This window comes from Microbacterium sp. SD291, from assembly GCF_017355365.1.
GTDB lineage: Bacteria > Actinomycetota > Actinomycetes > Actinomycetales > Microbacteriaceae > Microbacterium.
The window spans coordinates 1-56023 of sequence record NZ_JADIJR010000018.1 but is presented as its reverse complement, the minus strand read 5'-3'; the positions used below and the strand labels follow the sequence as shown (position 1 = coordinate 56023).

Genomic DNA, 56023 nt, shown 5'->3' with positions numbered 1-56023 from the left:
ATTCGAATAATGGGCGATCCCGTCCTGCACTCCCCCGCTTCCGCCGTCGATGAGATCACCGACGAGATCCGCGCTCTCGTGGCGGACATGTTCGAGACCATGGACACCGCCCCCGGTGTCGGGCTCGCGGCACCGCAGGTGGGCGTGTCTCTGCGCATCTACACGTATTCCTACGTCGATGATGACGACGAGCCCTGGCGCGGTGTGATCATCAACCCCGAGCTGTGGATGACGCCGCTCGAGCCGGGCGGCCCCGACCCGGACCTCGAATCCGAGGGCTGCCTGTCTTTCCCGGGCGAGCGGTTCCCGCTCCGCCGCTCCGAGCGCGTCCGGGTGACCGGGATCGATCTCGAGGGCCGGCCGGTCTCGATCGCGGTCGACGGCTGGCGTGCGCGGATCATGCAGCACGAGTTCGACCACCTCGACGGCATCCTCTACGTGGACCGCCTGACGGACGGCGACTGGAAGACCGTGCAGAAGATCGCGCGCAAGCGCGGGTGGGGGCGCGGCGGCGCCAGCTGGATGCCGGGAGTCGACGACCTCGAAGGCTGATCGCTCCCAGCGCGGTCACAGCATCCTCGGAGTTGCATCACAGACTCCGCCCCGGATAGCGTGCTCTGGGCGGGCTCTTCCATGCCCGCGCACCAAGAGGCTCTGGAGGGGTAATCATGATGGAACTGCGCACGCGACGCGCTCTGGCGCTCGCCGGCTCAGCACTGGCTCTGTCGGTCGCACTGACCGGCTGCAGCGCACTCAGCGGCATCCTCGGCGGCGGCTCGGGAGACGCCGACCGCGATGAGGAGACCGGGCAGGTCACCGAGAGCTCGAACATCGACATCTTCTCGCTGAAGGTCGGCGACTGCAAGATGGCCAGCGCGACCGGCATGATCGAGGACGCGGATGTCGTTCCCTGCGACCAGCCGCACGATGAAGAGGTCTACTACGAGTTCAAGATGGAGGACGGCGAGTTCTCAGACGAGGCGATCAACACGGCGACCGAGGAGTGCATCGGCGACGCGTTCACCACGTTCGTCGGGCTCGGCTTCAACGAGTCCGTCCTCGAGGTCTACCCGATCACGCCGACCGAGCAGACCTGGAACGAGATGAACGACCGGGTGATCCAGTGCGTGATCTCCGACCCGGCCGGGCAGGTCGAGGTCTCCCTCAAGGGTGCCGCGCGCTGACGATCCTGTCGTGAAGGGGGTCCCGCTTGTCCCGGCGGGGCCCTTTCGCGTTCCTGCGGCGGGTTCCGGGCCCGTTCAGCCCCGGAGCAGCGTGCGGAGGTAGCCGAAGCCGACGATCGGGTGCAGGACGGCTCCGACCCCGCAGATGACCTGCCCGACGGCGCCGACGACGTCGAATCCCGGCAGGATACCCAGGCCGATCAGCACGAGACCGGTCATGAAGACTGCAGTGCGCGCCTTCCCCAGGCCGGTCGCCGCGGGCATCTGCGCAGGTCGCTTCACGACCCACACGATGCCGAGGCAGAGGTCGACGCCGACGACGACGACGGCGACCCACAGCGGCAGGTGACCGGCGATGACGATCCCGGACGCGATGACGGCGACGCCGACGCGATCGGCGAACGGGTCGAGCAGCGCCCCGGTCCTGCTCGTCTGCCCGAGGCGGCGGGCCAGGAAGCCGTCGACCCAGTCGCTCGCCCCGAAGAGCACCAGCAGCACGAGCGTCAGCACGGGAGCGGCATGCTGCACCAGCAGCACCGTGATCGGGACCACCAGGAGCAGGCGCAGCACGGTGATCGCGTTCGGGAGAGTCGCCCAGTCGCGCACGGGCTTCGGCTCGACAGGATCTACAGTCATTCGTCGGCCTCGTTCCCTCCGTCGTCCGCGGCATCGCCAGAGTACCGCCGAGGTGCGGCAGATCTGCGGGAACGTGCCGGGAACGCTGATCCTGGCCGCGCGAGCGCGGGTGAACGGCTGGCGATCGCAGCCGGTCAGGCCTCGTTGCGTCCGAGACGGAGCAGCCGCCACCAGTGCGTGTCGGTGACGATCGATCCGACTTTGGTGCCGATGCAGAGGCTGACGAAGACGGCCGGAGCCGAGGGGACGCTGCCGACGTCGAACGACGCGAGGGCGACCAGGCCGACGGTCCCCGGCACCAGGAGCAGGAACGCCGGCTGGAAGGTGATCGTGGCAGGGATGGCGAGCGTCGACCGCTCGATCAGCCGGGCGAGCGCGAAGAGGACCGCGGCCGTCGCACCGGTCGCGATCACGTTGCCCCAGAACGGCGCGAGTGCGAAGAGCAGCGCGTAGGCGATGCCCATCGCGGCGATGCTGACGGCCGTGAGCCGGTACCCGGCTCCGAACGCCAGACTGATGCCCACGGCGACGGCTGCGACGCCGAACCAGCTGAACGCGGCCGGCGGAAGCGAGGCCCATGCGGGCGCCGTGCTGATCACACCGGTGACGTCGGTGAGCAGGATCGCCGAGTCCTGGTCGATCTCGAGCCCGATCAGGGCGCTGCCCGCTGCGATGCCCGCGGCCATGAAGGCCAGCTGCACGACGCCGTAGACGAGGCGGGAAGCACCCGCGACGACATCGGCCGCAGTGAGCTCCAGCAGCGCATTGGTGATCATGGCCCCTGGCACCAGGATCGCGATCGGCGCGCAGACGGCGAACAGCGGCACGGTCGAATAGCCCAGGACCGCGGCCGATTCACTCACCAGGACGGTCGAGAGCAGCGCGATCAGGAACGGGATGATCGCCGCGGCCGGACGGATCCTGCGAAGGCCCTCTGCCACTCCGCCCACCAGGGCGGCGACGAGGGCCGCCACGAGGATGGACCACCACGGGCAGCGGAACAGGACAGCCAGGCCCCCGGCGAGAAGCGCGTTGCCGACGACCCACCGCAGCATCGGCATCCGCATCACCGCACCGCGGATGCGCTCCTGCTCGGAGCCGAGGGCCGTCTCGAGGGTGATCCGCCCGGCGCGCAGTCGATGCATGAGCCTGCTCACCATGGCCGACTGACGGGTCGACAGCGACGACGCGAGCGTCATCCGCAGGATCGGGGCCTGCGTGCCTCGGATCGGCGAGACGAACACGGCCTCAGGCAGCACGGCGAACGCCATCTCATGCTCCGGTGCGACGCGGTCGCGGACCTCCTCGAGCGCCTCGCGGGTGTCCGTCGCCGAGAATCCGGCCTCGAGCAGGAGCGCCCCGAGTTGCGCGAACTGCGAGGATTGCGTCATCCGCCCAGGCCTTCGTCGACTGTGATGAAAAGGGAGAACCCCCGGCCTTCATGCGAAGGCCGGGGGTATTGGCTCCCCGGCTTGGACTCGAACCAAGAACCTGCCGGTTAACAGCCGGCTGCTCTGCCAATTGAGCTACCGAGGAATGTGCTCCGCTGCGCGGGCAACTCGTCAATCCTAGCAAACTCCGAAGGATGCTCGTGACACGGGGCGCCCGTCGGGCGTGTCGATGCCGACGAGTCTCACGGCTGCGAATCGGCCTCGGCGTTCGGTGCCCACAGCAGGTCCTTGCCGACGCCTCTGGCGACCACATGCCCGCCGCGAAGCATCAGCGTCTCGGCGTTCAGCTCCCGGATGAACGCCGCGTCGTTGGTCACGAGCAGCGCTCCCATCCCCTGCTCGCTGCGGCGGCGGGTGATCGCATCGAACACGACCGGCCGCACCTCGAGGTCGAGGTTCGCGAGGATCTCGTCGGCGATCAGCACGCGCGGCTCCAGGACGAACGCCCGTGCGATCGCGACCCGCTGCCGCATGCCTGCGCTCAGCTCGTAGGGGAACCTCACGGCGGTGCCGAGTGGCAGGTGGAGCTCGTCCAGCAGCGTCGCGACGCGGATCGACAGCGCCTTGGAGTTGACGCGCCTCTCCCTCGTCAGGATCGGCTCCGCGATGATCTCGCTGACGGTGAGGCGAGGCGGCAGGTCAGCGCCGGCGCCCTGGGGGACGAAACCCGTGCGGTAGGTGAGCACGCGCTGCTTGCGGCCGGGACGCCGCACGTCGACGCCGCACACCTGCGCGCTGCCGCCGACGATCTTCACGGACGAGTCGACGGCGCCGGCGAGAGCCGCGACGAGCGTGGACTTCCCCGACCCGGTCGGACCCGCCACGCAGATCAGGTCACCAGGGGCGAGCGAGAACGTCACGCCGTCGACGGCCTTCGTCGGAGCGCCGTGACCGAGGCGGTCGATCACCAGATCTGAGCAGTCGATCACGTTGGTGGATTCGAGCCGGCGGGACATGGTCCCATCCTCCCCCGCAAGCGCCGCTCGCGGTGGTTACGACTCGGCGAACCGCTGCCGCTCGACGCTGATATCCCTCAGGCGGATGCCGAGCGCCCGCCCACCGTCCGAATCGGCCGGCACACGCTGCAGCGCTCCCAGCAGCTCCTGCTTCTCGTCTTCGAGCGCCCGCAGGATCAGACGGCGTGAGAGGCCATTGGCCGAGGCGACTGCACCTTCCTCGTCGCGTGCGGGGAACGGCGTCATCAGCAGCTCGCCCGCGAGCGACCGGTACGGCTCGCGCACCGAGTTCACGGCATCCGTCACCCAGCCGGGTCGCGCGCGGTCGCTGGCCGCGATGATCGCCTGGCGGATCGCCTCCAGGCTGGGCGTGCGGAACGGCGCCTCGAAGGCACGTCCGAGCAGGGCCTGATCCACCTGATGCCCGTACTGCAGCGCACCCATCACGGCATCTCGCTCCAGTGCCACGTCCGCCGTGCGCGGCAGGCTGGCGAGCGTCACCGGCGCGAGGCCGGGAGCACCGCCGTCACTGCCCATCGAGCTCGCGTCCTGTCGCGTGGGCTCCTGCCGGACTGCAGGCTGGCCACCGCCGCGGGCGGCTCGCTCGACTTCGCCGTGCACCTCCATCGGGTCCATCCCGAGGCGGCGAGCCAGCACCCGCTCGTAGCCGGGGCGCAGCAGCCGGTCCCTGATCTCCGCGACGATCGGCGCGGCGGCGCGCAGCGCGCCGACCCGGCCCTCCACTGTGGAGAGGTCGAAACCGCCGAGCTTGCGATCGATCGCGAACTCGAACATCGGCACCTTGGCCTCCATGAGTCCTCGCACCGCCGCGTCGCCGCGCTGGAGGCGGAGGTCACAGGGGTCGAGCCCGTCGGGCGCCACCGCCACGAAGGTCTGCGCGTTGAACCGGTCGTCCTCGGTGAACGCCCGCAGCGCGGCCTTCTGTCCCGCCTCGTCGCCGTCGAAGGTGAACACGACTTCGCCGGAGGCGTTGTCGTCGCCCATCACCCGGCGGAGCACCTTGATGTGGTCGGTGCCGAACGCCGTGCCGCAGGTGGCGATCGCGGTGGTGAGACCGGCGAGGTGACAGGCCATGACGTCGGTGTACCCCTCGACCACGACGACCCGCCGCGGATCGCCGCGCGAGATGTCGCGCTTGGCGAGGTCGAGGCCGTACAGCACCTGCGCCTTCTTGTAGATCGGCGTCTCCGGGGTGTTCAGGTACTTCGGCCCGTTGTCGTCGTCGAAGAGCCTGCGGGCGCCGAATCCGATGGTCTGCCCCGAGACGTCGCGGATCGGCCAGACGAGCCGGCCGCGGAAGCGGTCGTACACACCGCGCTGCCCGGTGGAGACGAGGCCGGCGGTGCTGAGTTCCTCGCGCGTGAAGCCCTGCGCGGTGAGCGCCTTCAGCATCCCGTCCCAGCCCCGAGGGGCGAACCCGACCCCGAAATGCGCTGCCGCCCCCGCGTCGAAGCCCCGTTCGCCGAGGAACCGGCGGCCGGCCTCGGCATCCGGCGAGAGCAGCTGCGCGCGGAAGAACTCGGCTGCCGCGGTGTTGGCGGCGTACAAGCGGCTGCGTCCGCTCGTCTCGGGGGCCGCTCCGCCGTCCTCGTAGTGCAGCGAGTAGCCGATACGGCCGGCGAGGCGTTCGACGGCCTCCGTGAAGCTGACGTGATCCATCTCCCTGAGGAACGAGTACACGTCGCCGGACTCGCCGCAGCCGAAGCAGTGGTAATACCCGACCTGGGGCCGGACGTGGAAGCTCGGGCTCTTCTCGTCGTGGAACGGGCACAGGCCCTTGAGCGACCCGACTCCTGCTGATTTCAGCGCCACCCGCTCCCCGACGATGTCGGCGATGTTCGTGCGCGCCTTGACCTCGTCGACGTCGGCCTGGCGGATGCGCGGCATCAGACGGCCCCGTCGGCTGCCGGACGAGCGCCGGCGTTCACCGGCACCGGCCGCCGCTCGCCACGCGAGCGCGAACCGGGGTGTGCGTGCCGCGGCGTCCAGATCCCGACCTCGGCCGGGTCGATCTCGCCGACCAGGCGGTTGTGCCAGTCGATCGCGCTCTGATCCGTCAGGCTAGCGATCTGATCTACCACGACCCGGGCGCGCTCGGCATCCGTCGTGGAGGCGACGAAGTCGGCCGCGAACGCCGGCTCCAGCACATCCGCTCCGGCCGACCACAGCGCGTCGGTCGACCAGAGGGCATCGGCGAGGCGCGTGAGCACGCGCCGCTGCTCCTTGTAGACGCCCTTGCGCGCATCGATCGTGACGATCGCCTGACCCATGATGCCCTTGAGCACGGCGATCTCGGCCTCGACCACGCGGGGCACGACCACGTGCGCGTTGTACCGGACCAGTGCTGGGCCCGCGTAGGCATCGCGGGTCGCCGCGACGGATGCGCGGGCGAAGCGGCCGATGAAGTCGCTGGTGAGGTTCTTCAGCCTGGCGAGATCCTGGCGGGAACGGTCGAACGAGCGCAGCCACATGGGCAGGCTTGCGAGCCGGTAGAGACCGTCCGCGAGCTCGTCGCGAGTGAAGTCGTAGCCGACCCACTGCTGGATGCGATCGATCAGCGCCTCGTGCTCGAGGGGGTCGGACAGCTGTGCGACGTCGAGGTAGCCATTGACGATCGCATCCTCGAAGTCGTGCACGGAGTACCCGATGTCGTCGGAGAGGTCCATGATCTCCGCCTCGATGCAGCGAAGCCGCCCGGGGGCGCCCTCCCGCATCCAGCGGAACACGGCCTCGTCCTCCGGGTAGACCCCGAACTTCAGGCGCCCGCCCGGGTCGGGTACGGGACTGTCGACCGTCCACGGGTACTTGCAGGTCGCGTCGAGGCTCGCCCTGGTCAGGTTGAGTCCGACCGAGTGGTCGCCGTCATCCAGCACCTTCGCCTCGAGCCGGGTCAGGATGCGCAGCGACTGCGCGTTGCCTTCGAAGCCGCCGATGTGCGCGGCCCACTCGTTCAGCGCCCGCTCGCCGTTGTGCCCGAACGGCGGATGCCCGAGGTCGTGGCTGAGGCACGCCGTGTCGACGACATCGGCCGAGACGCCGAGGGCAGTGGCGAGCTCGCGGCCCACTTGCGCCACCTCGAGCGAATGCGTCAGGCGATTGCGCGCGAAGTCCGCCGTGCTCGCCGGACTCAGCACCTGCGTCTTCGCTGCCAGCCGGCGCAGAGCCGCGGAATGCAGCACGCGCGCCCTGTCTCGCGCGAAATCGTCACGCTCGGAGCGATGGGTCTCGGAGAAGAAGCGCTCGGCGTCGCGCGGGTCGTAGCCGTCCGGTCTGGCCTGCCCTGAGCCGGCCGAAGGGTCAACCGCCACTGTTCTCGATCTCCGCTCCTCGCATCATCTCCGACGCTGATGCCGCGAGCTCCCGCGACTCCAGCCACTTGTCCGGCAGTGCGGGGCGCTTGGGCCGGCCGGCGCGGCCGCGCTGGCCCTCGGCATCCGCACCGGGGTAGGGAGCCGAGTGGTCGAGCTGGCCGAGCAGGTCATCGATCTCGGCCAGGCTGGATGCCGTGGCGAGGCCCGTGCGGATGTCTCCGCCGACCGGGTAGCCCTTGAAGTACCAGGCGACGTGCTTGCGGACGTCGCGGCATCCGCGATCCTCGTCCTCGAAGAACTCCGTCAGCAGCTCGGCGTGCCGGCGGAACGCGTTGGCGACGAAGCCGAGCGTCGCGTCCACCACTCGCTGGGTCCCTGAGCTGGTCGAAGGGTCCGCGCCGAAGGCCGCGGCGAGCTCGCCGAACAGCCACGGCCGGCCGAGGCAGCCCCGGCCGACGACCACGCCGTCGCAGTCCGTCTGCGCCATCATGCGCACCGCGTCATCCGCAGACCAGATGTCGCCGTTGCCCAGGACCGGGATGCTGGTGACCGCCTGCTTGAGCTCGCCGATCGCGTTCCAGTCGGCGTTGCCGGAGTAGAACTCGCTCGCGGTGCGCGCGTGCAGCGCGACGGCGGCGGCGCCGGCGTCCTCCGCGGCGCGCCCGGCGTCGAGGAAGGTGAGGTGATCGGGGTCGATGCCCTTGCGCATCTTCACCGTGAGCGGCACATCTCCGGCGGCCTTCACCGCACGGGTTACGATCTCGGCGAACAGCGAGCTCTTCCAGGGGAGCGCCGCTCCCCCGCCCTTGCGGGTGACCTTGGGCACCGGGCACCCGAAGTTCAGGTCGATGTGGTCGGCGTGGTCCTCGGCGACGATGATGCGCACGGCCTCGGAGATGGTGTGCGGGTCGACGCCGTACAGCTGGATCGAGCGGGGCGTCTCAGACTCGTGATGCCGGATCAGGCGCATCGTGGTCTCGTTGCGCTCGACCAGGGCGCGAGAGGTGATCATCTCGCTGACGTAGAGCCCGGCACCGTACTCGCGGCAGAGCCGGCGGAACGCGGTGTTGGTGATCCCCGCCATGGGTGCGAGGACGACCGGAACGTCGAGGTCGATCGGTCCGATGCTGAGGGTGCGGGCGGAGGTGGTGGCGAGAGTCATGACTCATCCATTCTCCCAGACCCGGGCCCTGCACCGGCCCACCGACCTAGGCTTGTGGATATGACCGATTCCGCAGTCCGTTCCATCCCCTTCACCGACGCCGCAGGCCAGGAGAAGACCCTGGACGATCTCGGGGCCGAAGTCGTGCTCGTCGTGAACGTCGCGTCCAAGTGCGGTCTCACCCCGCAGTACGAGCAGCTCGAGGAGCTGCAGCGTCTGTACGCGGACCGCGGGTTCAGCGTGGTCGGCTTCCCCTGCAACCAGTTCTTCGGCCAGGAGCCGGGCTCGGTGGATCAGATCCTCGAATTCTGCTCGACGACCTACGGCATCAGCTTCCCGATCAGCGACAAGGTGAAGGTGAACGGCAAGAACGCCGCCGACCTCTACAAGGCGCTGAAGGAGGCTCCGGATGCCGACGGCAAGGCCGGCCGCGTGGCATGGAATTTCGAGAAGTTCCTGGTGCTCCCGGACGGCGACGTGCTCCGCTTCCGGCCGAACGTCACGCCCGACAACCCCGCGATCGTCGAGGCCATCGAGGCGGCGCTGCCCCGCTAGACCGCCGCGGCCTCCGGCTCGCTCTCTCCGCGCTTCGCCCAGAGGTCGCGCAGCACGTTCTCGAATGCCGCGGGCGGCTGCGCGCCGCTGATGCCGTACTGGCCGTCGATCACGAAGAAGGGCACGCCCTGGATGCCGTAGGCGCGGGCCTGTGCCTGGTCCTGGCGGACGGCGGGAAGATAGAGCTCGGCCTCGAGGGCCTCGCGCGTCTCGGCGGCGTCCAGTCCCACCTCGACGGCGAGGTCCACGAGATCGTCGACGCGCCCGACGTGCCTGCCCTCGGTGAAGTAGGCGGACATCAGCCGCTCCTCCATCGCGTGCTGCTGACCCTTCGCCTTCGCGAAGTGCAGCAGCTCGTGCGCCTTCACGGTGTTGGTGTGCTGGAGCAGGTCGAAGCGGTACTCGAGTCCGGCATCCGACGCCACTCCGGTGACGTGGGAGAGCATCTGCTCGACCTGAGCACGCGGCATGCCCTTGTGACCGGCGAGGAAGTCGACCTCGTCACCGTCGAAGTCGACAGGGGTGTCGGGTGAGAGCTCGAACGAGTGGAAGGTGATGCTCACCTCAGGGGCGTCGTCGTCCGCCGACACCGCATCGAGCCCCTTCTCGAGGTTGCGCTTGCCGATGTAGCACCACGGGCAGGCGATGTCGGACCAGATGTCGATCGAGATGGGTTCAGTCACACTCTCATCCAACCGCATGCACCTCGGTGCTATTCCGCCTCCCCTCCGCGGGTAGGATTCTCGGATGCTGTCCGCCGACGATCCACTCCCGTTCCGGCCGGAGAGAGTCCTCATCGCCGGGGTGACGGGGTCCGGCAAGACCACGCTGGCGCGGCGTCTCGCGGAGCTCTGGGATATCCGGCACGTCGAGATCGACGGCCTATTCCACGGGCCGGAGTGGACGCCGCGTCCGACCTTCCTCGATGACGTCCGCGCGTTCGCCGCCGAGGAGCGCTGGGTCACGGAGTGGCAGTACACGAGCAAGGGGACGGACGAGATCCTCACCCCTCGTGCGCAGCTGGCGCTCTGGCTCGACTACCCTTGGCCCGTCGTGCGCACGCGACTGGTGCGCCGCACGATCGGCCGCAGCATCCTGCGCACCGAGATGTACAACGGCAACGTCGAGAAGCCGCTCTGGAGACTCCTGGCCACACGGGACCCTGACGAGAACATCCTCGCCTGGCAGTCGAAGACCCGGTCCTTCTGGGCGGAGCGGATGCCGGCGAAGCGTGAGCAGTTCCCGCACCTGATCATCGTGCGCCTGCACCACCCCCGTGAGACCGAGCAGTGGCTCCGAGTTCAGGCTGAGGCGTCCGGTGTGTCCACCGCCCCGCCGAAACGGCGATCCCGCGACAGGTAGATGCCGATCGCCCGCCACAGCTCCTCACGGGAGAAGTCGGGCCAGAGCGTGTCGAGGAAGACCATCTCGGCGTACGCCGCCTGCCAGAGCAGGAAGTTCGAGGTGCGCTGCTCGCCCGAGCTCCGGAGGAAGAGGTCGACGTCGGGCATGTCCGGCACATACAGGTTCCGGCGGATCATCTTCTCGGTGATCGCCTTCGGCTTGACGCGTCCTGCGGCGACGTCCTCGGCGATCGAGCGCATCGCGTCGACGAGCTCGACCCGGCCACCGTAGTTCACGCACATGGTGAGGGTGAGCACGTCGTTGTTCTGCGTCAGCTGCTCGGCGTACTGGAGCTCCTTGATGACGCTCCCCCACAGCCGAGGCCTGCGGCCGGCCCAGCGCACCCGCACGCCCCACTCGTTGAGCTGATCACGCCGTCGATGCAGCACGTCGCGGTTGTAGCCCATCAGGAAGCGCACCTCCTCGGGCGAGCGCGCCCAGTTCTCGGTCGAGAACGCGTACACGGAGAGGTGCTTCACGCCGGCCTGGATGGCGCCGGCAACCACGTCGAGCAGCACCTCCTCCCCCGCCTTGTGACCCTCGATGCGGTTCAGGCCCCGTCTGTTCGCCCAGCGACCGTTGCCGTCCATCACGATCGCGACATGTTCCGGCACCGCGGGGAACGCCGGGGGGTGCACGCCCGTCCAGTCGAGCGGGCGGTACGCGACGGCATCCTTGTGGGTATAGGGCTTGGGGCTCACCGTGCTCCTTCTCGAGGGGTGTCGGCCACGAGATGCGCGAGCGAGCGGATGCCGCGCTCCAGGTGCCACTGGGCGTATGCGGCCACGAGACCGGATGCCGCCGCGTTGTCCGCGTGCGGCGCCGCATCGATCGCGTCCCACTCGCCGGCCATCAGCGATCGCAGCAGCGACAGCGTCTTCTCGGCGACCCGCGGGCTGCCGGCCGGCGCGCAGTTCGTGCACACCGCGCCTCCGAGCTGGCCGACGAAGTGCGCATGCGGACCCGGCGCGGCGCATCGAGCGCAGTCGCCGAGCGACGGGGCCCAGCCGGACAGCGCCATCACCCGCAGGAGATACGAGTCGAGGATGCTGCGCGGGGAATGCTCGCCGCGGGACAGCGCCCTCAGTCCGCCGACGAGCAGCAGGTACTGCTCCGGCGTCGCCTCCGAGTCGCTGAGCCGATCGGCGGTCTCGACCATCGCATTGGCCGACGTGAACCGGTCGTAGTGCGCCGCGATGTCCGAGCCGTAGGACCCGAGCGACTCCGCCTGCTGGACGATGTCGAGCGAGCGCCCCTGATACAGCTGCACGTCGGCCACCATGAACGGCTCGAGCCGCGCCCCGAACTTCGACGAGGTGCGCCGCACGCCCTTGGCGACCGCTCTGACCTTGCCGTGCCTCCGCGAGAGCATCGTGACGATGCGATCCGCCTCACCCAGCTTGTGGGTGCGCAGGATCACCACTTCGTCTCGGTAGGTCGGCATCGTTCGATTATCCTCCGTGCGGGACAATGGACGGGTGACCGAACCGCTCTTCACCATTCCGCTGTGGGCGGACCTTCTCGGCGTCGGGCTCGGCGGAGTGCAGGGTGCGATGTTCGCCTCGGGATTCCAGGGGCAGCGGCGCCTCGACTGGCTGGGCGTCGCCATCATCGGCATCATGATCGGGATGGGCGGCGGCCTCATCCGCGACATCCTGCTCGGCCTTCCGCCCGCGTCGCTGAAGAGCGACTGGTACCTGGTGACGGCTGCGGGTGCGTCGCTGTTCGGGATGCTGCTGGCCGGGCTGTTCAACCGGCTCAACAAGGTCATCGTCGTTCTCGACGCCGTCGTGATCGGCATGTTCGGCGCGTTCGGCACCAGCAAGGCGATCGCGTTCGGCATCCCGCCGGTGCCGGCCGTCTTCATCGGCGCGTGCGCGGCAGTGGGCGGAGGCGTGCTCCGCGACATGCTGATGGGCCTGCCGACGGCCATCATGCACGTCGGCTCCCTCTATGCGGTGGCTGCCGGCGCCGGCTGCGCCTTCATCGTCGTCGCGAACAGCCTCGGCATGCCGATCACGATCGCCGCGGTCATCGGCATCATCCTCACCGCCATCATCCGCGTGCTCGCGGTCAGCTTCGACGTGTCGCTGCCGGAGCAGCGTCGGCTGTACCGGCGGAAGGTCGCCGCCGAGACCTCGGCGATCGACATCATCCGGACCGAACCCGGTCGCTGAGCACGCCGGCTCAGCGACCGGGTCGGGCGTCAGACGGCGGCGAGCTCCTGCTGGCGGGTGCGGATCGAGCGGTTCACACCCGAGACGATGGCCTTCAGCGACGCCGTGGAGATGTCGCCGTCGATGCCGACGCCCCACAGGCGCTGATCGCCGACCTGCAGCTCTACATAGGCGGCCGCCTGGGCGTCGCCGCCGGCGCTGAGAGCGTGCTCGACGTAGTCGTAGACGGTGATGTCGAAGCCCTGCGCGCGCAGCACCTCGACGAACGCCGCGACCGGGCCGTTGCCGGACTCGGCGACCGCGAGCTGCTGCTCGTCGTCGCGGAGCACCACGTCGAGCACGACCTCGCCGGACATGTCGCTGCGGGTCTGCGTGGCGAGCAGCTCGAAGCGGCCCCACTTCGCGGCGGTGTCGTTCGCGGGCAGGTACTCGTCGGAGAAGATCGACCAGATCTGCTCGCTCGTGACCTCGCCGCCGTCGGCATCCGTCTTGGCCTGGACCACCCCGGAGAACTCGATCTGGAGCTTGCGCGGCAGGTCGATCGCGTGGTCGGCCTTCAGCAGGTAGGCGACGCCGCCCTTGCCGGACTGGGAGTTCACGCGGATGACCGCCTCGTACGAGCGACCCAGGTCCTTCGGATCGATGGGCAGGTACGGAACCGCCCACTCGATCTCGTCGACCGTGACGCCCTCCGCGGTCGCGCGGGCCTCCATCGCCTCGAAGCCCTTCTTGATCGCGTCCTGGTGCGATCCGCTGAACGCGGTGAAGACCAGGTCTCCGGCCCACGGGCTGCGCTCGGGGACGGGCAGCTGGTTGCAGTACTCGACCGTCCGCTTGACCTGGTCGATGTCGCTGAAGTCGATCTGCGGGTCGATGCCCTGCGTGAACAGGTTGACGCCGAGGGCGACGATGTCGACGTTGCCGGTGCGCTCGCCGTTGCCGAACAGGCAGCCCTCGATGCGGTCGGCGCCTGCCATGTAGCCGAGCTCGGCGGCGGCGATGGCCGTGCCGCGGTCGTTGTGCGGGTGCAGCGACAGGATGACGTTCTCGCGGTGAGCGAGACGGCGGCTCATCCACTCGATCGAGTCGGCGTACACGTTCGGCGTCGCCATCTCGACGGTGGCCGGCAGGTTGATGATGACCTTGCGATCGGGGGTCGGCTCGAAGATCTCGATGACCTGGTTGCATACGTCGACGGCGAACTCGAGCTCGGTGCCGGTGTAGCTCTCCGGGGAGTACTCGTAGTACACCTGCGTGTCCGGGATGGTCTTCTCGAACCTGCGGCACAGACGCGCGCCCTCGAGCGCGATATCGATGATGCCCTGCTTGTCGGTGCGGAACACGACCTCGCGCTGCAGCACGCTGGTGGAGTTGTAGAGGTGCACGATCGCCTGCTTCGCGCCGGCGATCGACTCGTAGGTCCGCTCGATGAGGTGCTCGCGCGCCTGGGTCAGGACCTGGATCGTGACGTCGTCCGGGATCAGGTTCTCTTCGATGAGCTGGCGCACGAAGTCGAAGTCGGTCTGGCTCGCCGACGGGAACCCGACTTCGATCTCCTTGTAGCCCATGCTCACGAGCAGCTCGAACATGACGCGTTTGCGCTCGGGGGACATCGGGTCGATGAGCGCCTGGTTGCCGTCGCGGAGGTCGACGGCGCACCAGCGGGGCGCCTCGGTGATGCGCTTCGTGGGCCAGGTGCGATCCGGCAGGTCGACGCGGATCTGCTCGTGGAAGGGCCGGTACTTATGGACGGGCATCGCAGACGGACGCTGATTGTTCTTCATGATGGGCTTCTTCTCTTCGTCAGGAGTGTGTACGGGCCAACACAAGCGCCGCGACGAGGAAGGCCCTAGCTATCAGGACTCGTCGCGGCAGCTAAGAAGAAGCAGACCGCCGAAAGGCATGCGGCCATGGTAGCAGGGATGCCGGCGGGTTCCACGCGCGTCGAGACGATCCGCGGATCGCGGACACTGTCAGTCATGAGCACATCGCGCACCCGCCTGCTTCTCGCCGCCGCCTCCGTCCTCGCACTCGCCGCCCTGAGCGGATGCGCGTCGGGCCCCGGCTCCGTCGCCCCGACCAGCACGAGCGTCCCCGCGGACCAGCGGCTGGAATCCGCGCAGCCGGCCCCGCCGGAGGGGCGTCTGATCGGGGTGGGGACCGTGCTCGACGTGGCGGGCGATGCGCAGCTGTGCCTCGGCGCCATCGCCGAGTCCTATCCGCCGCAGTGCTCGGGCATCCCGCTCGACGGCTGGAGCTGGGAGGGGCTGGACGGCAGCGAGACGAGCGGGGAGACCACCTGGGGCTCGTATGCCGTGTACGGCACCTACGACGGCGAGCGGTACACGGTGACCGACCAGCCGGTCATGCTCGCGCTCTACGATCCGATCCGCCCGGAGGACCCGGCCGACGGGGTCGACGGCACCACGCCGGAGGACGAGCTCACCCGCGTGCAGGACGACATCGCTGCGCGGCTGGGACCGGCCGCACTGACGCTGTGGTCCGAGCGCGGGTACGTCTGGCTCCACGTGGTGTGGGACGACGGAACGATCCAGGATGCCGTGGATGCCGAGTACGGCGAGGGCGTGGTCCTCGTCACCTCGGCCCTGCGCGAGGTCGACTGACCGCCGGATCGGCGCGAGCGCCTCAGAAGACGCAGCGGAGGTTGGTCGCGGTTCCGTACACGTTCGTCCAGCCTCCGGCCCATGCCGTGGCGAGGACCGTGGTGCCGTTGCGTGCCTGCGTGTAGCCGGACGAGCGGGCGTTCGCGAGCGACCGCGTCCGGAACGACGAGGGGATCGCGTGGATTCCGCAGGTGCTGAAGGTGAGCACCGAACCAGTGAGCGACTGGCCCGAGTACGCGCAGATCCGTCCCGTTGCGCAGGGACCGACGGCCGCCATGCTCGCGACTCCGATCGAGGACTCCGGCACGATCAGTTCCATGCCCAGTTCCGGCCACACCGCGTGCGTGGCGTCGAGGAGCACCCCGCCGGGCACTTCCGCCATCATCTCGACGATCTGCGGGTCGGCATCCGCCCACCCGCCCGTCTCGGCCGAGGCCGGCGCAGCCGTCGCCCCGGCGAACAGCAGCCCGACGACGACGGAGACCAGCACCCGCATGCGCGTCATTCGACCAGCCCTTCGTCCACGTCCCACATGCGGTACGAGATGATGGAGCCGGCGGAGATGACTCCCTCGTCGACGAGGCTGGTGCGTTCGATGCCGACGATGCGTCCGGTGTCCTCGGAGATGAGCAGCACATCGGCGGCGGCGTCATCAGGGGACAGCACGCGCAGGCCCGAGACCGCGCGGCCCAGACGATCGGTGCCGGCGCCGAGAGGCTGTGCGCCCTTCGCCTCCGACAGGATCGCCAGCAGCTGCTGCTCCTGGGCGTTCGTCAGCGTCCACTGCTCGAGGATCGCCGTCGCACTGGAGACCACGTCGTACGCGGTCGGCTCCTCCGGGAGTCCGAACGCCGTGAGCGCAGCGAGGATCTCGTCCCGAGAGTCACCGGGGAGGTCCACCACGGGGGTGCCGAACTCCCCCGCCTTGATCAGCAGGTCGGTCGTGACGACGCCGGTGCTGGTGACCTCTGCGCCGGCGTTCGCGGCGGCATCCGCCGGGTCGTACGCCTCTCCCGCGACGATGGTCAACCGTCCGGAGAGATCGGGTTCCCAGCTCACGGTCGTGAGCTCGGGCACCACGACGGAGTCCGCGGTGTCTCCGTCGAAGTGGAACGCCCATGTCGCGGAGCGCACCGACCGGATGGGCTCCGCCGGTCCGGCCGCCACGGAGAGGTCCGTATGCGCGGCCTCGAGGATGTCCGCGACGCTGCCGGCGTCCGCGAAGTCCAGCGGACGCGGTGTGCCGGCGACGGCACCGCCGTGCGGCACCAGCACTGCGACGGCCAGGGCGGCCGCCGCGGCGGCTCCTGCAAGACCGGTCGCCCATCGGACGGCGATCGGCGATCGGCGGCGCGGCCCGGATGCCTTCCGGATGATCCGGTCGCGGGTCATCAGCGCGGCGGCATCCGGCTTCGAATCGCGCGGAGTGCGCGCAGGATCCGCCTCTGTGAGCATTCGCTCGAGCACGGCGCTCTCAGCCATCTCCGTCACTCGCCCCCTCCAGGCCCAGCTCCGCACGCAGCCGTCGCTGCGCGCGATGCAGTGTGATTCGCACTCTCGAACGGGACCGGCGAATCAGATCCGCGATCTCCCCCACGGCCAGCCCGTCCCAGTACGTGAGCATGATGATACGCCGCTCGGCCGGTGTGAGGACACCCAAAGCTCTCAGGACTCTCGCCCGCTCCGCCCGGTCGGGCGGCTCCGATTCGCCTGACATCCCCTGGTGCACGGCATCGAGCGCCGTCAGACGGGTGGTCGAGCGGCCGTTGCGCGAATTCAGCGCGCGCTCGGCCACGCGCAGCAGCCAGGTGCGATCCATCGGCTTCTTCGGGTTCAGACGGTGCCAGACGACGAGGAACACCTCCGAGACGAGTTCGGTGACCTCGGCGTCGTCGTCGACGACGCATTCGATGTGACGCCGGACCGATGCCCAGTTCTCATCGAAGACGCGGGAGAAGACCTCGTTGCGCAGCGAGTTCGGGTCTTCGCTGCCGGCGTTCATGCCGCTGCGGTCGGCGGCCTCGCCACCGTCGTCGTGTCGGTCGGCATGTCAGAACCCGAGCCGGCCGAGCTGCTTGGGGTCGCGCTGCCACTCCTTGACCACCTTCACGTGCAGCCCGAGGAACACCCGCGTGCCGAGCAGCTCCTCCACCCCGGCTCGTGCGCGCGCTCCGACGTCGCGCAGGCGCTTTCCCTTGTGGCCGATGATGATCGCCTTCTGGCTGTCCCGCTCGACGACGATGGAGGCGTGCACGTCGGTGAGGTCGCTGTTCTCGCGCGGCGCGATGTCGTCGACGACCACCGCGATCGAGTGCGGCAGCTCGTCCCGCACGCCGTCGAGAGCCGCTTCGCGGATGATCTCCGCGATGCGGTCCTCCTCGGACTCGTCCGTGGTGATGCCCTCCGGATAGAGAGCGGGGCCCTTCGGCATGAGCTGGAGGATCTCGTCCGAGAGGACGTCGAGCTGATCGTTGGTGAGTGCGGAGAGCGGGATCACGGCAGCCCAGTCCTCGCGCAGCGCGTCCACCTCCAGCAGCCGCGCCGTGATGTCGTCGCGGCCGGCCGCATCGGTCTTCGTCACGATCGCGAGCTTCTTCGCCCGCGGATAGCCGTCGAGGGACGCCGCGATCCGGCGATCGCCCGGTCCGACCTTCTCCGTCGCCGGCACGCAGAAGCCGATCACGTCGACGTCGCCGAGGACCTGATCGACCAGATCGTTCAGCCGCTCGCCGAGAAGAGTGCGCGGCTTGTGGATGCCGGGGGTGTCGACGATCACGAGCTGCCCCTCTGGGCGGTTGACGATTCCCCTGATCGCGCGGCGCGTGGTCTGCGGCTTGTCGCTGATGATCGCGATCTTCTCACCGACCAGCGCGTTGGTGAGCGTGGACTTGCCCACGTTCGGCCGACCCACGAAGGTCACGAATCCGCTTCGCGTCTGCTCAGTCATCGTTTCGTTCTCCCTCAGGCTCTGCCGTCTCCGTGTCGTGCGCCGCCCGCTCGACGAACACGGTGGCGATCCCGCGACCTCGGCCACGGGACGCACCGCCGGTGAGCACGAGCCCCTCGACCATGGCCGCAGCACCGGGCTGGGGCACCTGGCCGAGAGCCTTCCCGAGCAGTCCGCCGATGGAGTCGACGTCCTCATCCTCGAGCTCGAGCCCGAACAGATCGCCGACGTCCTCCAGCGAGAGTCGGGAGCTCACGCGGTAACGTCCGTCGCCGAGATCAACGACCTCAGCCGACACCTGATCGTACTCGTCCGCGATCTCCCCGACGAGTTCCTCGATCAGGTCCTCGAGTGTCACGAGGCCGGAGATGCCGCCGTGCTCGTCGATCACGAGGCAGACGTGCACGGCATCGCGCTTCATCTGCTGGAGCAGGGTCTCCGCGCGCATGGATTCAGGGACGAAGGTCGCCGGACGCGAGATCGGGCCGATCGACGCGGTGCGCCAGGCGCTCTCGTCGCGGAACGCGAACTGCACGAGGTCCTTCAGATACAGCACGCCGACGACGTCGTCCGCCTCGTCGTCGACGACCGGCATCCGGGAGACGCCGCGGTTGAGGAAGAGCGCCATGGCCTCGCTCGTGGTGGCGGTGGCGTCGACCGTCACCATCTCGGTCCGCGGCACCATCACCGCGCGGACGAACTGGTCGGTGAAGTCGAAGACGGAGTGGATGAGATCGCGGTCGTCCTCCTCGATGAGATCGTTCGAGGCGGCCTCGTCGACCATGCTGAGCAGCTGCTCCTCTGAGGTGAACGAACTCCGCCCCGCACCGGGGGTGACGCGGTTTCCGAGCAGCACGAGCCCCTGGGCGAGCGGGCCGAGAATGATGCGGACGCTCCGCACCACCGGGGCGTTCGCGCGCAGGATCCCGTCGGCGTGCTGCCTGCCGAACGTCCGCGGGCTCGCGCCGACGAGGACGAAGGTGATGCCGGTCATCAGCACCGCCGCGGCCAGCATCGCCCACCAGATGCTGTCGAACAGGTTGGAGAAAGCGACCGTGACGAGAACCGCCGCCGTCGTCTCCGCGAGCACGCGGATGAAGGCGACGGCGTTGACGTGCGCGTCCGGGTCTGCGGCGATGCGCGCCAGCTGGCGCGCATGGCGCCCCTCGGATCCCATCTCCTCGAGGTCGGAGCGGGAGTTCACCCCGAAAGCGGCGTCGATCGCGGCCATCAGGCCGCCGAACGCGACGAGCAGTACTGCTCCGACGAGGAGGAAGGCCGTCGTCATCGCCGGCGTTCGGAGGCGGCGAAGCCCGCGATGAGCTCCTTCTGCAGCCCGAACATCTCGCGCTCCTCCTCCGGCTCGGCGTGGTCGAAGCCGAGAAGGTGCAGCAGGCCGTGCGTCGTCAGCAGGATGAGCTCGTCCATCAGGCTGTGCCCGGCGGCCTGAGCCTGGGTCTCGGCGACCTGCGGGCACAGCACGATGTCGCCGAGCAGCCCCGGCGCGGTCGGGCGGTCCTCGGTGCCAGGTCGCAGCTCGTCCATCGGGAAGCTCAGCACATCGGTCGGCCCGGGCTCGTCCATCCACTGCACATGCAGCGCCTCCATGGCGCCCTCGTCGACGAGCACGATCGCGACCTCGGCATCAGGGCTGACGTGCAGCTGCGCGAGGTTGAGGTCGGTGAGTCGCTGCAGCACGGTCTCGTCGACATCGATGGCCGACTCGTTGTTGATCTCGATCATGCCAGTGCTCGTTTCATCATGAGAGGCCTCGTTTCGGCATCCGGTCGCGGGGTCCTGGTCGCGCGGCCCCTCGGCGCTCAGCCCGGTTGGCGAACTCAGCCGCCTGCTCGCGCTCGAACCGCTGCGACGTGCGGCGCTCGTCGTACTCGCTGTACGCGTCGACGATCCGGCCGACCAGCGAGTGCCGCACGACGTCGTCGCTGGTCAGACGGGAGAAGTGGATGTCGTCGATGTCGTCGAGCACGCGCGTCACCAGCCGAAGGCCGGATGCGCCCTGCGGCAGGTCGACCTGCGTGATGTCGCCGGTGACGACCATCTTGGTGCCGAAGCCGAGACGCGTGAGGAACATCTTCATCTGCTCAGGCGTCGTGTTCTGCGCCTCGTCGAGGACGACGAAGGAGTCGTTCAGCGTGCGGCCGCGCATGTACGCCAGCGGGGCGACCTCGATGGTCCCCGTCGCCATCAGGCGCGGCACGATCTCGGGGTCCATCATCTCGTTGAGCGCGTCGTACAGCGGGCGCAGGTACGGGTCGATCTTGTCGTTCAGCGTGCCGGGAAGGAACCCCAGCCGCTCGCCCGCCTCGACTGCGGGGCGGGTGAGGATGATCCGGGAGACCTCCTTGCGCTGCAGCGCCTGCACGGCCTTGGCCATGGCGAGGTAGGTCTTGCCGGTGCCGGCGGGGCCGATGCCGAACACGATCGTGTTCTCCTCGATCGCGTCGACGTACTCCTTCTGCCCGAGCGTCTTCGGCCGGATGACCTTGCCGCGGGTGGAGAGGATCGCCTCGCCGAGCACCTCGCTCGGTCGCGGACCGCCCTCCTGGCGGAGGATGCGCGCGGAGCTCGCCACGTCGCTCGGGGCGAGGTCGTAGCCACCCTTGGTCATCGTCAGCAGCTCCTCCACCAGATCCTTCGCCTTCGCCACGGCGCCCTTCGAGCCGCTCAGGGTGATCTCGTTCCCCCGCACGAGCACCTGCACGTCGCGGTGCTCCTTCTCGAGCATCCGCAGCAGGCGGTCCTGCGGGCCGAGCAGCTGCACCATGGCGACGCCGTCCGCATAGATCTTCTCGACGGTCTCCGGCGGCTGCGGCGTGAGGCTGCGCTCTTCGGGGATGCTGTCCTCAGGCACCGAGGCTCTTCTCGCTCAGTCCGCCGCCCAGCACATGCGCGTGGACGTGGAAGACGGTCTGCCCGGCGTTGGCGCCGGTGTTGAAGACGAGACGGAAGTCGCCGTCGTCGGTGTGCTCGGCGGCGAGCCGACCTGCGAAGGCGATGAGCTCCGCGAGCAGACCGGGGTCGCCTGCGGCGAGCTCGGCCACGTCGCGGTACTCCTCGGTCTTCGGGATCACGAGCAGGTGCACCGGCGCCTTCGGCGCGATGTCACGGATCGCGAAGAGGCGCTCGGTCTCGCCGAGGATCTCGCCGGGGATGTCCCCGTTCAGGATGCGCGTGAAGATCGAGGGTTCCGTCATGTCTCCAGCTTAGTTGGGTCGCCCAGCCGCTCGGCGGGCGGTCCGGATCGCAGAGATCACCAGCGTCCGAGCGCGACGTTCAGCACCGCGATCGCCGCAGGCCCTGCCGTGGAGGTCCGCAGCACGGTGTCCCCGAGCAGCACCCGTTCGGCGCCCGCCTTCGACAGCCGCTTCAGCTCGTCGTCGGCGATGCCGCCTTCGGGGCCGACGACCAGGACGATGTCGCGCTCGTCCGGGTTGAGGTCCGACAGTCTGATCGTCGCGGTGGGGTCGAGAAGCAGCAGCCGCTGCGACGCGGCGCGCTCGGCGAGCTGCGCGGTCGACACGGGGGCCGTCACCTCCGGCACCCAGGCACGATGTGCCTGCTTGGCGGCTTCGCGCACGATCGCCGCCCACCGTTCGCGCCCCTTGACCGCCTTCGGTCCCTCCCAGCGCGAGATGCTGCGGCTCGCCTGCCAGGGCACGATCTCGTCGACGCCGAGCTCGCAGGCGGCCTGCACCGCGAGTTCGTCCCTGTCGCCCTTCGCGAGCGCCTGCACCAGCACGAGGCGCGACGGAACCGGGTCGGCGACGCGCCGCTCCGTGATCCGCACGTCGACGCGGACGGCCGAGACGTCCTCGACGAGTCCTGCCAGCCACACGCCGGCGCCGTCGCCGATGGTCACCGCCTCGCCGACGCGCAGACGCCGAACGACCGCGGCGTGCTTCGCCTCGGCGCCGGTCAGCGAGACGACGTCTCCGACGGCGGCCTCGGACGAGGATTCGACCACGAAGTGCAGTGCCATGGGCTCAGTGCGTGCGGAAGCGGTCGCGGAGCTTGGAGAACAGCCCCTGCTGGAACTGCGCGAGCTGGGGCCCAGGCGCCTTGGTCTTCTTCGCGAAGTCCTCGATGAGCTTGCGCTGCGCCGAGTCCAGCTTCGTCGGTGTCAGCACCTGCACGCCGACGCGGAGATCGCCGCGCTGGGTGCCGCGCAGCGGCGTGATGCCGCGGCCCCGGATGGTGAGCACGTCGCCGGACTGCACGCCGGCGCGGATCTCGAGGTCCACCTCGCCGTCGAGTCCGTCGATGGAGGTCTCGGTGCCGAGGATCGCGTCCGTCATCGACACCTCGAGCGTCGCCAGCAGATCGTCGCCGTCACGGCTGAAGGCGGGATGCGGGTTCACCGACACCTCGACGTACAGGTCGCCGTTCGGCCCGCCGGCCTTGCCGACCTCACCGGAGCCGGGCAGCTGCAGGCGCAGCCCCGTCTCCACGCCCGCCGGGATGTCGAGCGAGACGGTGCGGCGCGAGCGCACGCGGCCCTGGCCGGCGCAGGTGCCGCAGGGGTACGGGATCGTGGTGCCGTAGCCCTCGCAGGTGCCGCACGGCTGGGAGGTGATCACGTTGCCGAGGAGGCTGCGCACCTGACGCTGCACGTGCCCGGTGCCGCCGCAGATGTCGCAGGTGACGGGCGAGGTGCCCTCCTGGCAGCACGAGCCCTGGCAGGTCTCGCAGAGCACCGCGGTGTCGACCTCGATGTCGCGGTGGGCGCCGAACACGACGTCGCCGAGCTCGAGCGTCACGCGCACCAGGGCGTCCTGTCCGCGTTCGCGCCGGGAACGAGGGCGTCCGCCGCGCCCGCCGCCCTGCGCCGTCCCGAAGAAGGTCTCGAAGATGTCGCCGAAGCCGCCGAAGCCGCCGAAGTTGCCTGCTGCTCCGTCGCCGCCGCCCATGTCGTAGCGACGGCGGGACTCGTCGTCGCTGAGCACGTCGTAGGCGTGGGTGACCAGCTTGAACCGCTCGGCGGCGTCATCGCCAGGGTTCACGTCCGGGTGCAGCTGGCGCGCCAGACGCCGGTATGCCTTCTTGATCTCGTCGATGGAAGCGTCCCGGGAGACCCCGAGAACCTCATAGTGGTCCGCCACAATGGCCCTTCTGCGTCGTGTTTCCAGGGCGTCCGCGTCAGCGGCTCGCCTCGTCCTCGTCGAGCATCCGCGACAGATAGCGGGCCACGGCCCGCGCCGCCGCGAGATTGCTCGGGTAGTCCATCCGGGTCGGGCCCATCACGCCCACCCGTGCGGTGCCGCTGGGTGCGGCGTAGTTGCTGGCGACGATGGACGCCTCGCCGAGCCCGAAAGGCGCGTTCTCGGTGCCGATGCTGGCGGCGAGGCCATGCGCATCGGTCTCCATCTCGCTCATCAGCCGCAGCAGCGTCACCTGCTCCTCGATGGCCTCGAGGAGCGGATGGATGCTGCCGCGGAAATCCTGCTCGCGGCGCGCGAGGGTCGCGGCTCCCGCCATCACGAGCCGCTCCTGCCTGAACTCGCCGAGCTCGTCGACGATGATCGCGGCGAGAGTCCGCAGAGCCGCATCCCGCGCCTGCTCCTCGGCGGCGAGAAGGCTCTCCAGCCGTTCGGCCGCATCACTCACCGCACGACCCGTGATGAGCGCGGACAGGCGAGCGCGCAGCAGCGCCATGTCGGACTCGTCGACCTCGACCGGCAGCGGCGCCAAGCGCTGGGAGACGCCGCCGGCGTCTGTGACGAGCACGATCAGCAGCCGGTTCGGCGCGAGCGCCACGAGTTCGAGGTGCGTCAGGTGGGCGCGAGCGAACGACGGGTACTGCGCCAGGGCGACCTGACCGGTGAGCCTCGTGAGCACGCGCACCGTCCGCGCCATCAGGTCGTCGAGGTCGGCGGGGTCCGCGAGGAACGACTCGATGGCGGTGCGCTGGGCGGAAGAGAGCGGCCGCAGCTGCGCGAGGTGGTTGACGAAGACCCGATAGCCCTTGTCTGTGGGCACCCGGCCGGAGGAGGTATGCGGCGCGGTGATGAGCTCCTCGTCCTCGAGGAGGGCCATGTCGTTGCGGATCGTCGCCGCCGACACGCCGAACGAGTAGCGGTCGACGATCGAGCGGCTGCCGACGGGCTCGTGGGTCTCGACGTAGTCCTGCACGATCGCGCGGAGCACCTGAAGTCCTCGTTCGCTGACCATCGCAGCTCCTCCCGTCTGGCACTCACTGGTTTCGAGTGCCAATTCTACCCGTCGCCCCGGGCGAGGGCCTGCAGGTCAGTCGGTGAGCTCGCGGACGACGGCATCCGCCAGCAGCCGCCCGCGCAGCGTGAGCCGGACCCGGCCGCGTAGCGCGGCCGCGGCGTCGACGAGTCCGTCCGCGATGAGACCCGCCACGCGACTGCGCTTCGACTGCGGGAGATCGTCGACCGGAATGCCCTCGCTGATGCGGCTGAGCAGCAGGATCCGCTCGAGCATCCGCGACTCGGCGTCGGGGCGCTCCGTGCCCGCGGCGGGCGACTCCGCTGCGGCGAGTCGCTGCGCGTAGGCCGCCGGATGCTTCACATTCCACCAGCGCAGACCCGCGACGTGGCTGTGCGCGCCCGGGCCGAAGCCCCACCAGTCGCTGCCGCGCCAGTAGGCGAGATTGTGCCGGGAGCGATTGTCCCGCTGGGTCCCTGAGCCGGTCGAAGGGCGCGCCCAGTTGCTGACCTCGTACCACTCGAACCCGGCGGCGGCGAGCCGCGCGTCGGCGAGCTCGTACATGTCGGCCTGGACGTCGTCGTCGGGGGTCGGCACCTCACCCCGCCGGATCTGCCTGGCGAGCTTGGTGCCGTCCTCGATGATCAGCGCGTAGGCCGAGATGTGGTCGGAGTCGAGCGCGAGGGCCGCGTCGAGCGAGGCCTCCCAGTCGCCGAGCGTCTCCCCCGGCGCTCCGTAGATCAGGTCGACGCTCACGGCGAGTCCTGCGTCCTTCGCCGCCGCGACCGCCGTCGTCACGTTCTCCGGACGATGGGTGCGATCGAGCGCGGCGAGCACGTGCGGCACGGCGGACTGCATGCCGATCGAGAGCCGATTCACGCCGGCGTCGGCGAGGGTGCGGACGACCTCCGGCGTCACCGTGTCGGGGTTGGCCTCGACAGTGACCTCGGCGCCGTCCGCGAGTCCGAATGCGGATGCCGCGGCGTCCAGCATCCTGGCGAGGTCTCCGGCCGGCAGCAGCGTCGGCGTCCCGCCGCCGAAGAAGACGGTGTCCATGGGGCGGATCGCACCCGCATCGGCGAGCACCCGGCGCGCCATGTCGATCTCGGCGATCAGGGTGGACGCGTAGTCCTCCTGCTTCGCTCCGCGGAGCTCACCGGACGTGTAGGTGTTGAAGTCGCAGTAGCCGCAGCGCACGCGGCAGAACGGCACGTGCAGATAGGCGGAGAACGGCACGGCGACGTCGATCGGGAGATCCGCCGGCAGCCGGCCGTCTGCGGGGGCCGGATCGCCGAGCGGGAGCGGGCCGGCCATCAGAGCGGACCCGCGATCGAAGCACGCGGCATCAGACCGGCGTCGCGTACAGCGGCGAGATCGCTCGCAGGTAGCGGGCGAAGAGCTCGCGGCGACGCCTCTTCACGAGCGCGGGGATCGTCCGGTAGAGCAGCGCGTTCGGGGCGTCGAACGCGCGGACCGTGAACCAGACCTCGTCGTTGTCCTCGCGCCAATCCAGGTCGAACGACTCCTCCCCGCTGACCACGGAGCCGCCGACCGTGCCGAGCACGAAGCCCACGCGGCGCTTGTCCTCGGTGACCGAGATCACGCGCATCTCGGCATCCGCGCGCATGCCGCCGACGCGTCCCTTGAGGTGCAGGGTCATCCCCGGCCCCGCGAACGGGGTGCCTTCCGCGTCGAAGCGCTGCTCGACGTCGCGCCTGCTCGGCGAGACCGCGTTGCCCTCGGCATCGAAGCTCACGCCGGCGTAGGCGGGGCCGGATGCCGGCCGCACATCCTCGACGCTCAGACCGGCGGCGCGCTGCGCCGTCCATGACAGCAGTGCCTCACCGGCGCTCTGGAACCTCTCGGCGCCGCTGCCGATGCGCCAGGATTCCTCCGCCGGGATGCTGCGCTCCGGGGGGTACTGCATCAGATCCGGGGCGTGGGTCGCACCCACGGCCGCATAGTCCACCGTGTCGTCTCGGAAAGTCCCGCGCCGCATGACACCCAGACTACTTGGCGTTCCCTGAGCGAACACTCCCCCGCGCCGTGCGAGGTCACATCACCGCCCTGCGCTACTTCTTGTCCTTGCCGTCGACGTCGCCGGAGAGCGCGGCGATGAACGCCTCCTGGGGCACCTCGACGCGACCGACCATCTTCATGCGCTTCTTGCCCTCCTTCTGCTTCTCGAGGAGCTTGCGCTTGCGGGTGATGTCACCGCCGTAGCATTTCGCGAGCACGTCCTTGCGGATCGCGCGGATGGTCTCACGGGCGATGATTCGCGCACCGATCGCGGCCTGGATCGGCACCTCGAACTGCTGGCGAGGGATGAGCTTGCGCAGCCGCTCCGCCATCATGGTGCCGTAGGCGTACGCCTTCTCGCGGTGCACGATCGAGCTGAACGCGTCGACCTTCTCGCCCTGGAGCAGGATGTCGACCTTCACGAGGTCGGCCTCCTGCTGACCGGACGGCTCGTAGTCGAGCGACGCGTACCCCTGGGTCTTCGACTTCAGCTGGTCGAAGAAGTCGAAGACGATCTCGCCGAGCGGCATGTTGTAGCGCAGCTCGACGCGCTCCTCTGAGAAGTACTCCATGCCCAGCAGCGTGCCGCGGCGGGACTGGCAGAGCTCCATCACTGTGCCGACGTAGTCCTTGGGCAGTAGGATCGCCGTCTTCACCATGGGCTCGGACACCGAGCCGATCCGGCCGTCCGGGTACTCGCTGGGGTTCGTGACCGTCACGGTCTCACCGGTGTCCGAGGTCAGCACCTCGTAGATCACGCTCGGTGCGGTGGTGATGAGGTCGAGGCCGAACTCGCGCTCGAGGCGCTCGGTGATGATCTCGAGGTGCAGGAGTCCGAGGAAGCCGCAGCGGAACCCGAAGCCGAGCGCGACCGACGTCTCCGGCTCGTACTGCAGCGAGGCGTCGGAGAGCTTGAGCTTATCGAGAGCCTCGCGGAGTTCGGCATAGTCGCTGCCGTCGATCGGGTAGATGCCCGAGAAGACCATCGGCTTCGGGTCGGTGTAGCCGGGCAGGGCCTGGGTGGAGGGCTTGCGCGCCGTGGTGATGGTGTCGCCGACCTTCGACAGGCGGACGTCCTTCACACCGGTGATCAGGTAGCCGACCTCGCCGACGCCGAGTCCCTTGGAGGGCACCGGCTCCGGGCTCGAGACTCCGACTTCGAGCGCCTCGTGGGTCGCTCCGGTCGACATCATCTGGATCCGCTCGCGCGGCGAGAGGCTGCCGTCGACCATGCGGACGTAGGTGACCACGCCGCGGTAGGCGTCGTAGACGGAGTCGAAGATCATGGCGCGGGCGGGCGCATCGGCATCCCCGACAGGCGCCGGGATCTCCCTGACCAGGCGGTCGAGCAGCTCCTCGACGCCGACGCCCGTCTTCCCCGAGACGCGCAGCACGTCCTCCGGCCTGCCTCCGATGAGGGACGCCAGCTCCTTGGCGTACTTGTCCGGGTCCGCTGCCGGCAGGTCGATCTTGTTCAGCACCGGGATGATGTGGAGGTCGTTCTCGAGCGCCAGGTAGAGGTTCGCGAGGGTCTGCGCCTCGATGCCCTGCGCGGCGTCGACCAGGAGGATCGCGCCCTCGCAGGCGGCCAGCGACCGGGAGACCTCGTAGGTGAAGTCGACGTGACCGGGAGTGTCGATCATGTTGAGCGCGAAGGTCTCGCCCTCGATCTGCCACGGCATCCGCACCGCCTGGCTCTTGATCGTGATGCCGCGCTCGCGCTCGATGTCCATGCGGTCGAGGTACTGCGCCCGCATGTCGCGGTCGGAGACCACCCCGGTGATCTGGAGCATGCGGTCGGCGAGCGTCGACTTGCCGTGGTCGATGTGGGCGATGATGCAGAAATTGCGGATCTGCGCAGCCGGTGTCGAGGCAGGCTGAAGCGGGGTGAGAGCGCGTGGTGACATGTCCACACGATTCTACGGTCAGGGGGCGCCAATCCTCGATTCCGCGGAACCGGTGATAGTCTCGCGAAGTTGCCCGGGAGCGATCAGTGACACTGAATCCCGAGAGCGATACGACTCAGTCACAGACCAAGTGGGAGCGTCGCGTCGCGCAAGACGGTGGATGGTGATTGAATATCCACCCGACCCAGCGTTGCGTCGGCAGATCCCGCGCGCGTCTGTAGAAGAGAAAGAATCACACCCTTGATCAAGTATCTGTTGCGCCGCCTGCTCGGGTGGTTGCTGATGATCGTCGTGGCGACGAACATCACCTACTTCCTCGCGTGGCTGTATCTCGACCCGGAGAACAACTACGTCGGCCGCCGCCCTCCTCTCTCGCAGGAGCAGATCGACAACCTGCTCCGTCCCCGCAACCTGAGCGAGTCGGTCCCTCTCATCGAACGATGGTGGACCTGGTTCTCCGGCATCCTGTTCCGCTGGGACTGGGGCATGGGTCCGACCGGCGAGTCCGTGAACGAGCAGGTCGCCTACCGGGTCTGGGTCAGCGCTGAGCTGGTCCTGGGTGCGACGATCCTCACGACCGTCCTCGGCATCGGGCTCGGCGTGTACACCGCCTCCCGCCAGTACAAGCTCGCCGACCGGATCGGCCAGGGCACCAGCATCATCACGATGAACATCCCGACCGTCGTCGCCGGATTCGCGCTCGTGCTGCTCGCCATCAACTTCAACAACCTCGTCGGCACGACCGTCTTCTACGTCGTCGGCTCGTCCAGTCAGGGCGTCGAGGGCTTCTTCCCCGTGCTGATAGACGTGCTCCAGCATCTGACGCTGCCGACTCTCGGTCTCGTGCTCACCGGCTACGCGTCGATCCACTTCCTGCAGCGCTCGCTGCTGCTCGACAACATCAAGGCCGACTACGTGCGCACCGCGCGCGCCAAGGGCCTCACCAAGCAGCAGGCGATCCGCAAGCACGCGCTTCGGACGTCGCTCATCCCGGTGACGACGCAGGTCGCCTTCACCATCCCGGCCGTGTTCACCGGCGCCGTGCTCACCGAGTCCATCTTCAACTGGAACGGCATGGGCAGGTACTTCATCCAGACACTGAACAACAACGACATCCACGGCACGGTCGCCGTCGCCGCGTTCGGTGCCCTCATGACGGCGATCGGCGCCATCCTCGCCGACGTGACCGTCGTCGTCCTCGATCCGAGAGTGCGGGTGAGCTGATGTCCCTCGAAACCATCGGGGTGTCCCCCGAGATCGGCCAGAAGCCGAAGAACCGCAAGCGCACGTCGATGCTGACGCTCTACACGCGACGCTTCCTGCGCAACCGCGGTGCGGTGCTCGGCGTCGTCGTGCTGGCGCTGCTCGTGCTCTTCGCGATCGTCGGCCCGCTCATCTCCCCGTACAGCCACACGGATCTCGACTTCCTGTCGCTGCGCAAGGGCCCGTCGGCCGATCACTGGTTCGGCACCAACGGCTCCGGCAACGACAACTTCGCGCAGGTCGCGGTCGGTCTGCAGCGCTCCATGATGATCGCGGTGCTCGTCGCCGTCGGCATCACCGCGCTGTCCGCGATCGTCGGCGCGACCGCCGCGTACTTCGGCGGCGTCTACGAGCGCATCATGGTGACCATCATCCACTTCATGATGGTCATCCCGAACTTCCTGATCCTCGCGATGATCTCGAACGACGCCGGCGGCAACTGGCTCGTGATCTCGCTCGTGATGATCTTCGTCGTGGGATGGTTCTTCCCCGCCCGCATCATCTGGACGCTCTCGCTCTCCCTCCGCGAACGCGAGTACATCCACGCCGCGCGCTACGCCGGACTCTCCGGCATGCGCATCGTGATCAGGCACATGCTCCCGAACATCGGCTCGCTGCTCGTGATCAACTTCACGCTCGGCGTCGTGTCGGCCGTGCTCACCGAGACGGCGCTGTCGTTCCTCGGCTTCGGCGTGAAGCTGCCCGACGTCTCGCTGGGTGCCCTCATCGGCTACGGATCGAGCACTCTCGTCAGTGCCCCGTGGCTGTTCTACTTCCCCGCCGCGGCGCTCACGCTGCTGACCGTGTCGATGGCTCTCATCGCCGACGGCCTGCGCGACGCCCTGGATCCGACCTCGGCGGCTGGAGGTCGCGCATGAGTACTGTTCTCTCCGTCCGCGATCTGAAGGTCAGCTTCCCGTCCGAGGCGGGAAGGGTGGATGCCGTCCGCGGCGTCTCCTTCGACCTGGAGGCCGGGAAGACCCTCGGCATCGTCGGCGAGTCCGGCTCGGGCAAGTCGGTCACGTCGCTCGCGATCATGGGCCTCCTGGACGACAACGCCAAGGTCACCGGATCGATCGTCTTCGACGGCAAGGAGCTGATCGGGCAGACCGACAAGCAGCTCTCCATGATCCGCGGCAACGGCATGGCGATGGTCTTCCAGGACCCGCTGACGTCGCTCACGCCGGTGTTCACGATCGGCGACCAGCTGATCGAGGCGCTCACGGTGCACCGGCGGCTCTCCGCGAAGGAGGCCTGGAGCAGATCGGTCGAGCTGCTCAAGCTCGTCGGCATCCCCGAGGCCGAACGCCGGATGAGGTCGTTCCCGCACGAGTTCTCCGGCGGCATGCGCCAGCGCGTCGTGATCGCGATCGCGATGGCGAACGACCCGAAGCTGATCATCGCCGACGAGCCCACCACGGCTCTCGACGTCACGATCCAGGCGCAGATCCTGGACCTGATGGCCAAAGCGCAGGACGAGACCGGCGCCGCGATGATGATGATCACGCATGACATGGGCGTCGTGGCGAAGACCGCCGACGACGTGCTCGTGATGTACGCGGGCAAGCCCGTGGAGCATGCACCCGTCCGCGAGCTGTTCTACCGGACGCGGATGCCGTACTCGATCGGCCTGCTCGGCGCCATCCCGCGCGTCGACAAGACGGAGAAGGTCCCGCTGATCCCCATCAAGGGGAATCCGCCGCTCCTGATCAACCTGCCGGACGCGTGCCCGTTCGCCTCGCGGTGCCCGATCGTGATGGACGCCTGCCTCCAGCGGGAGCCCGATCTGCTGCCGGTCGCCACCGGCGGGCACTCCGATCACACCGTGGCGTGCATCCGCGCCGACGACATCGACGATGACGGCCGGATCGGCGGACTGCCGGTCTACCCGGTGCCGGAGATCCCCGAGAGCAGACTCAACCAGGTGCCCCGCGAGGAGCGCCCGATCACTCTCGAGGCGGTGAACCTCAGCAAGACCTTCCCGCTCATGAAGGGCGCGCTGTTCAAGCGCAAGGTCGGCGAGGTCCACGCGGTCAAGGGCATCAGCTTCGACATCCGCCAGGGCGAGACGCTCGCCATCGTCGGCGAGTCCGGCAGCGGCAAGACGACGACCCTGCTGCAGATCATGGACCTCGTCAAGCAGCAGGACGGCGACATCCGCATCGCCGGCACCAGCGTCGCGGACATCAGGAACCGCGCGCAGGAGCGCCAGCTCCGCCGGGACCTGCAGATCGTCTTCCAGGACCCGATGGGCGCTCTCGACCCGCGCATGACGGTGTGGGACATCATCGCCGAGCCGATGTTCGCGATCGGCATGAGCAAGGACGACGTGTTCGACCGCGTCGAGGAGCTCATGGGCCTGGTCGGACTCGACCCGGCCCACAGCGATCGATTCCCGACGGCGTTCTCCGGCGGTCAGCGGCAGCGCATCGGCATCGCGCGCGCCCTGTCGACCAACCCGAAGATCGTGGTCCTCGACGAGCCCGTCTCGGCGCTCGACGTGTCGATCCAGGCCGGCGTGATCAACCTTCTCGACGAGCTCAAGGCCAAGCTCGGCCTGTCCTATCTCTTCGTGGCGCACGACCTCGCCGTGATCCGGCACATCGCCGATCGCGTGGCCGTGATGTACAAGGGATCGTTCGTGGAGCACGGCGACGTCGACCAGGTCTTCGACGATCCTCAGCACCCGTACACGAAGGCGCTGCTCTCGGCCATCCCGATCCCGGATCCGGATATCGAGCGGACGCGTGAGCGGATCATCCTCCCCGTGGAGGGCTTCGACGCGGCGGCGGTTCCCGCCAACTGACCCGCGGACAATTGTGCACAGTCCGATAACGGTTCTGTGCGCAATGCGATTCGCGCGCGAGGGGCGGAGATAGTCTGCCCCTATCCCAAGTAAGGCCGACAGGCACTAAGGAGTACCATGAAACGGCATCAGAAGCTGATGGGCATCGTCGCTCTCGGCGGCGCCTTCGCACTCGCCATGAGCGGATGTGCACCAGCAGGCGACGGCGGCAACGGCGGAGCGGGCGAAGGCCCCCAGACAGTCGAAGGAGCTGACTACAACCCCCAGCCCCGCGAGAACCTCGAAGCCGGCGGCGAGCTGCGCATCCCCGTCTCGAACATCGCGGAGCAGCTCAACTACTTCCACGGTGACGGCGACGCGCGTGTCACGCAGATCGGCACCTGGTTCCGGCCGCAGATCCTGCTCATGAAGCCGGACGGCACCGTCTACAAGAACGACGCCTACCTCGACGACTATTCCTTCGGCGTGGAGGACGGCAAGACCGTCCTGCACTTCAAGATCAACGAGAAGGCTGTCTGGAACGACGGCACCCCGATCGATGTCACCGCTTTCGAGGCGACCTGGAAGGCCCAGAACGGCGAGGACGAGGCTTACCAGCCCAACGCGACCGACGGCTGGAAGGAAATCGAGTCCGTCGAGGCCGGCGAGAACGAGCGCGACGTCATCGTCACCTTCAAGGGCGAGTTCGCCTGGCCCGAGATGGTCTACTCGCAGCTGCTGCACCCGGCTGTCAACACGCCTGAGCTGTTCAACACCGCCTTCCTCGGCGACTGGCACCCGGAGTGGGCTGCCGGTCCCTACACGGTCGACAACTTCGACAAGACCGGTGGCGTCGTCACGCTCGTCCCGAACCCGAAGTGGTGGGGCAACGAGCCGCTGCTCGACAAGGTGAGCTTCATCCAGATGGAGCCGACCGCCGCCGTCAACGCGCTGCGCAACGACGAGGTCGACATGGCCGAGACCGGCAGCGCCGAGCTGCTCGCTCAGGTCGAGGACCTCAAGGGCGTCAAGACCTACAAGGGTCAGGCGACTGCGAACGCCATCTTCACGCTGAACGCGGCGAACCCGGCTCTGACCGAGCTCGACGTGCGCAAGGCCATCTTCTCTGCGATCAACATCGAGCAGGTCAAGGAGATCGTCTTCAACGGCCTGAACTACACCGAGGAGCCCGCCGGTTCGCTGACGCTCTTCTCGTTCCAGCCCGACTACGTGAACGCGCTGGAAGAGGCCGGTCGCAAGGACGGCGACGCCGAGGGTGCCAACAAGCTCCTCGACGACGCGGGCTGGGTCGCCGGTGCTGACGGAATCCGCGAGAAGGACGGCAACCGCCTGGAGCTCGTCTTCCCGGTCCACTCCGACACCGAGACCGCGCGCGCGCGTTCGCTCGCGGTGCAGGCGCAGCTGAAGGAGATCGGCGTCGGCGTGACGATCGACACCCGCCCGTCGGCGGACTTCGCTGAGGACTACACCACGCAGAACGGTGACATCTTCTTCCTCAACTTCACGTCGTCCGACCCGTTCGGTGCTGCCTGGTTCTGCCAGCTGTACTGCTCGGACAGCGGCCTGAACCTGTCCGGCACGGGCACCGAGGAGATCGACAAGATGATCCACGACGAGCTCGAGACCATCTCCGACCCGGTCGAGCAGACCAAGAAGGCCATGGAGATGGAGTCCGAGATCTTCGCCAAGACCTGGGGCATCATCCCGGTCCTCAACGGCCCGGAGATCTGGACCGTCAAGGAGGGTCTCGCGAACCTCACGCCCGAGCCCTACGTGGGTCTCGACCTCTTCGGCATCCAGCCGGTGGAGAACGTGGGCTTCGAGAAGTAAGCCTTCTCGCACTCCGGAAGCGGGGTCGGCGGTTCGTCCGCCGGCCCCGCTTTCTGCATGTCCGCTTCTCCTATGCCTGCGTCTCTTGATACTGCTTCTCTTATGCTGAGGGCGTGAGCGTCCAGATCGTCCTCGTCCACGGCATCCGCACGTCCGCCACCATGTGGCGCTCTCAGCTCGCCTGGCTGGATGCCGAGGGCATCGCCTCGACGGCCGTGGATCTGCCGGGGCACGGCTCGCGGATGGACGAGGACTTCACGCTGCACGAAGCACTGCACACGATCGACGCCGCGGTGCGCGCGGCGTCCGAGAAGGGCCCGGTGCTGCTGGTCGGCCACTCCATGGGCGGCCTGCTGTCGCTGGCCTACACAGGCGGGGCCCAGAAGCCCCCGGTCGCAGGTCTCGTCGCCGCGTCCTGCACCGCGCTGCCCAGGGGGGCGAGCCTGGCCACGTACCGGCTGCTCGCCCGCGCCGTCGACTCCCTCCCCGATCGGGGGATGTGGCTGACGAAGAGGATCCTCGACGCGACGATCCCGGTGGAGACCCGCTCCGACTTCGCCGCGGGCGGCTACGCCCTGGACACGCAGGACACGGCGCTCCGGAACCTGGTGGCGCTCGATCTCGCGACCGCGGTGCGGCGGATCCGGATCCCGCTGTGGTTCGTGAACGGCCAGTACGACCAGCTCCGCGTGGGCGAGAAGCTGTTCCGGCGGCTCGCCCCGCACTCCGACCTCATCATCGTGCCGCGCACGACGCACCTGGTCACCGCGATGCGTCCGCAGGTCTTCAATGCGGTGCTGCGGGTCGCGATCGCGACACTCGAGCACGCATCGACCGTCTCCGCCGCGTCCGCAGGCGTCACAGCCGACGGACCGGGTGGCGCGCGAATGCGGTGAGGATGCCGCCGGCCACTGAGAGCACTGCGGCCGCCGCGAACACCAGCCAGAACCCTCCGGTGAGGGCGACGAGCCCTGCGCCGAGCACCGGCCCGACCAGCTGGCCGAGCGCGGCGGTGACGTAGACGACGCCGAGGTCTCGGCCGTGATCCTCCTCGGTCGGCAGGAGGTCCGCGGCGAACGCGAGGCCGACGGTGGAGAAAGCGCCGTAGCCGAGGCCCATCAGTGCTGCGGCGACCAGCGTCGCCTCGAACGTCGGGACCAGCACGATGACCACCCCGGACGCGGCCTGCACGAGGGTGGCGGCGACCGTGAGCCGTCGCCGCTCGCCCGTGCGGTCAGAGCGGATGCCGGTGGCCACCGACGCGATCACGACGAACACCGTGTACACCACGATCAGCAGCAGCAGGTTGTCCTGCGCGGTGGCGCTCGGCTGGTGCAGCCCGTGCAGCAGGAAGAAGAGCAGCAGCGCCGTGCCGAGCGCGTTGCCGATGTTGGTGACGAGCCTGCCGGAGAGCATCCACGCGAAGTCGCGGTCGCGCAGCGACGCGAGCGGCCGTCTGCGTGCTCTCTCCAGGACGGGCATGGCCACGGCGGGGTCAGGGAGCAGCAGCGCAGCCACCGTGCCGGCGACCGCGATGACCACCGCGAGCAGCGTGTAGCCGTCGCGGATGCCGAGGCCGAGCAGCACGACGAGGCCGACGCCGAGCACGATGCCGACGGCCTGGCTGGAGCCGACGGCAGCGGATGCCGCGCCCCGCTGCGAGGCGGGAAGCTGATCGGCGATCAGCGCGGTGAACGCGGCCGAGGCGACAGCCACGCCGATCGAGACGCCGACCCACGCGGCACCGACCGCCCAGGCGCCCTCCGCGCCGCCGCAGGCGAAGAGGCAGATCGCGGTCAGCCACACCCCCGCGAGCGCCCAGGGGCGTCGGCGGTGCCTGCCTGCGGGTGCGCGATCGGACAGCGCTCCCGCGGCCGGACCCGCCACGACGCCCGCGAGGCCGCCGACCCCGAGAACGAGCCCGGAGGAGACGACGCCGGAGATCCAGTCGCCGTCCGAGGTGTCCAGCTGAAGCGGGAGGAGCAGCTGCACCGGCGTCAGCTGCACGGTCCAGATCGCCAGCCAGGCGAGGGTGAACAGCGTCATCCATCCCGCGCGCGCCTTCGAAGCGGGGGTCATCGCGGGTTCGCCGCGGCGGATGGATGCATGTCGCTCCTTGACGTCGATGTCGGGACTTTCCTGATTCTGCACCCTTCAGGCGCCGTTTAGGGTGAACCGCCCGACTGCTGGTAGAGTTGGTTCTTGGCTTGCGTGTGGGTTCTTCCCTCACGACCGCCGTGCAGGAGCCCTCTTCTCCGGCCGGCATTTCCGATATCTCCTGTACAGAAAGCGTCCACACGTGGCAAACATCAAGTCGCAGATCAAGCGCAACAAGACCAACGAGAAGGCTCACGAGCGCAACAAGGCCGTGAAGAGCGAGCTCAAGACGCACGTCCGCGCCGCACGCGCCGCCGTCGCCACCGGTGACAAGGCTGCAGCCGAGGCCGCGCTGAAGACCGCTGCCCGCAAGCTCGACAAGGCCGTCAGCAAGGGTGTCATCCACCAGAACCAGGCTGCGAACCGCAAGTCGGCCATCGCCAAGCAGGTCGCGGCTCTCTGAGTCCCCTCACTGTGACAAAGGCCCGCCTCCTCGGAGGCGGGCCTTTTCGCTATGCCCCGAAGGGCTCGCGGGTGGCGATGACCGTGACCATGCGCTCCAGGGCGAAGATCGGGTCGCGCGCGGCGCCCTTGACCTCGGCGTCAGCCCTCGCCGTCGCCTGGATCGCCATGCCGAGTGAGCGTTCGTTCCAGCCGGCCAGGTCGCGCCGGGCGCGATCGACCTGCCAGTCCTTCATGCCGAGGCGCTGGGCGAGCTGACGGCTGGGCTCCCGATTGCCCGCGACGCGGGCCATGGTGCGCAGCTTCATCGCGAACGCGGCCACCATCGGAACCGGGTCGGCGCCCGATGCGAGGGCGTGGCGCAGCGCGACGAGCGCCTCGCCGTAGCGCCCGGCGATCGCGGTGTCGGCGACCACGAAGGCCGACACCTCCACACGGCCGCCGTAGTACTTGGTGACGACGTCTTCGGCGATGTCGCCCTCCACATCGCCGATCAGCTGCTGACAGGCGGCCGCGAGCTCCGTGAGGTCGTCGGCGAAGGCGGAGACGAGGGCGCGGAGGGCGGCGGGCTGGATGCGCTTCTTCGCGGCGCGGAACTCCCCCGCGGCGAAGTCGACGCGGTCGCTGTCGCGCTTGATCGCGGGGCAGGCGATCTCGACGCCCCCACCCGCGCCGGCGCGAAGCGCATCGAGGAGCTTCTTGCCCCGCACGCTGGCCCCGCTGTGGCGGAGGACGACGGTGGCGCCCTCCTGCGTCTGCTCGAGGTACGAGACGGCCTCCGTGAGGAACGCGTCCGAGCACTTCTCGACGCCGGAGACGCGCACCAGGCGCGGCTCGCCGAACAGCGACGGCGACGTGAGCGAGAGCAGCGTCCCGGGCGCGTAGTCGTCGGCACGGACGTCGCTGATCTCGAGCGCCGGATCCTCCGCACGCAGATAGTCGCGGACGCCGGCGATCGCGCGCTCGGCGCAGACCTCCTCTGGCCCGAAGACGAGCACCACCGGCGCCGGTCGAGGCTCACGCCAGGAGACCTGCGGGATCTTGGTGGGCTTCGCCCCGCCACGGGATGAGGAACGCGGAGCTGCCATGCTCCCAGCCTACCGGCGGCCGCCGACGTCGCCCTCGGCGCACGACAGCCTCGTCAGGGCGGCTCCTCGGTCCACACCTCGAGGACGCCGTCTCGGATGCCGAGGAGGATACGGCCCTGCCGGTCGGTGCGGAGAACCTGCGCCCCGACGCCGGCGAGCAGGTCGATGGTCTCGTCCCGCGGATGCCCGTAGTCGTTGTCCTCGCCGGCGCTGAACAGCGCCGCCGCCGGCCGGAGCGTCTCGTACAGACCCGGGTCCTGGTCGGCGCTGCCGTGATGCGCGACCTTGACCACGGCGTAACCGCCCGTGAGGCGGGCCGTGCGCAGGAGCATCCGCTGCGGCTCGGCGGCGAGATCGCCGAGGTAGAGCGAGCGCGGCACCCCGCCGCCGTCGAACTCGATCACGACGCTCGCGTCGTTCCCCGCGGGGAATACGAGCGAGTCGCGCTGCGGCCACAGCACGCGCCATGAGGCTCCGCCGAGCACGCCGTGCAGTCCGGATGCCGCCGCCGTGAGGTCCGCGCCGCCCTCGACCAGTCTCGCCAGCAGGCGCTCGTCGTCCGCCTCCCCCGCCGGGCCGTGGAGGACGTGCTCCGCTCGTCCGATGACGGCATCCGTGCCGCCCACATGGTCGAGATCGAAGTGCGTGAGGACGAGCAGGTCGATGCGGTCGATGCCGAGCGCACGCAGGCACTCCGCCAGCGGCTCGGGTGCGGGCCCGGTGTCGATCAGCGCGATCATCTCCTCCGAGCGGACGAGCAGGGCGTCGCCCTGCCCGACATCGCATGCGGCGATCGCCCAGCCGTCAGGGCTCGTCGCGGTCGCGAGCGGGCCGGTGAGGATGAGATGCGCGCCGCCGAGGGAGATCACGACGACCAGGACCGCCGCTGCGGCGCCGCGGATCCACTGCATCCAGGCGATGCGCACCCCCACGATCAGGGGCGGCCCTGTCGCCCGCGGCCCGAGCACGACCACCCCGAGGGCGGCACTGACGGCGCCGACGAGCAGGGCGCTGCCGAACCCCGGCACGAGCACGATGTCGGCGACCGGCAGGCCGGCGCTCACGGTCGCGGTGGTCGCGATCCACGCGGCAGGGAGCCAGGCGCATGCGGCGAGCAGATCGGCGATCATCGGCAGCGGCGCAGCGAGGCAGGCGAGCAGCCCGATCACGGTGGCGATCGGCGCCGCAGGAGCCGCGAGCAGGTTCGCCGCGATCCCGATCAGCGACTGCTGCTCGGCGAACAGGGCGATGATCGGGCCGCACGCCAGCTGAGCGGCGAGCGGCACGGCGAGGGCCAGCGCGATCGGCTGCGGCATCCATCGTCCGAGCCCCCTCGACAGCGGCGGCGCGAGCAGGATCAGCGCGCCGGATGCCGCGACCGAGAGCGCGAAACCGGGTGTGGATGCCAGCCACGGGTCGCCGATGAGTATCCCCGCCGCGCACAGCGCCAGCATCCCTGCACCAGCGCTCGGCCGGCCGAGCAGCACGGTCAGCATCGCGACCCCCGCCATGACGCCCGCGCGGATGACGCTCGGCTCCGGAGTCACCAGCACCACGAACCCCGCCAGTGCCGCCGAGGCCGCGAGCACCCGCAGACCGCGCCCTCCTCCGCACAGGGCCGTGAGCCAGAACACCGCGCCGACGACGATCGCGCAGTTCGCCCCGGACACCGCCGTCAGGTGACTCAGCCCGCTCGTGCGCATCTCATCGTTCAGCTCCGGAGTGACGGCCCTGGTGTCGCCGACCGCGAGGCCGGGCAGCAGCCCGGCGCCGGGCTCCGGCAGCCGGATCGACCGTTCCACGAACGCCTCGCGGATGCCCGCGGCGGCGGCGAAGGCGCCCTCCGCCGGCCTTTCGACGACGGCAGTGCTCGCGAACACGACGAGTGCCGAGCGCTCACCTGCGTCCGTCGCGACCGCCTGGCCGACGACGCGGATGGCGGCTCCCATGTCGTAGCCGTCGGCCGGCTCGAGGCCGACCCGGACCGGCGCCGAGAGCGGCCGCACCACTCCGGGAGGGCCGATGCCGGTGAGCTGCACGTCGACCCAGAGCCTTCCGTCCTGCCCGACGGAGGCGGAGGAGTTGATCTCGCCGGTGATCTCGACCGCACGGCCGTCCCATGAAGCCGTGGCCTCCCTGCCGGGAAGAGCGGTCGTGACTGTGAAGGCGACCGCGGCCGACGCCGCGAGCAGCACCACCGCGAGGCCGCCCCGCACGAGCGCTCGCCGATCCCGCTGCCGCCCGGCGAGGACCACGGAGGTCACTGCGAGGCCGCCGGCGCCGACCGGCAGACACCAGCCTGCGGCCGCCGGCTGGAAGACGCACAGGAGCGCGACGCCCCACGCAACTGCAGCCACCGGGATCAGGCGCAGGTCGCGTCTCATACCCGCACCGCATCACGGATGCCGCTCAGGAGCTTCTCGCCGATCCCGGGGACGGCGAGAAGATCGTCGACCGAGCGGAACCTGCCGTTCTCTTCGCGCCAGGCGATGATGCGCTCGGCCAGCGCGGGGCCGATCCGCGGCAGCGTCTCCAGCGCCGCCTGATCCGCAGCGTTCAGGTCGATGAGACCGTCCGACGGTGCGGCGCCCCCGCCGGCATCCGGGGGCGTCGCCCCCACCACCGGGACGATGATCTGCTCGCCGTCCTCGAGCGCTCTGGCCAGATTGATCGCAGCGAGATCCGCGTCATCAGTCGTTCCACCGGCAGCGGCGACGGCATCGACCAGGCGTGCATCCACGCCGAGCACGTACAGCCCCGGGTGCTCCACCGCACCGAGGACGTGCACATACAGCTCGGCCGACGGTACCGGGGTCCCATCCGTACCGACTTCCGCTCCCGCGCCCGGAAGCGGAACCGTCTGGCTGGGCGACGCCTGGCCGCGCATGATCCCGAGTCCCACGGCCGCGGACAGCACCACGAGTGCCAGCACGACCGCTGCGCCGATACTCAGTCGCAGCCGCCGCGGGGGCGTGACCGGCGGCTGCGACTGTGGCATCCCGCCACGCTAAGCCTGTAGGCAGACCCACCTGCCCCCGAATCCCGAGGCCTGTGGAGAGTTGGGGGGTGTCGTTCGAGTGTGCAGTGAGGCCGGCGTGGCCGCCCCACACCGCCGAGCACTCCCCTGGCGCCAGTCGGCGCGGGGTGGCACGCGCGCCGATCGGACATTGGCGTCCGTCGACGCGACGATCCCCCGACGATCTCTCAAGACCCTGCCCGATGAGCGGCTCTCGGAGCTCCGTCCGCGCGCCGGATCGGCCGTAGCCGCACTCATCCCGGCACGATCACCCTGTGATGGCGTCGGCCGAGATCGCGCAGCGTTCGGGGTCGTCCGAGCAGCAGACGTACAAGCCCGACTCAGCCCTTGACGACGATGCTGACGATCTTCGGCGCGCGCACGACGACCTTCACGATCTCCTTGTCGCCGATCGACCGGATCACGCGCTCGTCCGCGCGGGCCAGCGATTCCAGCTCCGCCTCGCCGATGCGCGCCGGCACCTCGAGCTGCGCGCGGACCTTGCCGTTCACCTGCACGACGGCGGTGATCGAGTCCTCCACGAGCAGCGCCGGGTCGGCGGAGCGCCACGTGACGAGGCCGACGGACGGCTCGTGACCGAGGATCTCCCACATCTCCTCCGCAGTGTGCGGGGCGATCAGGTCGAGCATCACGGCGATCGTCTCGGCAGCCTCGCGCACCGCGGGGTTCGCGGCGCCGGCCTGGCCGTCGATCGTCTTGCGGGTGAGGTTCGCGAGCTCCATGAGGCGCGCCACCAGGACGTTGAACTTCGTCTGCTCGACGAGAGCGGGCGCCTCGCCCAGGAGCTTGTGCGTCGCCCGCCGGAGGGCGGCGTCTCCCCCGTCGAACACGACGTCGACGGGGCTCGACACCTCGTTCGCGATGCGCAGCACACGTGCCAGGAACTTCTGGGCGCCTGTCGTGGAGACGTCGGCCCAGTCCTTGTCATCCTCGACCGGGCCCGCGAACGCCAGGCCGACGCGGAGCGCGTCAGCACCGTAGGCGTCGAGCTCCTCCTCGAAGAGCACCAGGTTGCCCTTGCTCTTCGACATCTTCGCGCCGTCCAGCAGCACCATGCCCTGGTTGATCAGGTTCGAGAAGGGCTCCGTGAAGTCGATCAGCCCCATGTCGAACAGCACCTTCGTGATGAAGCGCGCGTACAGCAGGTGCAGGATCGCGTGCTCGACGCCGCCGATGTACGAATCCACCGGCGCCCACCGGTCGGCCTGCGCGGGGTCGAACGCCACGGTGTCACTGTTCGGCGACAGGAAGCGCAGGAAATACCACGAGCTGTCCACGAACGTGTCCATGGTGTCCGGGTCGCGCAGCACCGGATCGCCGGATGCCGGGTCGACGGTCTGCACCCAGCTCTCGGCCGCGCCCAGCGGCGACGCGCCCTTCGGCTTCAGGTCGAGTCCCTCCACGCTCGGCAGCTTCACCGGCAGCTGGTCTTCGGCGACCGGGATGATCCGGCCGTCCTCCGCGTGCAGCATCGGGATCGGCGTGCCCCAGAAGCGCTGCCGGGAGATCAGCCAGTCACGGAGGCGGTAGTTCTTCGCCGCACGGCCGGTGCCGGACCCCTCGAGCTGCTCGATCGCACGGGCGATCGCGTTGCGCTTGGACAGCCCGTTGAGAGCGCCGGAGTTGATCATCCGGCCCTCGCCGGTGAGTGCGACGCCCGTGCTCGACGGGTGCTGCTCCTCGAGCGACGCGAGGCCGGTGTCGATCGGCACGCCCTCATCGTCGACCTCGATGATCGGCATGGCACCGGTGATCGGCGCGGTCGTGTCGACGACGACCTTGACCGGGAGGTCGAACGCGCGGGCGAAGTCGAGGTCGCGCTGGTCATGTGCGGGAACCGCCATCACGGCACCGTGTCCGTAGTCGGCCAGCACGTAGTCGGCCGCCCAGATCGGCAGCTTCTCGCCGTTGACCGGGTTGATCGCGTAGCGCTCCAGGAACACTCCGGTCTTCGGCCGGTCGGTGGCCTGCCTGTCGATGTCGGTCTCCTTCTGCACCTCCGACAGGTAGCTCTGGAAGCGCTCGCGCACCTGAGCGGGTGCTTCGGCAGCCAGCTCGGCCGCCAGGTCGCCGTCGGGGGCGACGACGAAGAAGGTCGCGCCGTGCAGGGTGTCAGGACGGGTCGAGAACACCGTGACCGGCTCCTCGCGTCCCTCGATGCGGAAATCGACATCGGCGCCGACCGAGCGGCCGATCCAGTTGCGCTGCATCTGCAGCACCTTGTGCGGCCAGAACCCCTCGAGCTGGTTCAGGTCGTCCAGCAGACGGTCGGCGTAGTCGGTGATCTTGAAGTACCACTGCGTGAGCTTCTTCTTCACGACCTCGGCGCCGCAGCGGTCGCAGCGCCCGTCGACGACCTGCTCGTTCGCGAGCACCGTCTGGTCGTTCGGGCACCAGTTCACGGCGCTCTTCTTGCGGTACGCGAGACCGCGCTCGTGCAGCTTCAGGAACAGCCACTGGTTCCAGCGGTAGTACTCGGGGTCGGAGGTGTGCAGCACGCGCGACCAGTCGAAGGAGACGCCGTATGACTGGAACGCCTTCTTCTGCTGCGCGATGTTCTGATACGTCCACTCACGCGGGTCGGCACCCTGGCGGATCGCCGCGTTCTCGGCGGGCAGACCGAAGGAGTCCCATCCGATCGGGTTCAGGACGTTGTGCCCGCGGTGCCGCCAGAAGCGCGCCACGATGTCGGAGTACAGGTAGTTCTCGGCGTGCCCCATGTGCAGGTCGCCGGAGGGGTACGGGAACATCGCGAGGACGTAGCGGCGGGGGCGCGTGTCATCGTCGCCGCCCGTGAGGAAGGTCTCGTTCTCTGCCCAGTACTTCTGCCATTTGGCCTGGATGGCGTGCGGCGAGGAGGCCTCCTCGTCGACGGGAGCGGAGGACAGGTTCGAAGCCACGAACGCACAACCAATCTGAAGGGAAAATCGGGATCAGTTCAGGATATCGGAACCCCAGGCCGGGGGCATTTCCGCGCCCAGCGCCGCCAGGGGCGCCCTCGCCTTGGTCGCCACCTCCGCCACCTCGGATGCCGCGACCGATCGCCACGTGATCCCGCCGCCGGCGCCGACCACCGCACCCTCGCCGTCGATCACGATGCTGCGGATGACCATGGCCAGATCCAGCGTGCCGTCGACGCCGACGTGCCCGAAGCAGCCGGCGTACACCCCGCGCGGCCCGCCCTCGAGCTCGCGCAGCCGGGTCATCGCCGAGAGCTTGGGGGCGCCGGTCATGCTGCCGGCGGGGAAGCTCGCGTCCAGCAGCGCTCCGACCGTGGTCCCGGGGGCGGCGGTTCCGCTCACGGTGCTGACCAGCTGATGGACCGCCGGATAGCTCTCGACGACCCAGAGGCCGTCGACGCGGATCGACCCCGGCACGCACACCTGCGACAGGTCGTTGCGCATCAGGTCGACGATCATCACGTTCTCGGCGCGCTCCTTCGCATCGGCCGCGAGCTCTGCGGCGAGTGCGGCATCCGCAGCCGGGTCTGCGCTCCGCGGACGGGTGCCCTTGATCGGCCTGGTGCGGATGACTCCGCCTTCTGCGTGCAGGAACTGCTCCGGGCTCGCGCTCAGCAGCGCACGGTCGCCGATGCGCAGGAAGCCGCCGTGGTGCGCGGGCGTGGCGGAGCGGAGCCGGAGGTATGCGGCGACGGCGTCATGCGCCCCCGGCACGTTGAAGCGGGTGGTGAGGCAGAGCTGGTATGCGATCCCCGCCCTGATCAGCTCGCGGCAGCGTTCGATGAGCGCGGTGTACTCGTCCGGCGTGTGGCGCGCGATCGCCAGGGTCGGGGCCGGTCCGGCCGGCGGAGCGGATGCCGCAGCCCGCCGTTCCCGCACCGACGACTCCCAGTCGTCGAGGTCGTCTGCCTCGGCGAGCACCCATGCGCGACGGGCCCCGTGATCCAGGGCGACGGCCCGGGTCACCCGCAGCCACGCGCCACCCTCGGTGCCCGCGGCATCCGCGACCGGCGCTCCGGCCCGCCGTGCCCCGCTCTCATAGTCGTACCAGCCGACCCAGCCGCCGCGGAACGGCGGCTCGCCGGCAGCGACAGGGCGGGCCTCGTCCAGCCTGACGTCCACCGGGAGCGAGGCCTGCTCCCCCGTGCCGATGAAGCTCCACCCGTCGGCGGCATCCGCCCCGGCATCCAGCCAGAAGACATCCCCGGCGTTCCGCTCGAGCGAGAGGAACAGCGCCGCGGGGTCCACCCACGCCGGGAGGACGCGAGCGGTCAGGGATCGAGGCACCTTTCCAGCCTAGGACCCGGCTTGCTCCCGTATCCTCATGGGGTGGACGACGTTCTGCTGTGGATCCTCGACTACGTGCAGTCGATCGACCCGGTCACCCGCACGCTCGTCGCGGGTCTCGCGGTGCTCCTCGAGACGAGCATCCTGATCGGCCTGATCGTCCCTGGCGACACGGTCGTCATCGTCGCCGCGATCGGAGTCGCGAATCCGGTCGAGGGTATCGCTCTCGGGATCGCGGTCGTGATCGGCGCTCTCATCGGAGAGAGCATCGGCTTCGCGCTCGGCAGGTGGATCGGGCCGCATATCCGGTCGTCGTGGGTCGGCCGGCGCATCGGCGAGCACAACTGGCGGCGCGCGGAGAACTACCTGCAGCGGCGCGGCGGGGTCGCGATCTTCCTGTCCCGATTCCTCCCTGTGCTGCACTCGCTCGTCCCCCTGACTGTCGGGATGAGCGGATTCGGCTACCGCCGCTTCCTCTCCTGGACGGCTCCTGCGTGCGTGCTGTGGGCTGCGGTGTACGTGAGCGTCGCCTCGCTCGCGGCGGGCGGATTCCGCCGGCTGGTCGATCAGGTGCACTTCGCGGGCTACATCTTCGTCGGCGCGATCGTCGTGTTCCTGCTCCTCGTCTTCCTCGGCAAGAAGCTGCTGCATCGTCTGGAGGCACGACACCTCGAGACTCCGGACGCGGCCGCCGACGCCGACGTGAAAGACTGAGGCAATGGCCTCCGCACCCTCGGCGCCCAGAATCCACTGGTTCGCCCGTCTCGAGCACCGCTTCCACGTGTGGCGCGAGGGACGAGCGCGCCGTCGCGGCCGCACCGCGACGATCCTGCCGTTCCCCGGCTACGGCGGACCGGGGTGGGTGCGCGTCGTCGGCAGGGTGCTCATCGTCCCGCCGCAGCGTCGCACCAGAAGCGGGGAGCCCGCCAGCGTGCGGGGCTGGCGCAGCTTCGTCGGCATCCCGGTGAGCTTCGCCACCGCAACCGTGCGCATCGGCGACTCGGTTCACGAGATCGTGGCGGATCGCGGCGGCGTGATCGACGCGGTCGTCGACGCCGAGCTCGCCCCCGGGTGGCAGACCTTCACGATCGAGGTGGAGGGCCAGGATCCCGTCGAGGCCACGGCCTTCGTCGTCGCCGAGTCGACCCGCTTCGGCGTCCTCTCCGACGTCGACGACACCGTCATGGTCACCGCACTCCCCCGCCCGTTCATCGCCGCGTGGAACTCGTTCGTCGTCGACGAGCACGCCCGCCTCCCCGTCCCCGGCATGGCAGTGCTGCTCGACCAGCTGCTGCGCCAGCATCCCGGCGCCCCGATGGTCTACCTGTCGACCGGCGCCTGGAACATCGCACCGACGCTGCGACGCTTCCTCGGCAGGCACCTGTTCCCCGCCGGCTCCATGCTCCTCACCGACTGGGGTCCCACCCACGACCGCTGGTTCCGCAGCGGACGCGAGCACAAGCTCACCAACCTCCGCCGTCTCGCCACCGAGTTCCCGCACGTGAAGTGGCTTCTGATCGGCGACGACGGCCAGCACGACGAGTCGATCTACTCCGAGTTCATGGCAGAGCACCCTGATGCGGTCGCCGGAGTCGCGATCCGCCGGCTGCTCCCCGCCGAGGCCGTGCTCGCCGGAGGGCGTGCCGACAAGGAGCACCTCGCCGAGCACGCCGCCCCGTGGGTGAGCGCCGAGGACGGCGCGGGCCTGCGCGACCTGCTCAGCGAGACCGGCATCCTGCACTGACCCCGCCGGCGGCGTCGATCGCTCAGACGGCGCTCTGCGGGACCTTCAGCGATCCGTAGCGCTGCATGCGGTGCCAGCGCAGGCGGGTGCCCGCGACGGCGGTGAACACGGACTGGATGACCACCAGGTACATCAGCTGGCGGTACACCACCTGCTGCAGCGGGAGGGTCCACAGCGGCCTCAGCCGTTCGCCGTCGATCCGGAACGCGTACACCGCCATCGCGACCTGGATCGCGAGGAAGGCGAGCCACAGCAGGGCGATGCGCAGCGGGTCGAGGAACAGCAGGCCGTAGACGGCGAAGACGTCCACCACGGGAGCGAACAGCGGCAGAAGGACCTGGAGCACGAGCAGGTAGACGAGCCCGCGACGACCCAGCTTCCCTCCGGCGCCGCGCTCGGCGACGGCGCCACGATGCTTCCACATCGCCTGAAGGGTGCCGTAGCACCAGCGGTAGCGCTGCTTCCACAGGGCCCCCAGAGTCGCCGGCGCTTCCGTCCATGCTCGGGCGTCCTCCTGATACACGACCCGCCAGCCGTCGCGGCACAGGGACATCGTCAGGTCGGTGTCCTCCGCGAGCGTGTCCTCGCTGACGCCGCCCACGCGCTCCAGCGCCGTCCGGCGGAAGCCGCCGATCGCCCCGGGGACGGTGGGCATGCACTCGGCGATGTCGAAGAGACGGCGGTCGAGGTTGAATCCCACGACGTACTCGATGTGCTGCCAGGCGCCGAGCACGCCCTCGCGGTTCGCGACCTTCGTGTTGCCGGACACCGCGCCGACGGCCGGATCGGCGAAAGGCTGGATGAGCCGCTCGACGGTCTCCTCTTCGAACACGGTGTCACCGTCGACCATGACGATCAGCTCGCCGGTCGCCGCGGCGATGCCGGCGTTGAGCGCAGACGGCTTGCCACCGTTCGGCTGGGTGATCAGGCGCACGTTCGGCAGATCGAGACCCGCGACGATCTCGGCCGTCGCGTCTGTGGAGCCGTCGTCGACGACGATGATCTCCACGGGACGGCTGGACGCGGCGATCGAGCGCACTGCCGCCTCGATGCCGGCCGCCTCGTTGTGCGCGGGCACGATCACCGAGACGTCTCCGTCGAAGATCCAGCGCCGCCGGCGGGCTGCGGCCTTCGCGGCGCGCCGGTGCCGCATCGCGAGGGCGACGACCAGCACGGCCCTGACCAGCATGACGATGCCGGCGACGACAAGCCCGACCGTGATCAGGGCGACCACTGCGCCGCTCACCCACAGCGCCACGATGAGCGCCGTCCCTCCGGTGCGCTCGAGCGCCGACGCCTCCGAGACCGCTCCGGACAGGCCGGCTGCATCACTCACCGTCGTCGCCTCGATCCCTGCGTCCGCGTACCGCGTCAGAAGCTCGTCGAGTGCGGCGACGGTCTCCGACCGGTCGCCGCCACCGTCGTGCATGAGCAGGATGCTGCCGTCCTGCGGTGACGCCGGCGTGGAGTTCTCGACGATCTGCCCCACGCCGGGGCGCTCCCAGTCCCGGCTGTCCAGCGTCGTCAGCACCGAGATGTATCCGCGGGACGCCGCGTCGCCCACGACCGACCAGGTCGCGTCGGTGAGGGCCGCGGTCGAGGAGCTGTACGGCGGGCGGAACAGCGACGAAGTGATGCCGCCGGCACCGGCGAGAGCGGACTGGGCGGCGCCGAACTCGAGGTTGGACCGCCACTGCGGGGTACCGGCCAGCTCGGCGTGGGTGAACGTGTGCACGCCGACCTCGTGACCTTCGGCGATCATGCGACGGATCAGGTCCGGATGCTGCGCCGCCGCAGTGCCGACCACGAAGAACGTCGCGTGGACGTCATGCGCCGCGAGCACGTCGAGGATCTTCGGCGTCCATCGCGGATCGGGTCCGTCGTCGAAGGTCAGCGCGAGCGTGCCCTCTCGCGGTGCCACGGCCGGGACTGCGGAGCCAGGATCGAGGATCGGCGGCCCCGACGCCGCCTCGACCGGAACGACGCCGTGAGCGGCAGAAGGGGACGGCGCGCGCTCCTGGAGGGACGAGAGATGCTGCGTGTAGCCCTGGATCGCCAGCGCGGCGGCGACGGCCAGCAGCACGGCGACCAGTGACACCCAGTGCGCGCGCACCCGCACGGTTCGCGCGTCGTACCGGGCCGCCTTACGCGTGAGCGGCACCTGGCTCACGGCTGAGGCCGCTCCGGACCGCCGGGCTCCGGCGTCGCCCGGTGCTCCGCGCCGGTGGCTGCGGCGTTCTCGGACTGGCCGGGAGCGACGTCTCCGGTCACGGGAACGACGGGGACCGTCGCCTGCGCGGGGGTGACCGTCTCGACGGCCTCGACGGGGACGTCGTGGCTCGTCTCGGAGACGTCGGCGACCGGTTCCGGATCCTCGTCGGCAGGCTCAGGGGCAGACGGCGTCACGACCAGCGAGGTGGTCTCCTGCGCGGGGCCGACCGCGGTCACCGGGGACGGCAGGAAGGGCGCGTCGATGGTGGGTCCGCCGAGGAGGGCGCTGGCGACGAGCACGAGGTAGGCTCCGGCGAGCGCGGAGCCCGTCCAGGCCGCGAGCACCGCCCAGTGACGACGTCGACCGCGAGGGTCGACGAACACGGGGGTCGGGGTATCGGATGCAGGAGAGGGCATGGCGTATCGCTCCGGTCGGGGGCCGAATGCGCCGATTCTACGCCTGGCGCCCGAGAGGCGACTGGACGTCTATCCTCGAGTGGTGCCTCCCATCCGCTCCCTCCTGCCGCGCGCGCAGTGGAGCGCGCGCGCCGAGGAGCACCGGGAGCGCGCGGAGTCGCTGACCGCGGAGCACCGCGCACGCGCGGCGCGGGGGGAGCGACATCCGGTCTGGGACTTCCTGTTCACGTACTACTCGTACAAGCCGGCGCAGCTCGCCCGCTGGCATCCGGGCGCCGGCGTCGAGCTCGAGGATGCCGCCGAGCGTCGTTCCTGGCGCTGGTACTCCCCCGGCGCGACGGCCGACGGCGCGACGCCGGATGCCGTCGCGTTCGCAAAGGAGAAGCCGGATCTCGCCGGACTCGTCGAGCGGATGCTGCGCCGCACAGCATCGCGCCCCGGTCAGTTCGGCTGCTTCGGGCTGCACGAGTGGGCGATGGTGTACCGGGCGGATGAGCACCGGCATCCGGTGCCGCTGCGACTCGGACAGGCGGGCACCGACGTGGTCGTGGAGAGCAACGACCTGCGCTGCACGCACTTCGACGCGTTCCGCTTCTTCACCCCCGAAGCGGTGCCGCGCAACCGCAGGCCGCTCAGCCGCGACGAGCAGCCCCTGTTCGAGCAGCCTGGCTGCCTGCACGCGGGCATGGATCTGTACAAGTGGGCGATGAAGCTCGGGCCGCTGGTTCCCGGCGAGCTGCTGCTGGACGCATTCGAGCTGGCGCGCGACATCAGGCTGCTCGACATGGAGGCGGCCCCCTACGATCTGGCCGCGTGGGATGTCGTGCCGGTGCCGATCGAGACGGCAGAGGGCAAGGCGGAGTACGTGCGCCGGCAGCGCGCCTTCGCCGAGCGCGGTGCGGTCATCCGGAGCCGCCTGCTCGACGCCTGGCTGGTCAGCTGAGGTCGAGGCGCAGCCGCATCACGCGCAGCGCGGCCTCTTCGAGGCGCTCCTCCGGCAGTGCGCCGGATTCGGCCGCCGCCACGAGGCCGTCCACGATCTGCCCCGCCGTGTCGGATGTGGATCCCGCGATCATCAGGACCAGGTCGCTTCCGGCCGCCACCGCGGCGATCGCCACCGCGACGGGATCGGCGTAGGCGGGATTCCCCGACGACTGCAGCATCCCTAGATCGTCCGTGACGGCCACCCCCTCGAAGCCGAGCTCCTCCCGGGCGATCTCGTACCAGGCGGGCGACAGCGAAGCCGGCGCGGCGTCGATGGCGGGATACGACAGGTGGCCGAACATCAGCAGGCGGGCGCCCGCGTCGATGCCCGCGGCGAAGGGCACGGCATCCGCCCCGCGCCAGTCCTCGAGAGTCAGCTCCGTGCGGGGTATCGCGTGATGGGAATCCCCTGCGGCCGCCCCGTGCCCGGGGAAGTGCTTGAGGGTCGAGGCGACATACGGCTCCTGCGCCGTCGTGGCCGCGGCGACCCGATCCGCGGCGCTCGCCGGATCGACGCCGAGCGCCCGCCCGTGGATGAACGACCCAGGGTCGGCCGTGACGTCGGCGACCGTGCCGAAGTTCACGGTGATGCCGGCGCGCGCGACGAGCTCTGCACGCGCGGAGAAGGCTGTGGTCGTGGCGGCGACCGGAAGAGACTTCAGCGTGTCGGATGCCGCGAACACGTCGTCGTGCAGCCGGGAGACGAGCCCGCCCTCCTGGTCGACGGCGATCAGCGGCGGCAGGGCGGAGTCCACTGCGAGCGCCGTCGTGAGGGCCTGCAGCTCCGGCTCCGTCGCGGGGATGTTCGCACCCATCAGGATGAAGCCGCCGAGCCCTTGCGCCATGTACGCACGCAGCGCGTCCGGATCCGTGCCGGGGATGTGCCCCATCACGATGCTCGCGGCCCGCTCGGCCGTGCTCATCGTGCGGACGAGGTCGGCCGCCGGGTCAGCGGTCGGCCACGGCGAGGGAGCCGGGACCTGCCGCGGTCGCACGGTCGACGAGGCGCCGCCCGGCTCGGGTGCACAGCCGGCGGCGAGTGCGGCGATCACCAGCGCGGCGATGGCGCCGATGACCCGGGTGCCGGTGCTCACGCGAGAGCGGTCTCGATCGGCTCGGCGGTGTGCGAGTCGGCGGTGTTCGACTCGGCGGTGCCTGTCTCCGCTGCGCCTGACGTGCCGTTGCCGAAGCGGATCGTCCGCCCGACGGTGGCCGGCTGCACGAGAGCGGCGGCGATCACGGCCGCGACATCCGCGCGGGAGACGGCGCCGCGACCCGGTGCGTCGAGTTCGATGAGGCCGGTCGGCTCGTCGAAGGTGAGAGTTCCCGGTCCGAGCACGGTGTAGTCGAGGCCGCTCGCCCGCAGGTATTCGTCCGCCGCCCACTTCGCGTCCGCGTACGGGAAGAAGTCGGCATCCGGCTGCACGCCGTGGTCGGCCTTCGACCCGATCCAGGAGACCATCAGATAGCGGCGGACGCCGGCGCTCCCGGCGGCATCCATCGTGCGGATCGCGGCGTCGCGATCGACCGCGTATGTCCGGGAGGCCTCGCCCCCTCCGGCGCCGGCCGACCACACGACCGCATCGTGTCCGCGGATGATCTCGGCGAGGGAATCCGTGTCGAGGCTCTCCACATCGGCGACGAGGGCGTGCGCGCCGCCCTGCTCGACCTCGGCGCCGTGCGCGGGGTTGCGGATCACGGCGGTGACCTCGTCTCCGCGGGCGGTCAGCAGCGGTGCGAGCAGCAGGGCGATGCGGCCATGGCCGCCGAAGACGATGATGCGCGACATGTCTTCACCCTACGCGCCCCTCCGGGCACGCGGCTGGGCGCTCAGCGCGGCGTCTGCGTGCTGTCGATGACGAACGCCTGCGGGTGGCCTGGCAGGTACCGCACGACGACCTGGTCGCCGGAGGAGATGAACGCATCGCGATCCGGGTACACCGCAGGGGTGAAGAAGTCGCTCTCCAGCGTGTACTCGACTCCGGTGCTCGTCGTGAAGGTCACCCAGTCGCCGTCGCGCGTCGCCGTGGTCGGCTGGCCGTGCTCATGGATGTACGCCCGCGTCACCGGGACGCCTGTGAGGCTCAGGATGCCGATCGCGAGGTTCGCCAGCATGAGCACCGCGAGAACGCGGAACACGTATCGCAGGACGCTCCTGCCGATCACGCCGCGCGGCGCGTCCTCCGGACGCAGCAGCCCCTCCCGCTCCCGGATGCGGCGCAGCGCGGCATCCGGTGTCGCACCCGACAGCGACATCGCGAACAGGCCGAGGATCGAGAAGCCGGCGATGAAGACCATCGCGTAGCCACGCGAGGCCGGGAAGTTCACCAGCCAGATCAGGGTGTCGAGAGGATTCATCGGCCCGCCTCCTGCTCGATCGTCACCGCGACGGTGTGCGGATCCTCACGCCGGTAGAAGGCCCAGACGGGAGACCCGACCTGCAGCCGGGAGATCGCCTCCGGGAACACGAACACGGTGGTCTCCGCCTCCCAGGTCGATGCACCGTCCGGCGCCATCAGCACCCTCAGTGCGAGCTCGCTCTGCCCTTCCCTGCGGCGCCCGGTCGGCCTGACGTCCAGCACGGATGCCGGAATCTGCATGCCGGTGGTGCGGGCACGGACCTGCGTCGGATCGATCAGGCCGCGCTCGATGCGCCACTGCAGCATCGCATCGCGCACGACGGGGTCCGTGATATCCGCCAGCTCCACGGTGTCCTGATCCGTGAGGCTGTAGCGCACCGGCACCGGAAGGCCGGGCTGAGGGGCTGCGACCTCCGCTGCATCCACCAGCATCCGCAGCTGGCCGACGAACTCGTCACCGGCACGCGGGGTCACCCGGATGAACAGGTCGTACTGCGGCACGTCGTTCACGGTCAGGCCGGTCCGGGAGACCTCCACGATGCGCCCCACGCCGATCTGCGCATCGCCGCGCACCTTCCGCCGGCGGCCGAGTCCCGACATGGTGCCGCCGAAGGTGAGGATCAGGCCCCAGGCGACGCCGATCATGATCGGCCCGCCGAGCCCGCCGCCGAACGGGAGGATCGAGTCCCGCTGGTTCCTGCCGAACAGTCCCTCGCCGGTCCAGATGACGAGCCACGCCGAGAGGAGCAGCCAGACGACCAGGAGGGCGATGCGGATCATGCTCACAGCGTAGTGACGCGGCTCCCCTACCGAACACGACTTCCGGACGCTCACCCCATGGCGGCGAGTTCGGCGGCCAGCATCCGCTGCACGCCCTTCGCAGCCGACCTGCCCGCCCTGTTGGCCCCGATCGTGCTGGCGGAGGGACCGTAGCCGACGAGCTGGATGCGCGGGTCGGCGACGGAGGTCGTGCCCCGGCCGTGGCGATCGAGCTGGATGCCGCCGGCGGCGCTGCGCAGATGCAACGGTGCGAGATGCCCGATGGCCGGCCGGAAGCCGGTCGCCCACAGGATCACGTCGACGCGCTCGAAGGAGCCGTCGGCCCATCGGACGCCGTCGGGTTCGATGCGGTCGAACATCGGCCGCCTCGCCGCATACACGCCGAGCCTCTCGGCCTCCTGCTCCTGTGGGCGCAGCATGAGGCCGGTGACGCTGACCACGCTCTGCGGCGGGAGCCCTGCGGCGACCCGCTGCTCGACGAGGGCCACCGCCGCGGCGCCGGCCTCCGGCGTGAAGTCGTCATCACGCCAGATCGGCTCCCGCCGAGTCGCCCACAGCGTGTCCGTGAGCGGGGCGAGCGCGCCCAGAAACTGCACCGCGGACGCACCGCCGCCGACCACGAGCACGCGCTTGCCCGCGAAATGCTCCGGCCCCGGATACTCCACCGTGTGCAGCTGCTCGCCGAGGAACGTCTCCATCCCCGGGTAGTGGGGCAGGAACGGCTGGGTCCAGGTGCCGGTCGCGTTCACGAGGGTGCGGGCGCGCCATTCGCGATGCCCTGCGCGCACGACGAGGATGCCGTCCTCATCGTCGACACGGTCGACCCGCACAGGGCGGACGACGGGGAGTCCGTGCGTGCGCTCGTAGGCGGCGAAGTACGCCGGGACGGCGACGTTCGCACGCTGTTCGTCACGGGGCGGTGGAGCCTCACCGGGGAGCTCGGCCACTCCGTGCACGTCCCGCATCGTGAGCGCATCCCAGCGATGCCGCCAGGCGCCGCCCGGTTCGGCATCGGAGTCGAGCACCACGTGGGTGATGCCCAGCCGGGTCAGGTGGTACGAGGCCGACAGGCCCGCCTGCCCTGCGCCGATCACGATGCTGTCGAGGATGCTCACGCTGAAGTGGAACGCGCGAGCCCGCGGCGTTGTTCCGGCTGGGGGGAAGAGCATCCCCGACGCGCCCGGGTCTCGCGGCTCGATTGGTGCTCGTGCAGATTCCTGTAGTACTCTTTTCAAGTTGCCCCGGCCGGTCCGGGGAAGCATCTGGGCCTGTGGCGCAGCTGGTAGCGCACCTGCATGGCATGCAGGGGGTCAGGGGTTCGAATCCCCTCAGGTCCACGTGAAAACCCTTGGGTGACCAGGGGTTTTTCGTGTTTCATGATCCAGTAGACGAGGCCGAAATAGGGGCCAGTACCCTTTTTGCACCCTTTTTCAACACCACTCGATCACCGGAAACGGTCGCCAATCACCAACGACCGAAAACTGGGTATGTGGTGGCCATGACGACGGAAACCACCCCCAGTACGACCCTGACCGACGATCTGGCTGACGGTCGGCACGTAACCGATCTGCCGGACCTGCTTACGATCGACGAGCTGAGCAACTACCTTCAGGTGCCGAAGCAGACGATCTACTACTGGCAGAAGATCGGCTCCGGCCCGAAGCCGTTCAAGCTCGGGAAGCACCTGCGATGGAACAAGCGGGCGGTGCTCGAGTGGCTCCATAAGCTCGAAGCCGCCTGATGCCTCGTGTCTCACTGAGCCCGGGCGAGCGTGGAGACTTCCAAGTCCACGCGCTCGCTGATGGACGTATACGCATCCGGCAGGAGTACTGCCGCTTCGACGGCGTGCGCAAGCGCACTCAAACGCGTGCCGCATCCGAGGCCGCCCGGCAAACGCGAACTCAACGGGCGCTTCCCCAGACTGTTCCAGGAGACCTCGCCCGAGAGCGACACCCACGGCGACACGGACGATGCGGCGTTCTCCTCCGTCGTCGCGAAATGGCTCAAGCACTCAGAGCTGCTCCTCGCGCAGGAAGAGATCTCACGAGGGTGGTTCACCGAAGGGAAGAGGATCGCTCACAGCATCCTGATCCCGAAGTTCGGAATCACCCCCGTCACCGACATCACACCACGTGTCATCGCAGAGGCGTACAC

General features: G+C 69.5%; 54 protein-coding genes and 2 tRNA genes (1 of these 56 cut by a window edge). 18 read left to right on the top strand and 38 right to left on the bottom strand.

All coding sequences use genetic code 11. The features are described from left to right. Together def and IPV10_RS11310 are read left to right on the top strand one after the other, a co-directional pair. Positions 1-552 carry the 3' portion of a peptide deformylase gene (def, locus tag IPV10_RS11315; RefSeq protein WP_207483882.1) on the top strand. Its footprint begins 15 nt before the window's first position, so 552 of the gene's 567 nt are visible here — the last part of the coding sequence; the start codon falls outside the window, past its left edge; its stop codon occupies positions 550-552. Between the two features lie 116 nt (positions 553-668). Beyond that, the gene (locus IPV10_RS11310) at positions 669-1184 is read left to right on the top strand and encodes a septum formation family protein (RefSeq protein WP_207483880.1); all 516 of its coding nucleotides are present in this window, start codon (positions 669-671) and stop codon (positions 1182-1184) included. A 75-nt stretch (positions 1185-1259) separates the two neighbouring features. Here the strand turns inward: IPV10_RS11310 and IPV10_RS11305 are convergent, their stop codons facing one another. The 7 genes from IPV10_RS11305 to dusB form a co-directional block, all read right to left on the bottom strand. After that, entirely contained in the window at positions 1260-1820 is a 561-nt protein-coding gene (locus IPV10_RS11305; RefSeq protein ID WP_207483878.1) for a CDP-alcohol phosphatidyltransferase family protein, read from the bottom strand. Between the two features lie 134 nt (positions 1821-1954). After that, on the bottom strand, positions 1955-3211 hold the full coding sequence (locus IPV10_RS11300) for a threonine/serine exporter family protein (protein ID WP_207483876.1): 1257 nt from the start codon (positions 3209-3211) through the stop codon (positions 1955-1957). Positions 3212-3280: 69 nt separating this feature from the next. Then, positions 3281-3356, bottom strand: a tRNA-Asn gene (locus tag IPV10_RS11295). Positions 3357-3453: 97 nt separating this feature from the next. Next, a complete protein-coding gene (locus IPV10_RS11290) occupies positions 3454-4227 on the bottom strand; it encodes an ATP-binding cassette domain-containing protein (protein ID WP_207483875.1) in 774 nt (257 codons plus the stop codon). 36 nt (positions 4228-4263) lie between these two features. Further along, positions 4264-6135 carry a DNA primase gene (gene dnaG / locus IPV10_RS11285; protein WP_207483873.1) on the bottom strand — a complete coding sequence of 624 codons (1872 nt, stop codon included), beginning with the start codon at positions 6133-6135 and terminating at the stop codon, positions 4264-4266. Continuing rightward, positions 6135-7556: a deoxyguanosinetriphosphate triphosphohydrolase gene (locus IPV10_RS11280; protein WP_207483870.1), complete on the bottom strand. Its 1422-nt coding sequence runs from the start codon at positions 7554-7556 to the stop codon at positions 6135-6137. The genes dnaG and IPV10_RS11280 overlap by 1 nt, the downstream gene beginning before the upstream one ends. Next, positions 7546-8721, bottom strand: a complete 1176-nt coding sequence (gene dusB / locus IPV10_RS11275; protein WP_207483868.1) for a tRNA dihydrouridine synthase DusB — start codon at positions 8719-8721, stop codon at positions 7546-7548. Before dusB ends, IPV10_RS11280 begins: the two co-directional genes overlap by 11 nt. A 60-nt stretch (positions 8722-8781) precedes the next feature. On the opposite strand from dusB, the gene IPV10_RS11270 reads away from it, so the two are divergent. After that, positions 8782-9276 (top strand): glutathione peroxidase, encoded by a 495-nt coding sequence (locus tag IPV10_RS11270; protein WP_207483866.1) that lies wholly within the window; start codon positions 8782-8784, stop codon positions 9274-9276. Here the strand turns inward: IPV10_RS11270 and IPV10_RS11265 are convergent. Beyond that, complete coding sequence (locus IPV10_RS11265; protein WP_207483864.1) at positions 9273-9959, bottom strand: DsbA family protein; 687 nt, start codon at positions 9957-9959, stop codon at positions 9273-9275. The two genes, IPV10_RS11270 and IPV10_RS11265, sit on opposite strands and share 4 nt — an antisense overlap. 64 nt (positions 9960-10023) lie before the next feature. On the opposite strand from IPV10_RS11265, the gene IPV10_RS11260 reads away from it, so the two are divergent. Beyond that, positions 10024-10638, top strand: a complete 615-nt coding sequence (locus IPV10_RS11260; protein ID WP_207483862.1) for an AAA family ATPase — start codon at positions 10024-10026, stop codon at positions 10636-10638. On the opposite strand, the gene IPV10_RS11255 is transcribed toward IPV10_RS11260, so the two are convergent. Both IPV10_RS11255 and recO read right to left on the bottom strand, forming a co-directional pair. Beyond that, a complete protein-coding gene (locus tag IPV10_RS11255) occupies positions 10578-11381 on the bottom strand; it encodes an isoprenyl transferase (protein WP_207483860.1) in 804 nt (267 codons plus the stop codon). The two genes, IPV10_RS11260 and IPV10_RS11255, sit on opposite strands and share 61 nt — an antisense overlap. Beyond that, positions 11378-12124, bottom strand: a complete 747-nt coding sequence (gene recO / locus IPV10_RS11250; protein WP_207483858.1) for a DNA repair protein RecO — start codon at positions 12122-12124, stop codon at positions 11378-11380. The genes IPV10_RS11255 and recO overlap by 4 nt, the downstream gene beginning before the upstream one ends. Positions 12125-12158: 34 nt before the next feature. Between recO and IPV10_RS11245 the strand changes: the two genes are divergently transcribed. Next, a complete protein-coding gene (locus IPV10_RS11245) occupies positions 12159-12857 on the top strand; it encodes a trimeric intracellular cation channel family protein (protein ID WP_207483856.1) in 699 nt (232 codons plus the stop codon). A gap of 29 nt (positions 12858-12886) precedes the next feature. Here IPV10_RS11245 and leuA read toward each other — a convergent pair whose 3' ends face one another. Beyond that, positions 12887-14641, bottom strand: a complete 1755-nt coding sequence (leuA, locus tag IPV10_RS11240) for a 2-isopropylmalate synthase (protein WP_207483854.1) — start codon at positions 14639-14641, stop codon at positions 12887-12889. A 195-nt stretch (positions 14642-14836) separates the two neighbouring features. On the opposite strand from leuA, the gene IPV10_RS11235 reads away from it, so the two are divergent. After that, positions 14837-15481: a hypothetical protein gene (locus IPV10_RS11235; protein WP_242684887.1), complete on the top strand. Its 645-nt coding sequence runs from the start codon at positions 14837-14839 to the stop codon at positions 15479-15481. 22 nt (positions 15482-15503) lie between these two features. Here IPV10_RS11235 and IPV10_RS11230 read toward each other — a convergent pair whose 3' ends face one another. The 14 genes from IPV10_RS11230 to lepA all read right to left on the bottom strand — a co-directional run bounded on the left by IPV10_RS11230 (position 15504) and on the right by lepA (position 28543). Continuing rightward, positions 15504-15986 carry a hypothetical protein gene (locus IPV10_RS11230; protein ID WP_207483850.1) on the bottom strand — a complete coding sequence of 161 codons (483 nt, stop codon included), beginning with the start codon at positions 15984-15986 and terminating at the stop codon, positions 15504-15506. Then, positions 15983-16963: a hypothetical protein gene (locus IPV10_RS11225; protein WP_207483848.1), complete on the bottom strand. Its 981-nt coding sequence runs from the start codon at positions 16961-16963 to the stop codon at positions 15983-15985. The genes IPV10_RS11230 and IPV10_RS11225 overlap by 4 nt, the downstream gene beginning before the upstream one ends. Further along, positions 16956-17483, bottom strand: a complete 528-nt coding sequence (locus IPV10_RS11220; RefSeq protein WP_207483846.1) for an RNA polymerase sigma factor — start codon at positions 17481-17483, stop codon at positions 16956-16958. The genes IPV10_RS11225 and IPV10_RS11220 overlap by 8 nt, the downstream gene beginning before the upstream one ends. Before the next feature lie 48 nt (positions 17484-17531). Further along, a complete protein-coding gene (era, locus tag IPV10_RS11215) occupies positions 17532-18428 on the bottom strand; it encodes a GTPase Era (RefSeq protein WP_207483844.1) in 897 nt (298 codons plus the stop codon). Next, positions 18421-19716, bottom strand: coding sequence for a hemolysin family protein (locus IPV10_RS11210; RefSeq protein WP_207483842.1), 1296 nt, complete (start codon positions 19714-19716; stop codon positions 18421-18423). The genes era and IPV10_RS11210 overlap by 8 nt, the downstream gene beginning before the upstream one ends. Then, a complete protein-coding gene (gene ybeY / locus IPV10_RS11205; RefSeq protein ID WP_207483840.1) occupies positions 19713-20171 on the bottom strand; it encodes an rRNA maturation RNase YbeY in 459 nt (152 codons plus the stop codon). Before ybeY ends, IPV10_RS11210 begins: the two co-directional genes overlap by 4 nt. A gap of 16 nt (positions 20172-20187) precedes the next feature. After that, positions 20188-21213 (bottom strand): PhoH family protein, encoded by a 1026-nt coding sequence (locus IPV10_RS11200; protein WP_242684899.1) that lies wholly within the window; start codon positions 21211-21213, stop codon positions 20188-20190. A gap of 79 nt (positions 21214-21292) precedes the next feature. Continuing rightward, entirely contained in the window at positions 21293-21643 is a 351-nt protein-coding gene (locus IPV10_RS11195; protein WP_207483836.1) for an HIT domain-containing protein, read from the bottom strand. A 56-nt stretch (positions 21644-21699) separates the two neighbouring features. Further along, on the bottom strand, positions 21700-22428 hold the full coding sequence (locus IPV10_RS11190) for a 16S rRNA (uracil(1498)-N(3))-methyltransferase (protein ID WP_207483833.1): 729 nt from the start codon (positions 22426-22428) through the stop codon (positions 21700-21702). A gap of 4 nt (positions 22429-22432) precedes the next feature. Next, positions 22433-23548: a molecular chaperone DnaJ gene (gene dnaJ / locus IPV10_RS11185; RefSeq protein ID WP_207483831.1), complete on the bottom strand. Its 1116-nt coding sequence runs from the start codon at positions 23546-23548 to the stop codon at positions 22433-22435. Between the two features lie 37 nt (positions 23549-23585). Continuing rightward, entirely contained in the window at positions 23586-24617 is a 1032-nt protein-coding gene (gene hrcA / locus IPV10_RS11180; protein WP_207483829.1) for a heat-inducible transcriptional repressor HrcA, read from the bottom strand. Positions 24618-24692: 75 nt separating this feature from the next. Then, entirely contained in the window at positions 24693-25931 is a 1239-nt protein-coding gene (gene hemW, locus IPV10_RS11175) for a radical SAM family heme chaperone HemW (protein WP_207483827.1), read from the bottom strand. Between the two features lie 31 nt (positions 25932-25962). After that, the gene (locus IPV10_RS11170; RefSeq protein WP_207483825.1) at positions 25963-26616 is read right to left on the bottom strand and encodes a DUF1990 family protein; all 654 of its coding nucleotides are present in this window, start codon (positions 26614-26616) and stop codon (positions 25963-25965) included. A 73-nt stretch (positions 26617-26689) separates the two neighbouring features. Further along, positions 26690-28543 carry a translation elongation factor 4 gene (gene lepA / locus IPV10_RS11165; RefSeq protein WP_207483823.1) on the bottom strand — a complete coding sequence of 618 codons (1854 nt, stop codon included), beginning with the start codon at positions 28541-28543 and terminating at the stop codon, positions 26690-26692. 240 nt (positions 28544-28783) lie between these two features. Between lepA and IPV10_RS11160 the strand changes: the two genes are divergently transcribed. The 5 genes from IPV10_RS11160 to IPV10_RS11140 all read left to right on the top strand — a co-directional run bounded on the left by IPV10_RS11160 (position 28784) and on the right by IPV10_RS11140 (position 35338). Further along, positions 28784-29767 (top strand): ABC transporter permease, encoded by a 984-nt coding sequence (locus IPV10_RS11160; RefSeq protein WP_207483820.1) that lies wholly within the window; start codon positions 28784-28786, stop codon positions 29765-29767. Beyond that, a complete protein-coding gene (locus IPV10_RS11155) occupies positions 29767-30684 on the top strand; it encodes an ABC transporter permease (protein ID WP_207483817.1) in 918 nt (305 codons plus the stop codon). Before IPV10_RS11160 ends, IPV10_RS11155 begins: the two co-directional genes overlap by 1 nt. Next, positions 30681-32612, top strand: coding sequence for an ABC transporter ATP-binding protein (locus tag IPV10_RS11150; protein ID WP_207483814.1), 1932 nt, complete (start codon positions 30681-30683; stop codon positions 32610-32612). Before IPV10_RS11155 ends, IPV10_RS11150 begins: the two co-directional genes overlap by 4 nt. A gap of 117 nt (positions 32613-32729) precedes the next feature. Further along, positions 32730-34442 carry an ABC transporter family substrate-binding protein gene (locus IPV10_RS11145; protein ID WP_207483811.1) on the top strand — a complete coding sequence of 571 codons (1713 nt, stop codon included), beginning with the start codon at positions 32730-32732 and terminating at the stop codon, positions 34440-34442. Between the two features lie 113 nt (positions 34443-34555). Continuing rightward, entirely contained in the window at positions 34556-35338 is a 783-nt protein-coding gene (locus tag IPV10_RS11140; RefSeq protein ID WP_207483808.1) for an alpha/beta fold hydrolase, read from the top strand. Here the strand turns inward: IPV10_RS11140 and IPV10_RS11135 are convergent. Further along, on the bottom strand, positions 35301-36521 hold the full coding sequence (locus tag IPV10_RS11135; protein ID WP_242684886.1) for an MFS transporter: 1221 nt from the start codon (positions 36519-36521) through the stop codon (positions 35301-35303). The genes IPV10_RS11140 and IPV10_RS11135 overlap by 38 nt on opposite strands. A gap of 220 nt (positions 36522-36741) precedes the next feature. On the opposite strand from IPV10_RS11135, the gene rpsT reads away from it, so the two are divergent. Then, on the top strand, positions 36742-37002 hold the full coding sequence (gene rpsT / locus IPV10_RS11130; protein WP_207483805.1) for a 30S ribosomal protein S20: 261 nt from the start codon (positions 36742-36744) through the stop codon (positions 37000-37002). Positions 37003-37051: 49 nt separating this feature from the next. On the opposite strand, the gene holA is transcribed toward rpsT, so the two are convergent. From holA to IPV10_RS11105, 5 genes are all read right to left on the bottom strand, one after another. Next, positions 37052-38089 (bottom strand): DNA polymerase III subunit delta, encoded by a 1038-nt coding sequence (gene holA, locus IPV10_RS11125; RefSeq protein ID WP_207483802.1) that lies wholly within the window; start codon positions 38087-38089, stop codon positions 37052-37054. A 53-nt stretch (positions 38090-38142) separates the two neighbouring features. Beyond that, on the bottom strand, positions 38143-40473 hold the full coding sequence (locus IPV10_RS11120) for a ComEC/Rec2 family competence protein (RefSeq protein ID WP_207483800.1): 2331 nt from the start codon (positions 40471-40473) through the stop codon (positions 38143-38145). Next, positions 40470-41087, bottom strand: coding sequence for a ComEA family DNA-binding protein (locus IPV10_RS11115; protein WP_207483797.1), 618 nt, complete (start codon positions 41085-41087; stop codon positions 40470-40472). The genes IPV10_RS11120 and IPV10_RS11115 overlap by 4 nt, the downstream gene beginning before the upstream one ends. Before the next feature lie 359 nt (positions 41088-41446). After that, on the bottom strand, positions 41447-44026 hold the full coding sequence (gene leuS, locus IPV10_RS11110; protein ID WP_207483794.1) for a leucine--tRNA ligase: 2580 nt from the start codon (positions 44024-44026) through the stop codon (positions 41447-41449). Positions 44027-44059: 33 nt separating this feature from the next. Beyond that, positions 44060-45373: an anthranilate synthase component I family protein gene (locus tag IPV10_RS11105; protein ID WP_207483791.1), complete on the bottom strand. Its 1314-nt coding sequence runs from the start codon at positions 45371-45373 to the stop codon at positions 44060-44062. Between the two features lie 42 nt (positions 45374-45415). Between IPV10_RS11105 and IPV10_RS11100 the strand changes: the two genes are divergently transcribed. Then, positions 45416-46087 carry a DedA family protein gene (locus tag IPV10_RS11100; protein WP_207483788.1) on the top strand — a complete coding sequence of 224 codons (672 nt, stop codon included), beginning with the start codon at positions 45416-45418 and terminating at the stop codon, positions 46085-46087. 4 nt (positions 46088-46091) lie between these two features. Continuing rightward, positions 46092-47117: an App1 family protein gene (locus tag IPV10_RS11095; protein ID WP_207483785.1), complete on the top strand. Its 1026-nt coding sequence runs from the start codon at positions 46092-46094 to the stop codon at positions 47115-47117. 22 nt (positions 47118-47139) lie between these two features. Here the strand turns inward: IPV10_RS11095 and IPV10_RS11090 are convergent, their stop codons facing one another. Beyond that, positions 47140-49287 carry a glycosyltransferase gene (locus IPV10_RS11090; protein ID WP_307861113.1) on the bottom strand — a complete coding sequence of 716 codons (2148 nt, stop codon included), beginning with the start codon at positions 49285-49287 and terminating at the stop codon, positions 47140-47142. Next, a complete protein-coding gene (locus tag IPV10_RS11085) occupies positions 49284-49745 on the bottom strand; it encodes a hypothetical protein (RefSeq protein ID WP_207483782.1) in 462 nt (153 codons plus the stop codon). The genes IPV10_RS11090 and IPV10_RS11085 overlap by 4 nt, the downstream gene beginning before the upstream one ends. An 82-nt stretch (positions 49746-49827) precedes the next feature. Between IPV10_RS11085 and IPV10_RS11080 the strand changes: the two genes are divergently transcribed. Continuing rightward, entirely contained in the window at positions 49828-50688 is an 861-nt protein-coding gene (locus tag IPV10_RS11080; RefSeq protein WP_207483779.1) for a 3-methyladenine DNA glycosylase, read from the top strand. Here IPV10_RS11080 and IPV10_RS11075 read toward each other — a convergent pair. Genes IPV10_RS11075 through IPV10_RS11055 form a run of 5 tightly spaced genes read right to left on the bottom strand, consistent with a single transcriptional unit; the run spans position 50681 to position 54984 of the window. Next, entirely contained in the window at positions 50681-51823 is a 1143-nt protein-coding gene (locus IPV10_RS11075) for a glycoside hydrolase family 3 N-terminal domain-containing protein (RefSeq protein WP_307861112.1), read from the bottom strand. The genes IPV10_RS11080 and IPV10_RS11075 overlap by 8 nt on opposite strands. Further along, complete coding sequence (locus IPV10_RS11070) at positions 51820-52518, bottom strand: SDR family oxidoreductase (protein WP_207483776.1); 699 nt, start codon at positions 52516-52518, stop codon at positions 51820-51822. The genes IPV10_RS11075 and IPV10_RS11070 overlap by 4 nt, the downstream gene beginning before the upstream one ends. Positions 52519-52559: 41 nt before the next feature. After that, the gene (locus IPV10_RS11065; protein ID WP_207483774.1) at positions 52560-53087 is read right to left on the bottom strand and encodes a hypothetical protein; all 528 of its coding nucleotides are present in this window, start codon (positions 53085-53087) and stop codon (positions 52560-52562) included. Beyond that, positions 53084-53869: a hypothetical protein gene (locus tag IPV10_RS11060; protein ID WP_207483771.1), complete on the bottom strand. Its 786-nt coding sequence runs from the start codon at positions 53867-53869 to the stop codon at positions 53084-53086. The genes IPV10_RS11065 and IPV10_RS11060 overlap by 4 nt, the downstream gene beginning before the upstream one ends. Before the next feature lie 50 nt (positions 53870-53919). After that, positions 53920-54984 carry an NAD(P)-binding domain-containing protein gene (locus IPV10_RS11055; protein ID WP_207483769.1) on the bottom strand — a complete coding sequence of 355 codons (1065 nt, stop codon included), beginning with the start codon at positions 54982-54984 and terminating at the stop codon, positions 53920-53922. A 149-nt stretch (positions 54985-55133) separates the two neighbouring features. Here IPV10_RS11055 and IPV10_RS11050 point away from each other — a divergent pair. The 3 genes from IPV10_RS11050 to IPV10_RS11040 form a co-directional block, all read left to right on the top strand. Next, a tRNA-Ala gene (locus IPV10_RS11050) sits at positions 55134-55206 on the top strand. Positions 55207-55367: 161 nt separating this feature from the next. After that, positions 55368-55610 carry an AlpA family transcriptional regulator gene (locus IPV10_RS11045; RefSeq protein ID WP_207483765.1) on the top strand — a complete coding sequence of 81 codons (243 nt, stop codon included), beginning with the start codon at positions 55368-55370 and terminating at the stop codon, positions 55608-55610. A gap of 126 nt (positions 55611-55736) precedes the next feature. Next, positions 55737-56023, top strand: a 287-nt coding sequence (locus tag IPV10_RS11040; RefSeq protein ID WP_207483762.1) for a hypothetical protein, incomplete at its 3' end; no start/stop codon positions are given.

What these genes read in the sequence shown, in the direction of transcription:
- IPV10_RS11230 (WP_207483850.1), bottom strand. Translation starts at nt 15,986, where the DNA reads ATGACGCGCATGCGGGTGCTGGTCTCCGTCGTCGTCGGGCTGCTGTTC.
- IPV10_RS11260 (WP_207483862.1), top strand. Translation starts at nt 10,024, where the DNA reads ATGCTGTCCGCCGACGATCCACTCCCGTTCCGGCCGGAGAGAGTCCTC.
- IPV10_RS11300 (WP_207483876.1), bottom strand. Translation starts at nt 3,211, where the DNA reads ATGACGCAATCCTCGCAGTTCGCGCAACTCGGGGCGCTCCTGCTCGAG.
- IPV10_RS11210 (WP_207483842.1), bottom strand. Translation starts at nt 19,716, where the DNA reads ATGACGACGGCCTTCCTCCTCGTCGGAGCAGTACTGCTCGTCGCGTTC.
- IPV10_RS11065 (WP_207483774.1), bottom strand. Translation starts at nt 53,087, where the DNA reads ATGAATCCTCTCGACACCCTGATCTGGCTGGTGAACTTCCCGGCCTCG.
- IPV10_RS11170 (WP_207483825.1), bottom strand. Translation starts at nt 26,616, where the DNA reads ATGCGGCGCGGGACTTTCCGAGACGACACGGTGGACTATGCGGCCGTG.
- IPV10_RS11085 (WP_207483782.1), bottom strand. Translation starts at nt 49,745, where the DNA reads ATGCCCTCTCCTGCATCCGATACCCCGACCCCCGTGTTCGTCGACCCT.
- IPV10_RS11220 (WP_207483846.1), bottom strand. Translation starts at nt 17,483, where the DNA reads ATGAACGCCGGCAGCGAAGACCCGAACTCGCTGCGCAACGAGGTCTTC.
- IPV10_RS11145 (WP_207483811.1), top strand. Translation starts at nt 32,730, where the DNA reads ATGAAACGGCATCAGAAGCTGATGGGCATCGTCGCTCTCGGCGGCGCC.
- IPV10_RS11045 (WP_207483765.1), top strand. Translation starts at nt 55,368, where the DNA reads ATGACGACGGAAACCACCCCCAGTACGACCCTGACCGACGATCTGGCT.
- recO (WP_207483858.1), bottom strand. Translation starts at nt 12,124, where the DNA reads ATGCCGACCTACCGAGACGAAGTGGTGATCCTGCGCACCCACAAGCTG.
- IPV10_RS11150 (WP_207483814.1), top strand. Translation starts at nt 30,681, where the DNA reads ATGAGTACTGTTCTCTCCGTCCGCGATCTGAAGGTCAGCTTCCCGTCC.
- IPV10_RS11225 (WP_207483848.1), bottom strand. Translation starts at nt 16,963, where the DNA reads ATGGCTGAGAGCGCCGTGCTCGAGCGAATGCTCACAGAGGCGGATCCT.
- leuA (WP_207483854.1), bottom strand. Translation starts at nt 14,641, where the DNA reads ATGAAGAACAATCAGCGTCCGTCTGCGATGCCCGTCCATAAGTACCGG.
- IPV10_RS11135 (WP_242684886.1), bottom strand. Translation starts at nt 36,521, where the DNA reads ATGACCCCCGCTTCGAAGGCGCGCGCGGGATGGATGACGCTGTTCACC.
- lepA (WP_207483823.1), bottom strand. Translation starts at nt 28,543, where the DNA reads ATGTCACCACGCGCTCTCACCCCGCTTCAGCCTGCCTCGACACCGGCT.
- IPV10_RS11095 (WP_207483785.1), top strand. Translation starts at nt 46,092, where the DNA reads ATGGCCTCCGCACCCTCGGCGCCCAGAATCCACTGGTTCGCCCGTCTC.
- IPV10_RS11310 (WP_207483880.1), top strand. Translation starts at nt 669, where the DNA reads ATGATGGAACTGCGCACGCGACGCGCTCTGGCGCTCGCCGGCTCAGCA.
- IPV10_RS11195 (WP_207483836.1), bottom strand. Translation starts at nt 21,643, where the DNA reads ATGACGGAACCCTCGATCTTCACGCGCATCCTGAACGGGGACATCCCC.
- era (WP_207483844.1), bottom strand. Translation starts at nt 18,428, where the DNA reads ATGACTGAGCAGACGCGAAGCGGATTCGTGACCTTCGTGGGTCGGCCG.
- IPV10_RS11305 (WP_207483878.1), bottom strand. Translation starts at nt 1,820, where the DNA reads ATGACTGTAGATCCTGTCGAGCCGAAGCCCGTGCGCGACTGGGCGACT.
- ybeY (WP_207483840.1), bottom strand. Translation starts at nt 20,171, where the DNA reads ATGATCGAGATCAACAACGAGTCGGCCATCGATGTCGACGAGACCGTG.
- IPV10_RS11290 (WP_207483875.1), bottom strand. Translation starts at nt 4,227, where the DNA reads ATGTCCCGCCGGCTCGAATCCACCAACGTGATCGACTGCTCAGATCTG.
- IPV10_RS11235 (WP_242684887.1), top strand. Translation starts at nt 14,837, where the DNA reads ATGAGCACATCGCGCACCCGCCTGCTTCTCGCCGCCGCCTCCGTCCTC.
- dnaG (WP_207483873.1), bottom strand. Translation starts at nt 6,135, where the DNA reads ATGCCGCGCATCCGCCAGGCCGACGTCGACGAGGTCAAGGCGCGCACG.
- IPV10_RS11190 (WP_207483833.1), bottom strand. Translation starts at nt 22,428, where the DNA reads ATGGCACTGCACTTCGTGGTCGAATCCTCGTCCGAGGCCGCCGTCGGA.
- IPV10_RS11270 (WP_207483866.1), top strand. Translation starts at nt 8,782, where the DNA reads ATGACCGATTCCGCAGTCCGTTCCATCCCCTTCACCGACGCCGCAGGC.
- IPV10_RS11200 (WP_242684899.1), bottom strand. Translation starts at nt 21,213, where the DNA reads ATGGTGCAGCTGCTCGGCCCGCAGGACCGCCTGCTGCGGATGCTCGAG.
- IPV10_RS11060 (WP_207483771.1), bottom strand. Translation starts at nt 53,869, where the DNA reads ATGATCCGCATCGCCCTCCTGGTCGTCTGGCTGCTCCTCTCGGCGTGG.
- IPV10_RS11155 (WP_207483817.1), top strand. Translation starts at nt 29,767, where the DNA reads ATGTCCCTCGAAACCATCGGGGTGTCCCCCGAGATCGGCCAGAAGCCG.
- IPV10_RS11120 (WP_207483800.1), bottom strand. Translation starts at nt 40,473, where the DNA reads ATGAGACGCGACCTGCGCCTGATCCCGGTGGCTGCAGTTGCGTGGGGC.
- dusB (WP_207483868.1), bottom strand. Translation starts at nt 8,721, where the DNA reads ATGACTCTCGCCACCACCTCCGCCCGCACCCTCAGCATCGGACCGATC.
- holA (WP_207483802.1), bottom strand. Translation starts at nt 38,089, where the DNA reads ATGGCAGCTCCGCGTTCCTCATCCCGTGGCGGGGCGAAGCCCACCAAG.
- IPV10_RS11070 (WP_207483776.1), bottom strand. Translation starts at nt 52,518, where the DNA reads ATGTCGCGCATCATCGTCTTCGGCGGCCATGGCCGCATCGCCCTGCTG.
- hemW (WP_207483827.1), bottom strand. Translation starts at nt 25,931, where the DNA reads ATGGCCGGCCCGCTCCCGCTCGGCGATCCGGCCCCCGCAGACGGCCGG.
- IPV10_RS11115 (WP_207483797.1), bottom strand. Translation starts at nt 41,087, where the DNA reads ATGCCACAGTCGCAGCCGCCGGTCACGCCCCCGCGGCGGCTGCGACTG.
- hrcA (WP_207483829.1), bottom strand. Translation starts at nt 24,617, where the DNA reads ATGGTCAGCGAACGAGGACTTCAGGTGCTCCGCGCGATCGTGCAGGAC.